We start from the raw sequence: 55,658 nt of genomic DNA on the forward strand, positions 1-55,658 counted from the left end.
GCGTAACGTCTGCAACAGAGGGCGGCGAGTGCGCAGCACGTTGAGGCCGGCCTTGGGCAGGAAGATGCCGGCCATCAGCAGCGTGTGCACCACATACCGCGCCCACACCACCATGATGATCGGGTACAGGCCGCCCAGGAATTTGGACAGGGCATCGTGACTGGCGAACAGGAACGTCGCCACCACCACCAGGGCGATGCCGCGCAGGGGTTGGTTGACTCCGGACAGCGGTGTGCTGGAACTCATGGCACTCTCGATGACGGCGCGGCTGGATGCGGCGCCCAGTGAAGGCCGCGCAGGCGTTGCCTGGCGGATGCAACAGCTCGGATTTTAGAAGAGATGCCGAAGAATAAGGAAGTTCAATCGCCGCCAGCCAAGGCCGACTGCAATTTCTGTTCGCTGATCGACCACTTTCCGCCCCACGCGCATGGCCCGTACCGTGCTGATCGTCGACCATCGAATGCGAACCCTGCACACCCTACAAGGAATTTACATGCAAAGGCTCACCACCCGTAACGGCCTGGCCCTGCCCGCGATCGGCCTGGGCACCTGGCCAATGACCGGCAGCGAGTGCACCCAGGCCGTGCGCCAGGCGCTTGAATTGGGTTACCGGCACATAGACACTGCCACTGCCTATGACAACGAAGCCGCCGTCGGCCAGGCACTGCGCGAAAGCGATGTACCGCGCGAGCAGATTCACCTGACCACCAAGGTATGGTGGGATCGCCTGGCGCCCAAGGCCATGCGCCAGTCACTGGAGGACAGCCTGCGCGCCCTGGGTACCGAGCAGGTCGACCTGTTCCACATCCACTGGCCCAGCCAGGACTGGGACCTGGCCCACAGCATCGAAACCCTGGTGGCCCTGCGTGACGAGGGCAAGGCGCGCAGCATCGGCGTGGCCAACTTCCCGCTGGGGCTGCTGCGCCAGGTGGTGGAAACCCTGGGCGCGCCATTGTCGGCGATCCAGGTGGAATACCACGTGCTGCTCGGCCAGCAACCGCTGCTGGACTATGCCCGCCGCCACGACCTGCTGCTCACCGCCTACACCCCGCTGGCCCGTGGGCAGGCGGCGGCTCAGCCGGTGATCCAGGCGATCGCCCGCAAGCATGGCGTACTGCCCAGCCAGGTGGCGCTGAAGTGGTTGCTGGACCAGGACGGCGTGGCGGTGATCCCCAAGGCCGGCAGCCGCGAGAACCAGCTGGCCAACCTGGCGGCGTCGAACGTGCAACTGGATGACGAGGACCGCGCGGCGATCGCCGGGTTGCCGAAGGACCAGAGGGTGGTGAGCCCGCCGTTTGCGCCGGACTGGAACCTGTAGGAGCGGCCTTGTGTCGCGAAGGGGCGCGCAGCGGCCCCACATTTTCAGCTGCGCCGCTGATATCGCCGGGGCCGCTTTGCGGCCCTGTCGCGACACAAGGCCGCTCCTACAGGAGACCGCGGCAGGCCGACGGGCACTACGCCGGCGTCACGACCTGCTTCAACCGCTCGTTCGCCGGTGCCGGTCGCCCATACAGGTAACCCTGGAAGTGCGAGCAACCCTCCGCCACCAACCGGCGCATCTGCTCCTCCGACTCAACCCCCTCGGCCGTGGTCTTGATCATCAGGCTGTTGGACAGGTCGGTAATGGCGCGAATGATCGACATCGCCTCGCGGCTGTCGCACATGTCATGCACGAACGACTTGTCGATCTTGATCCGGTCGAACGGGAACGAACGCAGGTAACCCAGCGATGAGTACCCGGTGCCGAAATCGTCCAGCGAAATGGACACGCCCAGGTCCTTCAGTGCACGCAGGGTACGCACGTTTTCCTCGCTGTTGCCCAGCAGCACCGACTCGGTGACCTCCAGTTCCAACCGCTGTGGCGGCAGGCCGGAGTCGGCCAGCGCCAGGGCCACGGTGTGCACCAGGTTGGCATTCTTGAACTGCACCGCCGACAGGTTGACCGACACCGTCTGCTCGCTGTCCCAGCTGGCCGCCTCCTGGCAGGCCAGGTTCAGCGCCCGGGTGCCCAGTTCGTGGATCAGCCCGGTTTCCTCGGCGATGGGGATGAAGTCCATGGGCATGACCATGCCACGGGTCGGGTGCTCCCAGCGCAGCAACGCCTCGTAGCCGGTAACGCTGCTGGTCTGCTGGTCGACCACCGGCTGGTAGTGCAGCTGCAACTGGCCCAGGTGCAGCGCAGTGCGCAGGTCGGTTTCCACCAGGCGGCGCTGGCGGGCGGCGACGTCCAGTTCGACGCTGAAGCACTCGTAGCGGTTGCGACCATTGCGCTTGGCCTCGTACAGCGCCATGTCGGCGTAGCCCAGCAGTTGCTCGGCCTGGTCGCTGTCTTCCGGCGCAATGGCAATGCCGATGCTCACCCCCACCGTGAACTGGTGCCCCTCGATCTGGAACGGTGGGCAGATCGCGTTGATCAGGCGCTGCGCAGTGTTGCATGCGGCCTCCCGGCCTTCCAGGCCGGTCAGCACCACCGCAAACTCGTCGCCGCCCAGGCGGGCCAGGGTGTCGTGCTCGCGCAGTTCGCGGCGCAGGCGCTTGCCCAGCGCGCGCAGCAGCTTGTCGCCAAAGGCGTGGCCCAGCGAATCGTTGATGTTCTTGAAGTTGTCCAGGTCCAGGCACAGTGCAGCGGTCAGCTTGGCGTGCTCGCTGTCACGCACCAGGGCCTGGCGCAGGCGTTCGTTGAACAGGGTGCGGTTGGGCAGCCCGGTCAACGCATCGTGGTGCGCCATGTGGTGGATCTGCGCGTGGGCGGCCAGCTCTTCGGTGGCATCTTCGGCAACGAACAACACATAGTCGGCCTGGCCTTCACGGTTCTGGCTAAGCAAGGTGCGGCTGCGCAGGGTGCGTGGGCCACAGGCCGTGTCGACCCGGGTTTCGGCAGCATGCCCCTTGGTGCTGCGGGCGCCACGGGCCAGTTGCTGTTCCAGGTAACCGGCAACGCCCGGTGCCAGGCACTCGCCGGGCAACTGCCCGATCATGCTGCGCTGCGGCCCGCCGAACAGGCGTTCGGCCTGCTGGTTGGCCAGCAGGATGCGCTGGCTCTCCAGGTCCTGGACAATGACGCTGGCGGGGATGTTGGCAATCACCGAATCAAGGAACTGCGACAGCTTGGCCATTTCCTGGCTGTACTGCTCGGCCAGCTCCTTGGCCTGCAGCAGTTCCAGCTCTTGCCGGTGACGCTCGGAAATGTCGCGGGTGACCTTGGCAAAACCCACCAGTTGCCCGGCATCGTCGTACACCGCGTCGATCACCACATGGGCATGGAAGACCGTGCCGTCCTTGCGCAGGCGCGAACCGATCTCTTCGAAGCGCCCGGTGCTGCGGGCCTGCTCAAGGTTCAGCGCCGGCAGCCCGGCGGCGCGCTCGGCATCGGTGTAGAACAACGAGTAGTGCTTGCCGACGATTTCCTCGGCCAGGTAGCCCTTGGCGCGCTGGGCGCCGGGGTTCCAGTTGGCGACGATACCTTCGGGGGTGAGCAGGTAGAAGGCATAGTCCACCACGCTCTGGATCAACAGCCGGTACATGATGTCGGGGCTTGCGACTAGCGACATGACTTTTACCTGGGCCTTCGAAAGGCATGAAAAGGATTGGTGGCATTATGCCTTCGACGACGACTTTGTGAAGTAGCTCACAAAAAGCCACGATCCCTTCAATTAGCGAACGAAGGCTGGCCCTCCCCTCAATGGCGGGCGCCCGTGACCAGGAAATTGAGCAAGCCCGGTTCGTCATCCAGGGCTATGGGCTGCGCCGGGCGCGACAGCTCGGCCAGCACGGCATTGCAGAAGGCCACGGCAGGCATGTCCTGTGCGTAACAGCGCATCAACCAGTCGCCCTCGCCGCCCAGCAGTTGCAATGCCACCGCCCGGCCGATGCCCTGTCGGCGGTACTTTTTCAGGATGAACAGGTCAGCCAGTTCGAACGCGTCGATGCCCGGCAGCTCGCTGCGTTCGACCAGCACGAAACCGGCGATAAAACCGTCTGCCAGCACCAGGTACGCGCCCCAGCCATCGGCCCCCCAGTAACGTTGCAGGTGCTCGTCATGGATATAGAAGCGGCCGTCCACTTCGACGTCTTCCTGCTCCCAGTCCGAGGACTCGTAGGCGTAGAACTGATAGAGGTTGCGAATCAGCGGGGCCTGGTCGGCAGTGGTTGCCAACAGTTCGATGGGCAGCATGGTGAGGGGCTCGGGTAAAAAGGCGGATTCTAGATCAACCGCCCCTGGCAGCAAAAAGCCCAGGCCCTCCCCGCACGGAAAGGCCCAGGCAAAAACCAGTCATCGATTGATAGGGCTCAACTGTTTTGCAACGCGCGCGGGCGGTGGCTGCGTGCCTCGGCGTCTGGCGCCTTGGCCGCCTGCAGATGGAAGTCGAACGCCAGCTCGGCAAAGCGCTCACCCTCTACGCCGCGAGCACGCGCTGCCGCAGCATCCTCGACAAAGCGCAGCTCGCCGACCAGCCCGTCACGGGTGGCATAGGCAAAGTCATCCCACAAGTACTTGTCGCCGGCCAGGTTTATCTGTGTGGTCAAGTGCCGGTGCCCGGGCGCAGAGGTGAAGAAGTGCACGTGCGCCGGGCGCTGGCCGTGACGGCCGAGCAGGTCCAGGCATTCCTGGGTTGGCCCCTGCGGGTCGCAACCGTACCCCGACGGCACGATGGAACCAGGCGTGCAGTGTCCTGCAGCACACGCAGGATGATCTGTTTGAAGCGTGGGTTGCCTTCGGCATGGCCCAGGCCGGCCACTTCCTTGAAGAACGCCTGAACATCGGCAGTGTGGGAAATTTTCACGGTCATCGTGCTTGCCTCATCTTGTTCTTGTCAGGTAGACAGGTGCGACTCAGCGGTCGTCGCTGTGAATCGACGAGGGGTGCCGGCACAGGCCGTCGACCTCGATGTCCATGTACGGGAACAGCGGCAGCTGCATCAGGGTGTCGTGCAGCGCCTCGACGCTGGGTACATCGAACACGCTGTAGTTGGCGTAGTGCCCGGCAATGCGCCACAGGTGGCGCCAAGTGCCTTCGCGCTGCAGACGCTGGGCCAGTTCCTTTTCGTCGGCCTTGAGCCGGGCGGCCTTGGCCGGGTCCATGTCGACCGGCAGTTTCACGGTCATCTTCACGTGGAACAGCATGCTGGTATCTCCTTTCTCTGATTTGGCGCGAACACTGTGGGAGCGGGCGAGCCCGCGAACACGGGCGAAGCCCGTGCCATCCACCGCGTCGCCTGCTTCACGGCTAAAGCCGCTCCCACAGGGGTTGTGTGTTCTTTCAGCCAGCGTGACTCAGCGGCGGGCGAAGCGCGCCAGGCGCTGTTCGTCCAGGGTCAGGCCCAGGCCTGGGGTGCGTGGAATGTGCAACTGGAAGTCGCGGTATTGCGGCGGCTCGTTGACGATTTCTTCGGTCAGCAGCAGCGGCCCGAACAGCTCGGTGCCCCAGGTGAGCTGGCGCAGGGTCAGGAAGGCATGAGCCGAAGCCAGGGTGCCGATCGAGCCTTCGAGCATGGTCCCGCCATACAAGGCGATGCCGGCAGCCTCGGCGATTTGCGCGGTACGCAGTACGGCCCGCGGGCCGCCGTTCTTGGCTATTTTCAGGGCGAAGATGCTGGCCGCGCCGTCGGCAGCCAGGCTGAAGGCGTCCTCGACGCTTTCGATCGACTCGTCGGCCATGATCGGTGCCGGGCTGCGCTGGTTCAGGCGCACCTGGCCGCTGCGGTTGATACGCGAAATCGGTTGCTCGATCAGGTCGATGCCGTTTTCGCCAAGCACCTGGCAGGCACGGATGGCCTGGGATTCGTCCCAGTACTGGTTGACGTCGACCCGCACGCTGGCGCTGTCGCCCAGTTCGCGCTTGATCGCCACCACGTGCTTGAGGTCCTGGGCCAACGGGTTGGCGCCGATTTTCAGCTTGAACACCCGATGCCGACGAATCTCCAGCATGTGCTGGGCTTCGGCGATGTCGCGGGCGGTATCGCCGCTGGCCAAGGTCCAGGCCACTTCCAGGCTGTCGCGCACGCGGCCACCCAGCAGTTCGCTGACCGGCAGGCCCAGGCGTTTGCCCTGGGCATCGAGCAAGGCGCTTTCGATACCCGACTTGGCGAAGGTATTGCCTTTGGCCAGCTTGTCCAGCTTGAGCATGGCGGCGTTGATGTTGTCTGCCGGCAAGCCAACCAGCGCCGGCGCCAGGTGCGCATCGATGTTGGCCTTGATGCCCTCCGGGCTTTCGTAGCCATAGGCCAGGCCGCCGATGGTGGTGGCCTCGCCGATGCCTTCCACGCCATCACTGCAGCGAACACGCAATACCACAAGGGTCTGCTGCTGCATCGTGTGCATCGCCAGCTTGTGCGGGCGAATGGTCGGCAGGTCGACGATAATTGCCTCGATACGTTCAATCAGCACGCTTGTCATTGTTGCCAGGTCCCGTTGTTTCGGGCTGCCAGCCGCAGGCCCGAGTGGTGCATTTACTTGCTTGTTCAAGGATTGCGCGAGACCCTGATAGCCGTCCAATATCGAATGAATCTCCCACCATACCCTGGAGGTCTGATGGAGCTGCGCCACTTGCGTTACTTCAAGGTCCTGGCCGAAACCCTGAACTTCACTCGCGCCGCCGAGCTGCTGCACATTGCCCAGCCGCCGCTGAGCCGGCAGATCAGCCAACTCGAGGACCAGCTCGGTACCTTGCTGGTAGTGCGCGAGCGCCCGCTGCGGCTGACAGAGGCGGGTCGCTTCTTCTACGAACAGAGCTGCACCGTGCTGCAGCAGCTGCAGAACATCAGCGACAACACCCGTCGCATCGGCCAGGGCCAGCGCCAGTGGCTGGGGATCGGCTTCGCCCCGTCGACCCTGTACAAGGTGCTGCCGGAGCTGATCCGCGAGCTGCGCCAGGACAGCGAGCTGGAACTGGGCCTCAACGAGATGACCACGCTGCAGCAGGTGGAGGCGCTGAAAAGCGGGCGCATCGACATCGCCTTCGGGCGCATTCGCATCGATGACCCGGCCATTCACCAGCAAGTGCTGTGCGAGGACCCGCTGGTGGCGGTATTGCCCAAGGGTCACCCGCTGGCGAGCAGCCCGCTTACACTTGCCCAGCTGGCTGGCGAGGCGTTCATCCTCTACCCGGCCAACCCGCGGCCCAGTTATGCCGACCATGTGCTGGCACTGTTCGCCCACCACGGCATGAGCATCCGCGTCAGCCAATGGGCCAACGAACTGCAGACCGCCATCGGCCTGGTGGCCGTCGGCGTAGGCGTCACCCTGGTGCCGGCGTCGGTGCAGCAGCAGCATCGCACCGATATCGAATATGTCAGCCTGCTCGACAGCGGCGCCGTCAGCCCGATCATCCTCAGCCGGCGCAAGGGCGATGTGAGCCCGATCGTGCAGCGCTGCCTGACATTCATTGCACAACAGGCCGAATGAGGGCGCGCTCCTGCAGGATCAACAGCCTGAAGCTTGCGCGGACCCTGTGGGAGCGGGCGTGCCCGCGAACACGGGCGAAGCCCGTGCCAGCCACCGTATCGCCTGTTTCGCGGGCACGCCCGCTCCCACAGGGTTCCCGCCAATCCGCAGGAACGGCCTGATATCGCCCCCCCGGTCATCACCAACCAACAGGAAAAACCAGCATGATTCACGGCAAGACACTGCAAGCATGGTGCAGCTCCCACCCCCTGATCGAAGACCTGGTGGCCCTGCGCGAAACCCGTTGGTTCAACCCGCACATTGCCCCGGCCGCCCAGGCCCTGGCCGACGTCGGTTTGAGCGCCGCCGATGTCAGTGCTGCCAGTGCCCGCCTGGCACGCTTTGCCCCCTACCTGGCCAGCGTGTTCCCGGATACCGCTGCCACCGGCGGCATCATCGAGTCGCCACTGCGCCCGCTGCCCACCCTGCACGCCACCTTGCTGCAGGCAGCGGGCCTGCCTGCCAGCGGTTCACTTTGGCTCAAGGCCGACAGCGAGCTACCGATCTCTGGCTCGATCAAGGCCCGCGGCGGTATTCATGAAGTGCTCAAGCATGCCGAAGACCTTGCCCTGGCAGCCGGCCTGATCAGCATCGACAGCGATTACCGGGAACTGGCCAGCGACCAGGCCCGGCAATTCTTCAGCCAGTACAAGGTTGCGGTCGGCTCGACCGGCAACCTCGGCCTGTCGATCGGCATCATGAGCGCCAGGCTTGGCTTCCAGGCCACCGTGCACATGTCGGCCGATGCCCGCCAGTGGAAGAAGGACAAGCTGCGCGCCCATGGCGTGAACGTGGTCGAGTACGAAAGCGACTACAGCGTGGCGGTGGAGCAAGGGCGCCAGCAGGCGGCGGCGGACCCGGGCTGCTACTTCGTCGACGACGAGAACTCGCCACACCTGTTCCTCGGCTATGCAGTGGCGGCCGAGCGGCTGGCCGCCCAGTTCGAAGCCGCGGGCATCAAGGTAGATGCCGAGCACCCCTTGTTCGTCTACCTGCCCTGTGGGGTCGGCGGTGGCCCCGGTGGCGTGGCGTTCGGCCTGAAGCTGATCTGGGGCGACCATGTGCACTGCATCTTCGCCGAGCCCACCCACTCACCGTGCATGTTCCTGGGGGTGTATAGCGGTTTGCATGACGCCACCAGCGTGCAGGATTTCGGCATCGACAACCTGACCGCCGCCGACGGCCTGGCGGTGGGCCGCCCTTCCGGCTTTGTCGGCAAGGCGATGCAGCGTTTGCTCGATGGCTATTACACAGTCAGCGACGAGGCGCTGTACCGGCTGTTGGTATTGGCCCATGACCAGGAGAATGCGCGGCTGGAGCCTTCGGCGCTGGCGGGGATGCCGGGCATGGTCAGGGTGCTTGAAGCGCCTGAGTACCTGGCGCGCATGGGCCTGTCGGCCGGTCGCATGCAAAGGGCCACGCATTTGGTCTGGGGGACCGGTGGCAGCATGGTGCCGGAGGCGGAGTTTGCGGCCTATCTAGCCAAAGGGAGGGGCTGAGTATTTCTGGAGCTCCCATAGGTACTGAGCTGGCTTTCAGTTCCCACTTTACCTGTGGGAGCGGGCATGCCCGCGAAGCAGGCGACGCGGGGGATGGCACGGGCTTCGCCCGTGTTCGCGGGCACGCCCGCTCCCACAGAGGACCGCGTTAGCCTCTAGATTTCCAGGCAATCACCGCGCAGCCAGTCGATAAACCGCGCAAACAACTCCGACTGCGAGTTGATCTCCAGCTTCAGGTACAGGTTCTTGCGGTGCATGCGTACGGTTTCCGGCGAGATGCCCAGCTCCAGCGCGGTGGACTTCACCGAATGCCCACGCAAGATCATGTGCGCCACCTCCCGCTCACGGTCGGTCAGCACCTGGCAGCCGAAACTGTCGAACGCCGCCTGCAGGCTGCCACGCTCCGCCGAAGCGGGGCCGGGCTCCAGATGGTGCCGGGCGTAGCGCCCCAGCAGCTCGCGTACCATCGGCTCCAGCGCACGCAGCAGGTCAATCTGCCCGGCGCTCAGGCGCGTGCCGCTGCAGCCCTGGAACAGGCTCAGCGACAACTTGCGGCCAGCGCTGAGGTCGACGATGTAGTAGCTGTCTTCACTGCAACCGGTACCCAGGTAATAGGCCTTGTAGTAGTCGCTGTCGAAGAAGTTGTCCGGGGCGATCTCCTGCAGGTGGTAGAAGCCCTCGGCCAGGCCGCTCTGCACGGCCAGGCAGAACGGGTCGAGCAGGTAGCCGGCAGTGAAGTAGCGCTCCAGCACGGCGGCGCGGTGCAGGTCGGGGATGCCTTGCTGGTACAGCAGTTGCGGTGCCCGCCCCTGGCACTCGAGGCTGATCATCATCGATTCCACCTGCACCAGCTGGCCGATGGCGGCCGCCACATGCGCCAGCGCCTCGGGCGTTTCGCTGTGGGCCAGTGCGCGCTGCAGCGCCACATGCCATTGCTGCAGCGCGCCCAGTGAAAGGGTAAGCGGGGTGTCGGGAGAGGCCTGGGTCATGCCCGGCAGTCTAGCCTGCCAGGCACGCCCGCGCACAGCCCTTTGCGCCAGGTTCATCGGCCCTGGTACAGGCCAAGCGCCGTGAGTTCGCGCGCGGTTTCGATGATGCACTGGCGCAGGGTTTCGACGATCTCGTCCACCTGCGCATGGGTGACGATCAACGGCGGCGACATCACGTTCAGGTGCATGATCGGCCGCACCAGCAGCCCTTTGGCCTGGGCCTTGCTATGGATGCGTTCGCCGATGTTCACCTCGTCGGCGAACAGCGCCTTGCTGGCCTTGTCGGCAACGAACTCGACACAGGCCATCAGCTTCATGCAGCGCACATCCCCCACCAGCGGCAGCTCGCGCAGGCTTTGCAGGCGCTGTTCCAGGTAGCCGCCAACGTCCTTGACGTGCGCCAGCAAATGCTCGCGCTCGATGATCTCGATGTTTTTCAGCGCCGCAGTGCAGCACACCGGGTGGCCGCTGTAGGTGAAGCCGTGGGTGAAGCAGCGGCCCTTGCCCGGCTCGGCGATCACCTGCCAGATGCGCTCGGAGAAGATGCACGCCCCCAGCGGCAGGTAGGCCGAGGTCAGGCCCTTGGCGGTAGTGATGATGTCGGGGGTGACGCCGAACAGTTCCTCGCTGGCGAAGAAGGTGCCCAGGCGCCCGAACGAGGTCACCACTTCGTCGGCGACGAACAGGATGTCGTAGGTCTGGCACAGCTGCCACATGCGCTGGAAGTAGCCCTTGGGCGGAATGATCACCCCGCCCGAGCCCATGATCGGCTCGGCGAAGAACGCCGCCACGTTATCGGCCCCCAGCGAGAGGATCTTGTCCTCGAACTCGGCCACCAGGAAGTCGAGGAACTCGGCCTCGTCCATGTCGTGCGGGGCGCGGTACGGGTTGGGGTTGGACACGTGGTGGATCAGGTCGTGCTGATAATCGAACTCCGGCACCCGGTCAGCGGCCTTGTTGCCGAGCGACATGGTCAGCGTGGTGGAGCCGTGGTAAGCGTTGTAGCGGGCGATGATGTGCTTCTTGTGCGGCTTGCCACGGCAGTTCTGGTAGTACTGGATCAGCCGGTAGGCAGTGTCGACCGCGGTCGAGCCGCCAGTGGTGAGGAACACATGGTTCAGGTCACCCGGCGCCAGCTGCGCAAGCTTCTGGCACAGCTCGATGGCCACGCCGTTGGCCATGTCGGAGAACGGGTTGGAATAGGCCAGTTGGCGTACCTGGTCGGCAATGGCCAGGGCCATTTCCTCGCGGCCCAGGCCAATGTTGGTGCACCACATGCCGCCGACGGCATCGAGGAAGCGGTTGCCGTGGGTATCGCGGATGTAGGCGCCCTCGCCGGCAACGATGTTCAGCGCGCCTTGCTCGCGGTGCTCGTCGAACACGTGGTAGCCGTGCATGTAGTGGGCCTTGTCGGCTTCCACCAGCGGGTCGTGGGCAATGGCGAATGCTTTGCTTGGGGTGGCCATGGGCAGCTCCTTGGCAGTGATCGTTGGGCAGTGTTCAGAAACCGGTCTTGACCGTGCTCCAGACCCGGGTGATGGCGCGCATGTCCTTCGGGCTCTGGGTTTTCTGCGCGAACAGGCGCTCGCGGGTTTGCGCGTCGGGGTAGATGGCCGGGTCCTGGCGGATCTCGTCGCGCACCAGCGCCGTGGCGGCGGCGTTACTGTTGGCGTAGTGGATGTAGTCGGTGACCTTGGCCATGGTCTGCGGCTGCAGCAGGAACTCGATGAAGCGGTGGGCATTGGCCGCGTGCAGCGCATCCTTGGGGATGTACAGGTTGTCGAACCAGATCAGCGAGCCTTCCTGGGGGATGAAGAACGACAGCTTGATGTCCTTCTTCGCTTCCACCGCGCGGGCCTGGGCGGTGGCGTAGTCGCCGGACCAGGTCAGGGCCAGGCAGACATCGCCGTTGGGCAGACTGGTGAGGTAGTTGACCGAATCGAACTTGCGAATGTACGGGCGAATGCCCTGCAGCAGTTGTTCGGCCGCCTTGAGGTCGGCCGGTGATGCGCTGCGTGGGTCCTTGCCCAGGTACTGCAGGGCCAGCGGGATGACTTCGGTCGGCGCGTCCATCAGGGTGACGCCACAGTCGGCGAAGCGCGAGACGATCCTGGGGTCGAACAGCATGGCCAGCGAGCCGATGGGGGCATCGGGCATGCGCGCGGTGATCTTGTCGACGTTGTAGGTTACCCCCGAGCTGCCCCAGGTATAGGGCGCCGAGTATTTCAGGCCGGGGTCGTAGCCTTGCAGGTTGTTCACCACCTGCTGGTCGAGGTTGTGCCAACTGGGCAGTTGCCGCTTGTCCAGCGCCTGGAACACCCCGGCGCTGATCAGCGGGGGGACCAGGGAAGCGTTGAGCATGACCAGGTCGTAGCCGGAGCGGCCGGTGAGCAGTTTGGTCTGCACCGTTTCGTAGCCGTCGAAGGTGTCGTAGATGACCTTGATGCCGGTGGCCTTCTCGAAATCGGCCAGGGTGGTTTCGCCGATATAGTCGGTCCAGTTGTACAACCGCAACGTGTTACCGCTGTCCACCTCTGCCGCCTGGGCCAGGCTGGCGCCAGACGCCAGCAGCAGACCGCCAATCACCTTCAGTACCTTGCGCATGGCAACTCCATCGTGTGAGTGCTCGGGATCGAGCCGATGGGGGCACTATCGAGGGATTTGCCGAAGGGGGACATACCCCGAATGTGTGGGTGGTCGTTTTTTGGCAGAATGTCGTATGCCGACAGAATTCTGGGGCTGCTTTGCAGCCCTTTCGCGACACAAGGCCGCTCCTACAGGGTGCGCGGTTCCTGTAGGAGCGGCCTTGTGTCGCGATGGGCCGCAACGCGGCCCCAGTGGTTCGAGCAAAAGGTCACGCCAGCGGATACAACGCCTCATCAAACTGCTCCAGGCGCGGGAACACCAGTGGCTGGTCGTCCGAGAGCTGCTCCAGGCGCTGCCGGTACTGCTGCAAAAACGCCTGCCGCGCCTCGTCACTGATGTACGGCACATGCCAGGCCACGAACGGCGGCAACACCTCGAACCCCACGTAGGCCAGCGTGCCGCGCAAGATCGGCCGCAGCATGTCTTCCAGCGGCCCATGAATCGCCCCGTCGCCAAACATGTGCTCACGCCCGCCCAGGGTCACGGTCACCAGCGCTTTCTTGCCCGCCAAACCGCCCTGGTCGTAGAAGCGCTTGCCGCCATAGCACACCCCCGACACCAGCACGCGGTCGATCCAGCCCTTGAGCATGGCCGGCGCCGAGAACCAGAAGATCGGGAAGTTCAGCACCAGCAAGTCGGCCCACAGCAGCTTGTCCAGCTCCTGCCGGATATCCGCGGCAATGGCGCCACGCTTGACCCCTTGGCGCTGCTCCAGGGCATACACCAGGTACTCGGGGTTCTCGCGCTGGCTGAAGTCATCGGCGCTGGCCACCGGGTTCCAGCCCATGGCGTACAGGTCGCTGACCTGCACCTGGTGGCCCTGGGCACGGAAGGTTTCCACGGCCTGGTCACGCAGGGCAGCAGTGAACGATTGCGGCTCGGGGTGAGCGTGGACGATCAGTACATTCACAAACATTCTCCTCACACAAAACAGGTTGTCTTCCAGCTGTGGCTCAGCACTGCACCGCTTTCACCTCGACGAACTCCGCCAGGCCCTCCTCACCCCACTCACGCCCGTTGCCCGACTGCTTGTAGCCACCGAACGGTGCCTGGTAGTTGAACCCGCCACCGTTGATGAAGCACTGCCCGGCGCGTATCTGCCGCGCCAGGGCCAGGCCGTGCTCGCGGCTGCCGGCCCACACCGCACTGGACAGGCCGAACGGCGAATCGTTGGCCAGGGCCAGCGCCTGGGCCTCGTCGGCATAGGGGATCAGGCACAGCACCGGGCCGAAGATTTCCTCCTGGGCGATGCGCATGCGGTTGTCGACATCGGCGAACAAGGTCGGCGCCACGTAGAAGCCGCGCTCGAAGCCGGCCGGCGTATCACCGCCGCACAGCAGGCGCGCGCCCTCTTCCTGGCCCAGGCGAATGTAGTCGAGCACGGTGCGCCGCTGGCCTGCCGAACACATCGGCCCGAGGAAGCTGGCCGGGTCACGCGGGTCGCCCATGACCAGCGAACGGGTCTCGGCCTCGGCAATCTCCAGCGCCTCGGCGTAGCGGCTGGCCGGCAGCAGCATGCGGGTCAGGGCCGTGCAGGTCTGCCCCGAGTTGATCATCACGTCCTGCACGCCATGGCGCACCGCCGCGTGCAGGTCGGCGTCGGCGGTGATCAGCAGCGGCGACTTGCCGCCCAGCTCCAGGCACACCCGCTTCACCGTCGGCGCGGCCGCCTGGGCCACGCGCACCCCGGCGCCGGTGGAGCCGGTGAACGACACCATGTCCACCTGCGGGTGCCGGGCCAGGGCCTCGCCAACCTTGGCCCCCGGCCCGCTGACCAGGTTGAACACCCCGGCCGGCAGGCCGATGGCCTCGATCATCTCGGCCAGCAGGAACGCATGCAGCGGTGTTTCCTGGCTGGGCTTGACCACCACCGTGCAGCCGGCGGCCAGGGCCGGCGCCAGCTTGCCGATCATCTGGTGCAGCGGGTAGTTCCACGGGTTGATGAACGCGCACACGCCAACGGCTTCGCGGTACACCAGCGAGTTGCCGACTTCGCGCACCTCATCCATCAGCCCGGCCAGTTCGGCGTACTGCTCCAGCCCGGCAATCGGGCCCTCCACCTGTACCGCCTGGCACCACTGCACCGGCATGCCCAACTCGTCGGTGATGACCGAGGCCATTTCCGCCGCGCGGCTTTTCAGCTGTGCAGCCAGCGCCGTTATATAGCCGGCACGTACGCTGGACGGCGTGCGCGACCAGCCATCGAAGGCCCGCCGCGCGGCCATGACCGCCCGTTCGACATCGGCCTCGGCGCCCAGCGGCACCCGGCCGATGGCCTGTTCGGTGGCCGGGTCGATCACCTCGGCCATGCCCTGCCCGCTCGGTACCTGCCAGGCGCCGTCGATGTACAGCCGCGCATATTCACGCATTGGCCTGCCCCTGCATCAGTGCGGCGGCGCAGCGGGCGATGCGCCGGCAAGCGTCGGCCAAGGCCTCGTCACCCAATACCAGGCCCAGGCGGATATGCCCGGCAGCGCTGGGGCCGAAGGCTTCGCCAGCGAGCACCGACACACCCTGGCTGTCGAGCAGGCGATCGGCGAAGGCCTGGGCGCTGAGGCCGGTCTCGCGGATGTCGACCATCACGAACATGCCGCCATCGGGCTTGAGCACCTTGATGCCCGGGCAGTCGGCCAACTGCTCGCACACCAGGTCGCGACGCTGGCGATAGGCTTCGCGCATGACATCCAGTTCCGGCAGCTGCTGCTCCAGTGCCACCACGGCGGCGTCCTGGATGAAGTCCGGCGAACCGTACAGCATGCACAGGGCGAGGTTTTCCAGATGGGTGGCAAGCTCGGTCGAACCGACCACCCAGCCCACCCGCCAACCGGTCATGGCATGCGACTTCGACAGGCTGTTGAGGGTGGCGGTGCGCTCGGCCATGCCCGGCAGGCTGCCAGGGCTGACATGCTCGCCGTCGTACAACAGCTCGCTGTACACCTCGTCAGAGATCAACCACAGATCGTGGGCGATGCACAGCTCGGCCAGCGCCTCCCAGGTGGCGCGCGGCAGGCTCGCCCCCGAGGGGTTGTGCGGGCTGTTCAGGGCCAGGGCGCGGGTGCGCGGGGTGATGCGCGCGGCCACGTCACACGGGCACACGCGAAAGCCGTTCTCCGGCTTGACCGGCACCGGCACCACCTTGGCGCCACAAGCCCCGAACACCGCCTCGTAGGTCACGTACATGGGCTCGGCGACAATTACCTCGTCACCCGGGTCGAGCACGCACTGGGCCACGCAGTACAACGCGCACTGGGCCCCCGCCAGTACCGTCACCTGGTCGGCATCGACGGCCTGGCCGCTGCGCTGGCGGTGGCGGTTGGCGATGGCCTGGCGCAGCGCCAGCTTGCCGCGCACATCGGCGTAATGGGTGTGGCCCGAACGCAGGCTGTCGATGGCCGCCTCGACGATCGGCGCGGGGGTGTCGAAGTCCGGGTCACCCACCGAAAGCAGCAGGATATCCCTACCCTCGGCCTGCAGCGCCAGGGCGCGATAGTGGATGTCCCAGGCCGCAGCCCCGTCGCCGGCGATGCGTTGAGTGAGCTTGGCGTAGCGCATGGCAATCTCCCTTCATTGGCAGTTCAGTCGACGAGAATCTTCGGGTTGGAACTGCCCCATACGGTGTAGAGGTCGGCGAGCAAGGCGCCGTTGATTTCTTCTATCTCGGCCTGGGTGATCTCCCCCCCGGCCTGTTTGCCGAACAACACCACTTCGTTGCCCCCCTTCACATCGGGGAAGTCGGTGACATCGACCATCAAGGTGTTCATCGACACCTTGCCCACCACTGGCACTCGGTGGCCGTTGATCAGCACATGGCCCTTGTTGGTGAACACCCGGCGGTAGCCATCGGAGTAACCCACGGTGATGTTGGCCAGGCGCGAATCACGCGCCAGGGTGAAGGTGCGGTCGTAGCCGACGGTGTTGCCTGCCGGGTAGCTGTGCACCGCCGCCACGTGCGACTTGAACTGCATGACACGTTGGTATTCGGTGCGCGTCGGCACGGTGTCGCCGAACAGCGCGCCACCGGTACGCACCATGTCCAGGTGCGCTTCCGGCACTTCCAGCGTAGCGAAGGAGTTGGCGGCATGCAGGGTGAGCTTGCTGCGATCAAGTTTCGCGTGCTTGATCAGCCAGTCGGTCTGTTCGTTGAACGCTGCCAGGCCTTTGCGCACATCGTCCTTGTCTTCCACGGCGAAGTGAGTCATCAGCGCGACCAGCTGGAGGTGCTTCTGGTCAGTGATCTGCAGCGCTTCACCCCGGCCGGACCAGGTGGTCATTTCCACGCCGTTGCGGCTCATGCCACTGGAATTGAGCGCCATGTGAATGCGCAGGGTCTTGCCGTGGCGTTCGGCGATGGCATCGAGCTGGCGGGCGAACTCGGCGCTGCCAACCAGCTCTTCCATGTCGTACTGCAAGGCATCTTCCACTTCGCCGAGGCTGGCCAGGCGTACCCGCACCAGTTGCCCGGTGAAGCCGCTGGCGCGGACCACGCGTGCCTCCTCGTTGCTGGCCACCGCCACGCAGGGCACGCCCTGGGCGATGATCGACGGCATGACCAGGCCGATACCGTGGCCATAGGCGTCGGCCTTGAGCACGGCGCACAGCTTGGACTTGCCGCCCAGCTCGGCCTGCAAGGTACGGATGTTGTGTTGCAGTGCGCCGGCACTGATTTCGACCCAGGCGTTGCTGTTCTGCGCGGTCAGGGCGGCGGTGCCGTTGTCCATCGACAGGGGCGGTGCGGCGTACAGCGGGGCCTGGCCAGTGATCAGCAGAGCGAGGGATGCAGCCAGGAGGGTACGGCTGAATTGCATGGTGATTTCTCTTGTTGTTCGTGGTGTCTGCCGCTTAGCAGACGCAGGTGTGTTTGAGTTCGATGAAGGTGACGCCGGGGGTGGCGAAACCGCTGGCCAGATCGGCCTGCAGCGCATCCAGATCACGCGGCTGGCGCACCGTGCAACCAAAGGCACGGGCCAGGCCGATGAAGTCCGGGTTGCGCGGCAGTACGCCGACCGGCTCGATGTCCAGGTCGAGCATGTCGTCACGGATCTGGCCAAGGGCGTCATTGTTCCACAACAGCACGACCAACGGTCGGTCCAGTTCCTCGACTGCCGTGGCCAGTTCCTGGGCGGTGTAGAGGAAGCCGCCGTCGCCCACCAGCACCAGGCCGGGGCGGTGGTCGCTGGCGAACATGCCGCCGATGCCGGCCGGCAGGCCGTAGCCCAGGGTGCCGTAGCCGGTGGGGTGCAGCCAGCTGCGCGGCGCCCGGCTGGCGAAGGCGTAGTTGCCGGTATAGGCCAGCTGGGTCATGTCGCTGCTGATGAAGGCATCGTCGGGCAGCACGGCGGCAATGCGGTCGAGGATTGCCTGGTGCACGGCCTGCAGCGGCGCATGCCCGCTGCGAATGGCCTGGCGCAGGTTGGCCACGGCTTCGCTGGCCTGGGCCGGGTCACGGTCCAGCGCTGGCAGGTGCTCGAGCAGGCCGGCCAGGGTTTGCCGGGCATCGCCGTGCAGGGCAATGGCACAGGGGTAGAAGTCGTTGAACTTGCGCGGGTCGATATCCACGCGCAGCAGCTCGCCGCTGATTGGCAGGCGCTCGCGCCAGAAGTCGGTGTCGGCCATTTCGGTACCCACTGCCAGCACCACGTCGGCCTGGCTGATCAGCTGCCAGCCGGGCTCGACGCACAGGCTGGCGCCGGCATTCAGTGGTGCGTCCGCAGGCAGCAGGCCCTTGCCGGCCACGCTGGTGAACAATGGCGCTGCCAGCCGGGTGCTCAGCTGCTGCAGCTGCTCGGCCGCGTGCAATGCCCCACCACCGGCAATGATCATCGGCCGCTTGGCGGCGGCCAGCTTCACGGCGGCCTGGTCGAGGATGTCGCGGCACGGCTGGCCACGCCCGGGGCGGCGCACCACCTCATTGCTCCAGTCACGGCTGACCGGCGCGGCCAGTACGTCCAGCGGCACCGAGATGTGCACCGGGCGCGGCCGTTCGCTGTCGAACACGGCCCAGGCGCGAGCGATCAGCTCGGGCAGGTCGTCGCCGCGCAGGGCCACGGCAGAGAACGCGGTAATCGGCGCGGTCATGGCGCGCTGGTCCTGGGTTTCGTGCAGACAGCCCCAGCCCTTGCCCAGGCTGGCAGTGTGGTTGACACTGGAAATTACCAGCATCGGGATGGAGTCGGCGTAGGCCTGGCCGATGGCGGTGGCGGCATTGGTCACGCCCGGGCCGGTGATGACGAAGCACACCCCCGGTTTGCCGCTTACCCGTGCATAGCCGTCGGCCATGAAGCCGGCGCCCTGCTCGTGGCGGGTCAGCACGTGGCGGATGCCGCTACCCGGCAGGCCGCGGTACAGCTCCAGGGTGTGCACGCCGGGGATGCCGAATACCGTCTCCACGCCGTAGTTGGCCAGCAGGCGCACCAACGCCTGGCCGGCGGTCGGGGTGTGCTTATTCATGTCGTTCTCCTTGCGCCTGGCCGAGGCGGATCAGCGCGTCGACCGCGGTGGTGCCGTGGGCACCGACCATCAATGGGTTCACATCCAGCTCCAGCAGTTGCCCGGCGTTTTCGCAGGCGTAGTCGGCCACCGCGCGGATAGCCGCAACCAGTGCGTCGAGGTCGGCGGCCGGGCGGCCACGGAAGCCTTGCAGCAGGCTGGCACTGCGCAGGCCGAGCAGCGCGCTGCGGATGGCATCGTCGGTGGTCGGCAGCAACAGGCTGACGCTATCCTTGAGCAGCTCGACCAGCACGCCACCGGCACCGATCACCAGGGCCAGGGCGAAGTCGTGCTCGCGCTTGATGCCGACGATCAGTTCGGCCAGCGGCGGCTCGGCCATCGGTTCGAGCAGCACCTGGTCGAACGCTACCTGCGGGGCGTAGGCGGCGATACGCTGGCGCATCTGCACCAGCGCAACCTCAAGGGCGGCGGCATCGCGCAGGTTCAGCGCCACCGCACCGGCTTCGGTCTTGTGCGGCAGTTGCACGCTGACCGCCTTCAGTACCAGCGGGTAGCCGACGCGGGCGGCGTCTGTCACGGCGCGCTCGGGTGTGCTCAGCACCCCTGCCGGTACCGGCAGGCCGAAGGCACGCAGGGCTTGCTTGGATTGCCATTCGTCCAGCAGCAGGCCCTCGCCCTCAAGGGCCTGCGGGCACAGCGGCACCCGCGTGGCCTCACCCTGTTCCAGCAGCCGCTGGCGGTTGCGCTGGTAGGCGACGATGCGCCCCCAGGCTGCCAGGCCATCCTCCACGCCCTGCAGGGCGGCGATGCCACGCGCGTGCAAACGCTCGCGCGCGCAGGCGGGCAACAACTCCGGGAATGCCGAGGTGACGAAGCCGAGCTTGCCGTGGCGTTCCAGCGCATCGCAGTACAGCGCCAGCAGCAGGTCGCATTCCTTGCGTTCGCCGGTGAACGCCGCCGGGTAGTCCAGCACCAGCATGGCCGCGTCGGCTGCGCCGCTCAGGGTGCTGTCGAGCATGCGTTGCAGGGCCGCTGCATCACCCCAGATGGCCGTGGTGAAGTCCAGCGGGTTGACCAGGTTGGCATAGGCCGGCAGCACCTCGGCCAACTGCGTCACCTGCCCTTGTGCGAGCTTCGGCAGGACCAGCTGGTTGCGCTCGGCATAGTCGGCGATCAAGCCGGCATCGCCACCGGAACAAGCCAGGGCGATCAGCTCGCCATTCACCGGTAGGCGCCCACAGGCGGCGGCCTTGAGGGTTTCAACGAAGCTCACCGGGCCACTGACGCGGATCACGCCCAGGCGCTGGAACAGGCTGTCGTACAAGGCATCGGAGCCGGACAGCGAGCTGGTGTGGCTGAGCGCCAGTTCGGCGCCAATCTGCGACACGCCGGTCTTCAGCGCAATGATCGGCGTGCCCTGCTGCAATGCCTTGCAGGCAGCACGGGCGAAGCCCGGCACGTTCTTCAGGCCTTCCAGGTGCAGGCCGATGGCGGTTACCCGTGGGTCGTCGAGCAGCACGTCCATCAGCTCGGCCACGCCCAGTTGCGCCTGGTTGCCGACCGAGGCCATGTAGGCCACCGGCAGCGAGCGGTCGCTCATCGACAGGTTGTAGGCGAAGTTGCCGCTCTGGGTGAGGATCGCCACGCCCTTCTCCACCTGCTGGCCACCATGGGCCACCGGCCACAGGGCAGCGCCGTGCAGGTAGTCGAGCAGGCCGTAGCAGTTGGGGCCGAGCAAGGCCATGTTGCCGGCGGCGGCGAGCAGGCGCTGCTGCAGCTGGCGGCCCTCTTCGCCGCTTTCGGCAAAGCCCGAGGCATAGCAGATGGCGCCACCGGCGCCGCGTGCAGCCAGCTCGGCAACGCACTGCAGGGTCAGCTCGCGGTTGGTGGCGATGAACACCGCGTCCGGGGCATGGGGCAAGTCGGCCACACGCGCCACACAGGGAATGCCTTCGAGGCTGTCATGCTGCGGGTTGACCAGCCACAGCTCGCCGCCAAAGCCACCTTCGGCGCAGCGCTTGAGCGCCCGCGCCATGCTGCGCCCGCCGACGAAGGCCAGGTGCCGGGGTGCCAGCAGGCGCTTGAGGTTGTCACGAATCGAATGCGACATGGGTGTTCTCCTGGCGCTCAGCGCAGCAGCGGGCGCAGCAGTTCGCGGGCGATGATGTGCCGCTGGATTTCCGAGGTGCCTTCCCAGATGCGCTCGATGCGTGCGTTGCGCCAGATGCGCTCGACCGGCCCTTCATCCATCAGGCCCATGCCACCGAAGATCTGTACGGCTTCGTCGGCAACCTTGCCCAGCACCTCGCTGGCGAACAGCTTGGCCATGCCGGCCTCGCCGTCGGTCATGCTGCCCTGGTCCATCTTCCAGGCGGTGTGCAGGGTGAGCATTTCCGCAGCGCGAATCTGCGTGGCCATGTCGGCGAGCTTGAACGACACGCCCTGGTAGCTGCCGATGGCCTGGCCGAACTGCTTGCGGTCGGCGGCCCATTGCAGCGACAGGTCGAGGGCACGCTGGGCCTGGCCCACGCAGTTGGCGGCGACCATCACCCGGCCGGCGGTGAGCCAGGCGTTGGCCACCTCCCAGCCCTTGCCGACCTCGCCCAGCACCTTGCTGGCCGGCACCCGGCAGTCGTCGAAGAACAGCTCGTAGGTGTGGTAGCCACGGTTGCTCACGCACTTGGGGCCACGGCGAATGGTCATGCCCGGCGTACCACGGTCGACCAGGAAGGCCGTTACCGCATTGCGCTTGCGCCCGTTGTGCTCGTAGGTGTCGGTGACGGCGAAGACGATGGCGAAATCGGCGTGGCCGGCATGGCTGATGAAGTGCTTGCTGCCGTTGATGACGAAGTCGTCACCCTGGCGCACAGCACGGGTCTTGATGGCGTTGGCATCGGAGCCGGCGCCCGGCTCGGTGAGGGCGAAGCAGTCGATCTTCTCGCCCTGCACGCAGGGCAACAGGTAGTCGTTGATCTGCTCGTCCTTGCAGGCCATGAGGATTTTCGATGGCCGCGCGACGAACACGTGCAGGGCCCAGGACACCTTGGACAGTTCGCGCTCGATAAGCGCCTGGGACAGATAGTCCAGGCCACCGCCGCCGACCTCCTCGGGCATGTTGAAGGCATAGAACCCGGCGGCGATGGCCTTGCCGCGGATCTGCGCAGCCAGCTCGGGCGATACGGCATCGGCACGGTCCACTGCCTCCTCATGGGGCAGCAGCTCCTTGGCGACAAAACTGCGTACCGCTTCCACCAACATTTCTTGTTCTTGGGTCAGTTGGAAATTCATCTGCGAAGGTCCTGGTGAGGGTCGGTTATCGGGTTACTGGCCGGTAAAACGGGGGGCGCGGCGTTCCACCGAGGCTTGCAGCGCCTCGGCACCGTCCTGGCTGCGGCCGCACAGCAGGCCGGCCTGGCGCTCGGCCTCCAGCTGCTCGGCCAGGGTGCGCCGCGCGCCATCGCGGATCAGCCGCTTGGTCTGCGCGTAGGCGAAGGTGGGGCCGTTGGCCAGGCGCCCGGCCAGCTCGGCGGCCACGGCGGGCAGTTGCTCGTCGGCACAGACTTCGCTGACCAGCCCGGCCGCCAGGGCACGTTCGGCACCCCACAGTTCATCGAGGAACAACAGGCGCTTGGCCTGCTCGCTGCCGATCAGCCGTGGCAGGTGCCAGCTGGCACCGGCATCGGGGCTGTAGCCCATGCTGGTGTAGCCGGCCTTGAAGCGCGCCGAGGCCGCGGCGATGCGCAGGTCGCAGCACAGGCTGAGGTCCATGCCACCGCCCACGGCGGTGCCGTTGATGGCAGCGATGGTGGGCTTGTCGAGGCTGTGCAGGCGCAACATCAGGGCGTGGGCGGTTTCGGTCCAGCCGTAGCTTTCCAGTGTGCCCTGGGCCTCGGCCGCGGCCCATTCGGCCAGGTCGGCACCAGCGCAGAAGCTGCGGCCGCTGCCGGTCAGCACCACCACGCGCACGGCCGGGTCGCGATTGCAGGTTTCCAGCAGGGCGTGCAGTTGCTTGAGGGTGGGGATGTCCAGCGCATTGCGCTGCTCGGGGCGGTTGAGGGTGATCCAGGCAACGCCGGCTTCGACCTTGCTCAACAGTGACGACGACGGGGTGGTCATGGGGGGCCTCGGTGTTGTTGTGATGGTTTGAGAGGGCTTGATGGGGGAGATACTAAACGAGTGTTCAACAAGGCGGCAATTGGGTTGGGATGGGGCTGTAACAACGCTTGAAAACTATATATGTCGTTGTTTTTATTAGTCTTATTCGTTGGGTCAAGGTTGAGATAGGAGGTGGTTGTTACAACTTTGTACAACTGACGGATTGCTGGGGGCGCTTTGCGCCCCATCGCGACACAAGGCCGCTCCTACAGGGGAATCGCGCATAGGACCGGCCTCGCGCGATCTCTTGTAGGAGCGGCCTTGTGTCGCGATGGGCCGCACAGCGGCCCCGGCAATCTTCAGCCCAACACCCGAATCAAACCCCTGGCACGCTCGGCTCGAAAGCCCCCTGCCGACGGCGGTTGACGAAGAAGTACGCCGCGTAGCACAGGGCAATGAAGCCAAAGCCCCAGTACAACGACGGCCGCTGGGTTTCATCCAGCGCCAGGAACACGAACAGCGAGCTGCACAGGGTGATGCACAGCAGCGGCACCAGCGGGTACAGCGGCGCCTTGTACTTCAGGTCCTGCAGTTGCCCACCTTCACGCAGGTAGACCTTGCGGAAGCGGTACTGCGCCAGGGCGATGACGATCCAGGTCACGGTGCCGGACATGCCACTCACCGCCATCAACACCATGAACAGGGTGTCGGCGGCAATGAAACTGGTCATCAGCGAGATCAGCGCAAAGCACAAGGTGATGCTCAGCGCCCGCAACGGCACGCCACGCTTGCTCAGCGGCGACAGGCTTTTCGGCGCCATGCCGCTCTTCGACATGGCCCAGAGGATGCGCGTGGAAGCATAAAGCCCGGAGTTGCCCACCGAGAGGATGGCGGTGAGGATGACGAAGTTCATCAGGTCGGCGGCAAAGGGAATACCCACCATGTCGAACACCTGCACGAACGGGCTTTCCATCAGCCCGGCCTGCTCGAACGGCACGATGGCCGAGAGCACGGCAATCGCCAGCACGTAGAAGATCAGCACACGGAACACCACGTTGCGCACGGCCCGCGGGATGCTCTTTTCCGGGTGCTCGGTCTCGCCGGCCGCCACCCCCATGATTTCACAGCCCTGGAAGGCATAGACCACGGTCATCATCACCGCGAACACCGCCGACAGGCCATGGGGGAACAGCGACTCGCCCACCAGGTTGTCCAGCATCGGTGCCGGCGCCCCGCTGCTCAGCGGGATGGCGCCGAAGATCACCAGCAGGCCGATGATGATGAAGCCGAGGATGGTCGCCACCTTGATCCCCGAGAACCAGTATTCCGCCTCGCCGAAGGCTCGGGTGGCCAGGGCGTTGAGGCCGAACAGCACGACCACGAACAGCGCCGACCAATACCAGATCGGCACCTCCGGGAACCAGCGGGTCATCAGCATGCCGGCGGCGGTGAACTCCAGGCCCACGGTGGTGGCCCAGCTCATCCAGTACACCCAGCCGATCATGAAGCCGGTGGCCGGGCCGATGAACTTGGTGGCGTGGGCCTGGAACGAACCGGACACCGGCATCTGCACCGACAGCTCGCCTAGGCAGACCATCACCAGGTACATCAGCAAACCCGCGACCAGGTAGGCCAGGATCGCGCCTATCGGGCCACCCTGGTTGATGGTTACGCCCGAGCCCATGAACAGCCCGGTGCCGATCACCCCGCCCAGCGACAGCATGAAGATGTGCCGGCTTTTCAGCGCGCGGGTGAGCTGGATCTTTTCGCGGTTGTCAGTCATGGCGCACCTCGCCTTTGCGGCCGGTGCCAGGCCGCGCGGGGGTGCCGCACGATGTGTTGGGAAGGAGGGGCTGAGCGCTACGGCATGTCATTATTCTTGTCTCCAATAAGCCTCATGGACCGCGTGCAACACGGTTGCCTTGGATTATTGGAAACGGATGTAAGGTGCCGTTGAACGAACGGATCGAAGATGTAAAAAGTCGTAAGGTTTTTGTACGTCAGCTCTGGATCAACTGTTCCAGGGTGGCGCGGGCCTGGGCAAGCTCGGTGGCCAGCGGCTCGCCGAGCGCTTTCAATGCCTGTTCGTCATGCTGCCGGGCAGCGTCCTCAAGGCGACGCAACAGCGCAGCCAGCCCAGAAAAGCCCAGGGAATCGCAACTGCCGGCCAGGCGGTGGGCCAGGTGCAGCACTTCGGTAAAGTCCTGGGCCGGCAGCGCCTCGGCCAACGCCGTGGCGTGCTGCTCCAGCGACTGGCGCAGCACCTTCAACAGGCCTTGCAGCTTCTGTTCACCCAGCAGAGAGCGATGGGTGTCCAGCAATGACCAGTCCATTGTCGCGTCGACGCCAGCCACTTCAGCCGGCGCCGCTTCGGCCAGCGCCTGGCGCAGGTTGTCCAGCCGCAGGGGCTTGGCCAGCACTCCCTGCATGCCGGCATCCAGGTAGCCTGGGACTTGCCCCGGCTGCACGCCAGCCGTCAGTGCCAGGACCCGGCTATGGCGGTTCGGCCCGGGCGTGGCACGCAGTTGCCGGCACAGCTCCACCCCGCTCATGCCGGGCAGATGCACGTCGAGCAGGATCAGGTCGAAGCGCCGCTGTGCGCAGGCCTGCAAGGCTTGCACGGCGTCTTCTGCAAAGCTCACCCGGTGGCCATCGCGCAGCAGCAAACCGCCGGCCACCTCGCGGTTCAGTGCCACGTCTTCGACCACCAAGATGTCCAGGCTGGCCATGGGCGACGGGGCTGGTGAACTGGCCAGCACTGGCTGCCCGCGGGCCACGTCGAGCTCGAACCAGAAGCGACTGCCCTGCCCTTGCACGCTGTCCAGGCCAATACAGCCCCCCAGTTTTTCCACCAGGTGCTTGCAGATCGCCAGGCCCAGGCCGGTGCCGCCGTAGCGCCGGGCCACCGCCTCGCTGGCCTGGACGAAGCGGTCGAAGACCCTGGCCTGCACAGCCGGCTCGATGCCGATGCCATTGTCGCTAACCGACACCCGCAGGCGCTGCGAGCCCTGGTCACTGGCCAGTACCTGCACCGCAAGCCGCACTTGCCCCTGTTCGGTGAACTTGATGGCATTGGCCAGCAGGTTGCTGAGCACCTGGCGCAGGTACTGTTCGGCACCGTGCTGGTAATCGGCCAATTGCTCGTCGATATCCAGCTGCAGGGTGTCGCCATTGTCCCGGGCCATGGGTTCGAGCAGCGCCAGCACTTCCTGGCACAACTGGCGTAGCGAAAAACCGACCAGCTCGGCGCGGCTCTCGCCCTCCTCGAGCCGGGCGAAATACAGCACCTCGTTGAGAATCGCCAGCAACCCCTCGCCGGCCTTGTACAAGGCCTCAACGCGCTGGCGGTCGGCCGCCTCCAGCCGGCCGCCGCGCAGCAGCTCGGCCATGCCGAGAATGCCGTTGAGTGGTGTACGCAGCTCATGGCTCATGGTCGCCAGGAAGCGTGACTTGGCCAGGTTGGCGGCTTCGGCCTCGTCCTTGGCCCGGGCCAGGCTGGCGGTACGCCGCTCGACCATGGCCTGCAGTTCGTCGCGCTTGTCCTGCAGCGCCAGGCGGTCGCGCTCGCGGCGTTCGATGTCACTGAGGATGGCGCGGCGCATGTCATCCAGGGCATTGGCCACGGTGTCGATCTCGTCCGGGCGCGTTGACGGGCGGCGCCCCAGGCGCAACGGTTCCTGCCACTGGCCGGCGCCAATACGCCGGGCGAACTCGGCCATCACTTGCAGGTGGCGGGTGACCAGGCGGTAGAACAGCCCCGACAGCGCCACCGCCAGGCCGCAGAGGAACACGCCCATCCACAGCAGGCTGGCAAGGCCCGTGGCATACAGCCGCCGGTGCACCGCGCCCAGGTCGATGCTCACTTCCAGCTCGCCCAGGTGCCTGGCCGGCCCCGAGGGCGGCTGGTAATCAAGGGCGAAGCGTTCGATGCGCAGCGGCCCCTTGGGCTCGGCGACGCCGCGCAGCATCTGGAAATCGTCACTGACCAGACGCACCCGGGCGACATCGGAAAAGTCCACCAGGCCGCGCAGTTGTGTATCGAGCTGTGCCTCGTCCAGGTCCCACAGGCTGCGCTCCAGGCTGGCCAGGTAACCGGCGCGGATCAGCGCCATGCGCGCCTCGATATCGCGCATCTCGCGGCGGTATTCGAAGTACAGCTGCACCGAGCTGGCCAGCACGGTAAAGCACAGGCTGAACAGCAGGATGAACAGCAGCAGGCGGCGCAGCAAGCCATCGGTGCGCAGGCGGATCATCGGGAGTCCGCCGGCAGGTTGACCATGTCGCGGTAGATCACTTCGCTCTGCTCCAGCCAGCGCTCGATCTCGCCCGCCTGGTTCATGCGCAGCAACTGCGCGTCTATTTCGTCCATATGCTGGCTCAAGGGCGATTGCCGTGATATCGCGACGCGCAGGTAGTCCACGCTCAGGGCCGTGGGCAATACGCGGATGTCCTGCGCCCCGGGCAGGTGTTCGATGAACAGCTGGCCAGTGCGCCGCTCCTGGATCACGTAGTCGATGCGCCCACGGATCAGCTTGCCGAAGTTCTGCTGGCTGGACGAAACCCGTTCGATGTTCTGGTGGCGGGCGACGAAGCGGTCGAAGTCGGCGCCGTAGCTTTCGCCGTACAGCAGGCCGCCGCGGTAACTGGCCAGGTCTTCCAGGCGCTGGAACTGCACCGGCCGCAGGCGGTTGTAGAACACCGCCACTTCCTCGCGCACCACCGGCACCGTGGAAAAGCGCATGCGTTGGTCACGCTGGTCGCTGTTGTAGGCCAGCACCACGTCCACCCGCCCGGCGGCGGCGTCCATCAGGCAGCGCTTCCAGTTGCCCAGCACTACGGTCTGCACCTGGTAGCCCATGCGCGCGAACAGCTCTCGTACCACGGTGGGGGCCAGGCCACGCACCTGGTGGCCGTCACTCCAGGAAATCGGCGGGTACACCGGGTAGTCGCAATAGCGCACCGGCTGCTTTGCACTGGCTTGCACGGCGAACAATGCCAAGGCCAGCACCCAGGCGCTGCGGGTCATGCCGCCACGCTGGCGGTGAACAGGTAGCCGGTGCCGTGGATGGTGATGATCAGCTGGGGCTCGGCCGGGTCGTCGTGCAGCTTGCGCCGCAGGCGGCCGACCAGCACGTCGATGGAGCGGTCGTTGGGCACCCACTCGCGGTTGCGGATCTGGTCCATCAACTGGTCGCGGCTGAGGGTGTGGCCGCTGTTGCGCAGGAACACGCTGAGCAACTGGAACTCGCCATGGGTCAGCAGGGTTTGCCCGCCACGGGCGTCGATCAGGCGCCGGCGGTCGGTGTCCAGCGCCCAGTCGGCGAACTGCTTCAGCGATTGCGCGCAGGCCGGCGTCGGGTGCACCTCGCGGGCATGGCGCACGCGGCGGATCAGGTTCTTGGCGCGGGATACCAGTTCGCGGGGATTGAGCGGCTTGATCACGTAGTCGTCGGCGCCGCATTCCAGGCCGACGATACGGTCGATGTCGTCGTTGCGGCCGGTGATGAGGATGATGCCGACCTCCGAACGTACCCGCAGCTCACGGGTCAGGGTGAGGCCGTCCTTGCCGGGCAGGCGGATGTCCAGCAGCACCAGGTCGACATCCTGGCTGCCGAGCAGTGCTTCGGCCTTTTCCGCGGTGTCGGCGCAGTGCACGTTATAGCCTTCCTGGGACAGATAGGCCTGCAGCAAGTCACGAATAAGCGGATCGTCATCGACGATCAATACCCGAGGCGTCATTGCGTGTCGTCTCTTTTTTTTATTGGTTTGTTCTACACACTCGCGACAGCAGCCTACTCGTTACTGAACAGGCGATCAACAGCCCTCCGGCAGGCTGAAGCGACGCCGGCCACCGGCCTGCAGGCCATCGACCCAGGCCTCGCAGATCAGCACGCCCTGCTCGGGGGTGAAGGTACCGGGGTTGAGCCCCGACTCCAGCCACAGGCCATCGAGCAAGGCGCTCAGGCTGATGGCCGCCAGGTCGGCATCGAAGCCCTGCCAGCCCTCCTCCCCGGCCAGCGTGGCCAGCAGCCCGCTCAGTTCATTGCGGTATTCGCCATAGGAATGGTCATGCACCTGGTTGATCGCATCGGCGGTCTTCACCGCGCCCCAGAACGCCAGCCAGGCGTCGAGCAACTGCGGGTCGAGCAGCTCGGCGCAGAACGAGGCACGGAAGAACGCCGACAGCCGCTCGCGAGCATTGGGCGCGGCCTGGGCCATGGCCTCGCGCAGCAGGCCCATCACCCGACCGGTGACTGCCATGTAGGCTTCGGCCACCAGCTCATCCTTGCCGGCATAGTGATGGCTGATCAATCCGACCGAAACCCCGGCTTCTGCTGAAATCTTGCGGATCGACGCACCCTGAAAGCCATGGCGCTTGAGGCATACCAAGGTCGCCTCGACCAGGTTGGCTTTGCGCAATTCCGGCAGCATGCGGTGGTAGCGGGCTTCCTGGTTCATCGGCGGCTCTCGGGCTAGGGGCTGGACTGAACGACTGTACAACAAGCCGGACTGCGTGATAAACCCTTGGCACCCATGCCCACAACAACAAAAGCGGCTGCCATGAACGACCTGATCACACGTGACCTGGACCAGGGCCTGCTGACCCTGTCCTTCAACCGCCCCGACAAGCTCAATGCCTTGAACACCGCCATGTACCAACAGCTGGGCGACCTGCTGCTGGCGGCAGGTGAAGACCCTGATGTCGAAGCCATCATCATCACCGGTGGGCCGCAGTGCTTTACCGCCGGCAATGACTTGCGCGACTTCCTCGACAACCCGCCTGCCGACCTGGACAGCCCAGTGTTCCGCCTGATGCGGGTGGTGATGGGCCTGGACAAACCACTGATTGCCGCGGTCAGTGGCGCGGCGATCGGCATCGGTGCCACCTTGCTGTTGCATTGCGACCAGGTGCTGGTCAGCCGTACGACCAAGTTGCGCATCCCTTTCGCGCCGTTGGGCGTGTGCCCGGAGTTTGGTTCCAGCCTGCTGCTGCCGCGTTTGCTTGGCCATGCCCGGGCGGCTCGCCTGCTGCTGGCAAACGAGTTGCTCGACGGTGAACGGATGGTGGCCTGGGGGCTGGCCAATGAACTGCATGAAGACGGTGAACAGTGCCTTGCAGCTGCCCGGCGCCTGGCGCGGCAGCTGCAAGGTTACCCGCAGGCGGCGCTGCGCATCAGCAAGCGGCTGCTCAAGGACGGCCAGCGGGCCGAGCTTGAGGCGACAGTGGCGCGGGAGGCCCGGTTGTTCATCGAATGCTTGCGCACTGAAGAAGCGCGAGCGGTGTTGCGAGGGTTGATCAAAGATTGAAAACCTGGGGCCGCGTTGCGGCCCATCGCCGGCAAGCCAGCTCCCACCTCGACTGCATCGACCTCAAGCCTTGTGCAGTACCTGTGCGAGCAACTGTCTTGCTCAAATTCTAAAAGTTGGCGCGATTCCCTGTAGGAGCGGCCTTGTGTCGCGAAAGGGCTGCAAAGCAGCCCCAGAAAAACTCAGAAACCCCAGGATTGCTAATAGCCGGTCATCTCCAGATACCCACGCCCACCCGCACTCCCGGTCAAGCGCACCGGCCCCTCCCAGTACGGGAACCGTGTCTCCATCCAGGCCTGCGATTCCACAGCCTCGACCTGCACATCCACGCCATGCTCCGGCACCTGCACCCGCCATCGCGTCGGCACCTGCTTGCCGTTCTTCTGCCGAGCCCAGGCCAGCGCCTGCAGCTGGATCTGCGCACCCTGCAGCACCACCACTTCACCCTGCGGGCCGACCCAGGTCCCGGCGCGATACGCCTCCCCCTGCACCTCGCGCACCTGAAACAGCATCAGCCTGGCGCCACTGTCCAGGTGCAGGGAAAACCAGTCCCAACCCGTCTGCCCGGCAGCAAGCGGCTGGCTGCTCCATTCCCGGTCCAGCCAGGCCTGGCCGGTGACGGCAATGCACTGGCCGTCACGCTGCACCTCCCCACTCACCCGATAGAACGGCTGACTGTAATAGTACGAAGCCTGCCCCTTGCCGGACTTCTCGCTGTAGCCCTGGTCCCCGTGCAGCACCAAGGGCCGATCGCTGTGCAGTTGCAGGTCGTAGCGAAAGCCGTCACCACCGGCGACCATTTGCAGATGCTCGATGCCACTGCTGCCCTGCAACGACCAGTCATTGATCCACGCCCGGAACGGCTGGGCTTGCACGCCAGCCTGGCCGATACCCCCGCGCGCCAAGGTTTCGCCAGACCGATGCCCCCCGGGACCGGTCAGCGCCGCATGCCCCATCCACAGGTTCGGGCTGTTCCAGCCGGCAGTCTCGGGGCCTGGGCGCAGGGCCGAGCGAAACAGCGTCCACTGCGCGCCCCAGTCCCGCCCCTGGAAGTCCTGGAGGTTGGCGGTGACATACCACCATTCGATGCGAAAGCCATCGTGGGCCCCATGGTCACGCGGAAATTCCAGGCGATGGCCGCGCTGTACCTGGCTGAACTCACCCGCCTGCTGCCCGAGCCCGGCATAGCTTTGCTCGGCGGGCTGATCACAGCCGCCCAGCAACCCACACAGCAACAGCCAGGCGCTACGCTTCATCGGCAAACGGCCTCAACAGTTCGCGCGGCTGGCGACGCGCCAGCTGCCACAAGGGCCACGCGCTGGCCAACAGGCTGGTAAGCATGCCCAGCAGTGCCAGGTGCAGCAGTTGCGCAGGGAACACGTAGAGCGGTAAACGCCAGCCGAATGCCTGCACGTTCACCACCGCGACCAGGCACCAGGCCAGCAGGATGCCCAGCGGGATCGCCAGCAGCACGGTAAGGCTGCTCAACAGCAATGTCTGCCCGAGGCTCAGCCACACCAGATGCGTGCGCCGCACACCCAGTGCCCACAGCGGCGCCAGCTGGCCCAGGCGGGTGTGGCCCAAGGTCAGCAGGTTGATGAACAGCGCCACGCCTGCCACGCCAAGGGTAAGGCTGTTGAGCGCGGCGGTGGCGGCGAAGGTGCGGTTGAACACGTCGGTCGACCAGCGTTTGAGACGCGCCTGCTCGACCACACGGCTGTCGTCCAGGGCGAAGCGCTGTTGCAATGCAGCCTCGAGCGCCGACGCTTGATCGCCCACCAGATCGACACTCAACCCGGTCAGGGTTGCCTGTGGCCAATGCCCGCGCAGCCAGCCGGCATTGACCAGCATGTGCCCTTTGGGGTTGCCGTAATCGGCATAGATGCCCACAACGCTCAGGGCTGGCGAAGTGTCTGCGGGCAGCCTCAGGCGATCACCCAGCTGCAGCTTCAGTCGCCTGGCCAACTGTTCACTGAGCATCACGGCCTGCCCGGCGGCCAGTTGTTGCCAGGCCTGCTTTTGCTGCGCCAGCAATGGCCAGCGAGTGCGATAGACGGGATGATCGACGATGCCCTGGAGCTGCACCGGCCAGCCCTGCAGCTGTGTTTCCACACGCCAGCCGGGCAACACCACACTCACCGAAGGTTGCTGCCCAAGCCACTCGGCTATCTGCAAGCCCTGGGCGGTGTCCCTTGGGGTGACATACAGGTCGGCGGACAGGCGCAGGTCAAGCCAGCCGACAAAGGTCTTGCGAAAGCCCTCGGTCATGCTGCCCACGCCGACACTGGCGGCCAGCGCCAGCAGCAGTGCCATCAACGCCAGGCTCAGGGCCGGCAATTGCTGGCGGCTGTCGGCGACGAACCATTGCGACAAAGGCCGCCGGCAATGGCGCGCCAGCCAGGCCAGCACCCGGTCGAGCAAGGCCGGCAGCAGCAGCGCCGCTGCCAGCAGCAAGCCTGCCAGCAGGCCGAACGCGCTGGGCAGGCTGTCGCCCAGCACGCCACAGCCCAGGGCCAGCAAAAGCAACAGGCCGGCCACCAGGGCCTGGCGCCGCAACCAAGGCCCCTGGGCCAACCGCCATGCCTGAGGTTGCGCCAGCGCCAGCAACGGCAACCGCGCCGCACGCAGTACACTGCCCAAACCCGCCAACAGCGCCCCCAGCACGCTCACCAGCACGCCCATCAGCCACCACCCTGCGGGCAGGCTCAGCGCCCCGGCGACCTGGGCGCCATACAGCCCGCGCAAGCTGGCGGCCACATCGGGCAGCAGCCACGCGGCCAGCCCGTAACCACTGGCCACGCCGGCCAGACCGCCCAGCACCGCGAACAGCCCCAGCTCCAGCACCAAGGCGCACAGCAGGGTTTGCAGGCTGATGCCACAGGCACGCAGGTTGCGAATCAGGCCGCGCCGCTGTTCCAGTGCCAAACCGATTGCGGCATGGGCAATGAACAGGCCGACGACAAACGCCAGCAAGCCAAGGGCGGTCAGGTTCAGGTGGAAGCTGTCGGTCAGCCGCTGCAAGCCGCCATCGTCCTGACGGGGTTGCAGCTCAAGGTAAGGCGCGATGTCCGCCGGCAACGGCCCCGGCGTAGCAGCCACCAGCAGGCGCGACAACTGCCCGGGTGCATGCAGCAACGCCTGGGCATGGCCGATATCCACCACGATCACCCCCGGGGCCAGCGCTGGCTGCAGAACCAACGGCGGCAGCAGCTGCCCTTCGCTGTCGCGTGCTGAGGCCCCGGGGCCAGCATGCAGCTGGCGCAAGGTGTCTGGCCCGACCCAGGCTTGCCCGGGCATGCCGACAAAGGCCTGCAGATCGAACGTTCCGGGCTGCACACCGGCGATGCTGCTGGCCGGCGGCAGGCTCAACGGCTCGATGCCGATCAACCGTACGCTGCGCGCCGGCTCACCAGCAAAGCGCAAGCGCCCCTCCAGTACCGGCGTCACCACCCAGCCCAGCCTGCGCAACTGCACGTACAGTGCCTGGTCGAAGCGCTCGCCACGGCGCGGCACCAGTTGCGCCTGCAACGGCCCGGCCAGCACCGCGCTGGCGCGGGCATAGTCGCTGCGTGCCTGGCTGTTCAGCGCCTGCACGCCGGTCCACAGCGCCGTGGCCAGCCACAGGCCGGTGAAGATGCTGAAAAACTGCACGCGATGGCGCCGCCAGTGGCTGAGCAGCGCGAGCAGGGCCAGCGATAGCAGCCTCATCCGCCCTGCTCGGGCCGCACGCGGCCGGCCTGCAGGTAACAACGCTGCTGCAAGCGCGCCGCCAGCCGCGGGCTGTGCGTCACCATCAGCACCCCACTGCCAGCCTCGGCGACCAATTGCAACAGCAGGCTCAACACCTCATCGCTGCTGGTTTCATCGAGGCTGCCGGTGGGTTCGTCGGCCAGCAACCAGGCCGGGCGCCCGGCCAGGGCGCGGCCGATGGCGACCCGCTGTTGCTGGCCGCCAGACAATTGCTCCGGGTAACGCGCCAGCAAATCCGCCAAACCCAGGCGCTGCGCCAGGTAGGCCAGCCAATCGGGATCATGCCGACCGGCCAGCCGGGCCTGGAACGCAAGATTGGCCCCCACGTCCAGGCTGCTGATCAGGTTGTACTGCTGGAACACCAGGCCGATGCCCTCCCGCCGCCACAACGCCAGCGACGCCTCGGAACGGCTGTCGAGCGGGGTGTCGTCGATCAGGATGCGGCCACTGTCGGCACGGTCAAGGCCGGCCACCAGGTGCAGCAACGTACTCTTTCCGCTACCCGACTCGCCCATCAGCGCCAGGCTGCTGCCGCGCGCCAGGCGCAGGTCGACACCCTGCAGCACCGGAAGCGGGCCTTGGGGAGTGGGGAATGATTTGTGGAGGTTTTCGATGACCAGCATCGACGGGCCTTGGTGGGTTCAAGTGTCTTCTTAGGAATAGCAGGTTCATGGCGACATGGGCGTGCTCATGGACTCAACTTGCATCGTTCCATCAACAAGTTCCATCACCACTCCGCCGCCATGAACAAATCTTCATTTTGCTGGCAAGCGCCCTGATCACGGGGCACACAGCCAATACCAGCCTACCGCCAGCCGGCACTTGCCTTGAGGGTGCGGTACAGGTTGCGTAGCATCCGCGGCCCGATCGCGCGCGTACAACCACCGCGCCACCTGTAGGAGCAGCCTTGTGCTGCGAATGGGCCGTCGTGGCCTGCTGAACTACTACGGTGCTACCGTCCTCTTCGCAGCACAAGGCTGCTCCTACAGGCACTGCTACCCGTCAGGACAGAGTCACCGATGCCACAACCCATCCCCCTCAAGGACCACGAAAAGGAAAAGCACCTGGTCAACCGCCGGCTTCTGGCCTGCGCCGCCCTGGTCTTCAGCCTGGTCGCCGTCCTGGTGGGCCGGCTCTATGTGCTGCAGGTGCTGCAACACGACCAGCAGACCGCCGTATCGGAAAACAACCGCGTGCACGTGCTGCCCATCGCCCCCGAGCGCGGGCTGATCTACGACCGCAACGGCGTGGTGCTGGCCGACAACAAGCCCAGCTTCGACCTGACCATGACCCGCGAGCGGGCCGGCGGCGACACGGCCAAGGTGCTCGATACCCTGGCCCAGGTGCTGAGCCTGACCGAGGACGACCGCAAGCAGTTCGACAAGGACCTGCGCCGTGGCCGCAAGCCGTTCGAGCCGGTGACCCTGATGGTCGGCCTGAGCGAGGAGCAGATCGCCCTGGTGGCGGTGAACCAGTTCCGCCTGCCAGGCCTGGAGGTGGAACCACAGTTCATCCGCGAGTACCCGCTGGCCGAGCATTTCGCCCACTCGGTGGGCTATGTGGGGCGCATCAACGAGAAAGAGGCCAAGACCCTCGACAGCACCGAATACCGGGGCACCCAGTCGATCGGCAAGACCGGCATCGAGCACTTCTACGAAAGCCAGCTGCATGGCCACGTGGGCTACGAGGAGGTCGAGACCAACGCCCAGGGGCGGGTGATGCGTGTGCTCAACCACAAGGCCCCGACCCCGGGCCAGGACATCGTCCTGACCCTGGACGCCCACCTGCAACTGGCCGCGGAAAAGGCCCTGGGTGACCGCCGTGGCTCGGTGGTGGTGCTCGACCCGGCCAATGGCGACGTGCTGGCGATGGTCAGCAACCCCAGCTTCGACCCCAACCTGTTCGTCAAAGGCATCAGCTTCAAACAGTACGCCGCCCTGCGCGATTCCATCGACCGCCCGCTGTTCAACCGCGTGCTGCGCGGCCTGTATGCCCCCGGTTCGACGGTGAAGCCGGAGGTGGCCATCGCCGGCCTCGACAGCGGCGTGATCACCCCGGGCAGCCGGGTGTTCGACCCGGGCTACTACGAGCTGCCAAACTACGACCACAAGTACCGCAATTGGAACCGCAGCGGCGATGGCTGGGTGGATATGTACACCGCCATCATGCGGTCCAACGACACCTACTTCTACGACCTGGCGCACAAGCTGGGCATCGACCGCCTGCACGACTACATGGCCGAGTTCGGCCTGGGCCAGAAGGTGTCGCTGGACATGTTCGAGGAAGCGTCCGGGCTGATGCCATCGGCCGAGTGGAAGCGCGCCACCCGGCGCCAGGCCTGGTTCCCGGGCGAGACGCTGATCCTGGGCATCGGCCAGGGCTACATGCAGGTCACCCCGCTGCAGCTGGCCCAGGCCACCAGCCTGCTGGCGAGCAAGGGCGTGTGGCACCGCCCGCACCTGGCCATGACCGTGGGTGGCGATGCGCCGGTAGACCCCAACCCGATGCCCAATATCGTGCTGCACGACAGGCACGCCTGGGACCAGGTCAGCCAGGGCATGCAGATGGTCATGCACGACCCGCGCGGCATCGCCCGCGCTGCCGCGGCCGGTGCGCAATACCGGATTGCCGGCAAGAGCGGCACCGCGCAGGTGGTGGCGATCAAGCAGGGCGAACGCTACAACCGCAACAAAACCTTGGAGCGGCACCGCGACAACGCCCTGTTCGTAGGCTTTGCCCCGGCTGATCACCCGAGTGTGGTGGTGGCGGTTATGATCGAGAACGGCGAAGCCGGCGGGCGGGTGGCAGGGCCGGTTGTGCGGGAGGTGATGGATGCCTATCTGCTGGATGAGCAGGGACATCTGAAGCCGCAGTATGCAGGTGGGGTAGCGCCTCGCAGCGTGCCGCATGCGTGAGAATCGCTGGAAGCCGCTCTATGGCCTGTTCGGGCCTCTTCGCGGGCACGCCCGCTCCCACAGGTGCTGCGCCAACCTTGAAAGCGGCGCGATACCTGTGGGAGCGGGCGTGCCCGCGAAGAGGCCGACACAGACACCCAAATTGCTAGCTCCGATCGCCTCCGCGATCATCCCCAACGTCATGGTCAGCCCCATCGTCGGCGCCATGCCCTACACCGTGCGGCTCGCCCACATCGTGATTCGCCTCATGATTGGCTTCGTGGTTGGCCTCGTGGTTGGCCTCGTGGTCGGCACCATCATCAGCACCATTGCGCCCGCGGCCATCATGCCCACCACCATCGCCACTGTGCCCGCTGCCACTGCCGCCGTGGCCACCACCCGAGCCACCACCGCCGCTACCGCCACCTCCACCGCCATGGCCACCGCCGCCGCCACTACCACCGCCGCCACCATGGCCACCGCCACCACCACTACCACCACCTCCGCCACCATGGCCACCGCCACCGCCACCGCCACCGCCACCATCCTTCGCATACGCGCTGGAGGTACCGTCAATGGAGTCTGGCACCAACACGGCCGAAGCCGACAACACTGTACCGATAGCCAAAGCCAACAAGCATTTCCTGAGCATCATGATGCCTCCGCTTGGAGTAGCACCGGGTTGCACGACGCACCCTGTTATTTCCGGCCCCCCATGGGGCGACTTGCTAACCAGCGCGGCCTTCCATCTGCAGCGGTTGAACGAGATCCTTCAGGGCCTGCCGGCCAAACATTTCGGGATGTTTCTTGATTTCTGAGCGTAGCCACGCCGCTGCGCTTGTCACCGACCGGCCATCAGAATGGCTGGCTCGCCAAAGGCCCACTGCACCATGGCCTGGCGAGCCGGATTGCTCAGGATGCCGCGCGGGGCATCAGTTCATACGGGTGCTTCCACCCTGGCAACGCCTGGATTCGCGCTTTCCATGCCTCGATGTGGGTGAACTGCGCCAACGCAATGCCAGTGTCCTCCGGCATGAACACATACCCGGCCAGCGACAGGTCAGCGATCGTCAGCCGGCCACCGACCATGAACGGTGTCTTCGCCAGGTGCGCGTCGACGATACGGTAGGCCGCCATGGCACGTTCACGCAGGAACCGGGTCACATCCGTTTCACCGGTTTTCTTCAGGCAGAAAAGAAAACGCAGCGCCGCGTAGTAGCTGGTGAACTTATGGTTATCGAACAGCATCCAGCGCCAGATCTCGCGCTTTTCGTCTTCGTCGCGGGGGCCGAACTGCCCGGTTTTCTCCGCGAGGTAGTCGAGGATCAGCGCAGACTGGGTAAAGGATTTGCCGGCGTGTTCCAGCACCGGCACCTCGCCCTGTTCGTTCACGTCGTCGCGCCAGGCTTGTTCGCGAGTCTGGCCATTGAAGAAATCGACGAACACCGGCTGCCAGTCCTGGCCTGTGAGTTCAAGCATCAGGGCGGCCTTGTAGGCGTTACCGGATTCGGCGAAGCAATGCAGCTTGTAGTCGGGCATGGGGAGAACCTTCATCCATTGAAATGATTGGGCCAGCAGCCCGAGCAGATCACGCCTGGCTCGACAGGGTCAATGCCTGTTTCCGATACGAAGGGAACTACCACCCCACCTGCGCTTTCTTAATCACTGAGTGGTTCAATTACTTGGGCTTCACGCTACTGGAGAACACACCATGCGCCACCTACTCCTCGCCCCTGCGCTGCTGCTCCTGCTGCCTGCCGGTGCTGCCCTGGCTGACGTCGACGCAGGCGACGTCGCAACCTCGGCCGGTGTTTCCGCTTCGCTTTACTCGACCTTCAAGGACGACAAACGGATCATCCCGGCGCGTGACGAGCTTTCGGCCTACGTCGCCAGCGGTGGTGCAATCCGTGGCGCCTATGTGGAGTCGGCGCTGGAACAGGCCCGCAAGGACAACCCAGGCCTGCAGGCCAATGATGAAGAGCTGGCCCGGGCCCTCCTCTCGCAGGATGACCGCATAGCCGATCATTGATTGAGCTAATCCTTCACCGGCCTCTTCGCGGGTAAACCCGCTCCCACAGGCACCGCACCGACTTCAAACCCAGCGCAGCCTCCTGTAGGAGCGGGTTTACTCGCGAAAGGGCCGGCACAGGCAACACCTCAACCCCAGCCATCCATGCGCATGGTAGCCCTTACCAGCCGCTGCTCTTCCTGCTCGATCTCCCGCAAACTGTCGCGGATCCCGTTGATATGCTCGCGCGCCGCGCGCTGCGCCTGCTCGGGCAACTGCTCCATCACCGCGTGATACAACCGCGCATGCTGGCGGTCGATCTGGCGCTTCTGCGCCGGCCGGCAATACAGGTTGTTGACCGAGGCGAACACCGTGCTCAAGGTCAGGTCACTGAGCGATTGCAAGGTATGCACCAGCACCGGGTTGTGCGAAGCCTCACTGATCGCCCGGTGAAAGGCATGGTCGCGGCGGGCATGTTCACGGGCATCGATCGCTTCGGGGGCTTCGTGCGCAGCCAGCATCTCTTCATAGCGCCGGCGGATCAGCAAACGGTCGACCTCGGTGGCGCGCAGTGCCGCCAGGCGCGCCGATTCGACTTCCAGCAACGCCCGCACTTCCAGCAGGTCGAACAGCGTGCGCGGCTGCGAGCCGAACAGGTGCATCAACGGCGTGGCACCCGCATGGCCCGTGAGGTCGGCGACGAACGAGCCGCGCCCCTGCTCGGTGTCGATGATGCCGCGCCCGCGCAGGATGCGCAGGCCTTCCCGCAGCGCCGAGCGCGAGCAGCCCAGCTTGTCCACCAGGCGCCGCTCCGACGGCAGGGCCTGGCCCACCTTGAGCACGCCTTCGACGATCAGCCGCTCGACCCGTTCGGCCACCTGGTCGGCGACCTTGGCCTTGCCTTCAGTACCCACTGCGTACCCTCCTGCTGGTAGGACCACTTCGACCACCTGCTTCAATCTAGCCGGGCAAAGCCGTCAATAACCAGTACCCGTCGCAAAAACTGGTAGGACCAGTTCACCCCGTGCTCGACCGCGGCGGCTGCCACGCGCAGGCTGCAAGGGTGAGCGCATTGCCAACAACAACAAAAACCGTTGCCGAGTGAGCCGATGAATATCCTTTACGACGAACGCGTCGATGGCGCGCTGCCTGACGTGGACCGGGGGGCGCTGCTGCAAGCGCTGCGCGCTGCCCTGCCGGACCTCGAGATCCTGCACCGCGAGGAAGACCTCAAGCCCTATGAATGCGACGGCCTCTCAGCCTACCGCACGGTGCCGCTGCTGGTGGTGCTGCCCGAGCGCCTGGAGCAGGTGCAGGCCCTGCTCAGGCTCTGCCACCAGCGTGGTGTGCCGGTGGTGGCACGCGGCGCCGGTACCGGCCTGTCGGGCGGCGCCCTGCCGCTGGCAAAAGGCATCCTGCTGGTGATGGCGCGTTTCAACCGCATTCTCGAGGTCAACCCGCAAGGCCGCTTCGCCCGTGTGCAGCCCGGCGTGCGCAACCTGGCCATCTCCCAGGCTGCCGCGCCCCACGGCTTGTACTATGCGCCGGACCCATCCTCGCAGATAGCCTGCTCCATCGGCGGCAATGTTGCGGAGAACGCCGGTGGCGTGCACTGCCTGAAGTACGGCCTGACCGTGCACAACCTGCTCAAGGTGGAAATCCTCACGGTCGAGGGCGAACGCCTGACCCTTGGCAGCGATGCCCTGGACAGCCCCGGTTTCGACCTGCTGGCACTGTTCACCGGCTCCGAAGGCATGCTCGGCATCGTCACCGAAGTCACCGTCAAGCTGCTGCCCAAGCCCCAGGTGGCACGGGTGCTGCTGGCCAGTTTCGACAGCGTCGAGGACGCCGGCCGGGCAGTGGCCGAGATCATCGCTGCCGGGATCATCCCCGGCGGCCTGGAGATGATGGACAACCTGGCGATCCGCGCTGCGGAGGACTTCATCCACGCCGGCTACCCGGTTGACGCTGCGGCCATCCTGCTGTGCGAACTGGATGGCGTCGAAGCCGATGTGCACGATGACTGCGAACGGGTCGCCGCCGTGCTGGCCCAGGCCGGTGCACGTGATGTGCGGCTGGCCTGCGACGAGGCCGAGCGCGTGCGCTTCTGGGCCGGGCGCAAGAACGCCTTCCCGGCGGTGGGGCGCATCTCCCCGGACTACTACTGCATGGACGGCACCATCCCGCGCCGCGAACTGCCACGGGTGCTCAAGGGCATCAGCGACCTGTCCACCGAATACGGCCTGCGCGTGGCCAACGTGTTCCATGCCGGCGACGGCAACATGCACCCGCTGATCCTGTTCGATGCCAACCTGCCAGGCGAGCTGGAACGTGCCGAAGCCATCGGCGGCAAAATCCTCGAGCTGTGCGTGGCCGTGGGCGGCAGCATCACCGGCGAGCACGGCGTGGGGCGCGAGAAGATCAACCAGATGTGCGCACAGTTCAACAGCGACGAAATCACCCTGTTCCATGCGATCAAGGCTGCCTTCGACCCGCAAGGCCTGCTCAACCCCGGCAAGAACATCCCCACCCTGCACCGCTGCGCCGAATTCGGCGCCATGCACGTGCACCATGGGCAACTGCCCTTTCCCGAACTGGAGCGCTTCTGATGAGCATGGACCGCGACATCAGCCAGGCCCTGCTGGAGCAGGTCAACCAGGCGCTGAACCAGGCCACGCCGCTGCGTATCCAGGGTGGCAACAGCAAGGCCATGCTCGGCTGCCCGGTGGCCGGCGAGGTACTCGACACCCGCAGCCACCGCGGCATCGTCAGCTACGACCCGACCGAGCTGGTGCTCACTGCCCGCGCCGGCACGCCGCTGCGCGAGATCGAGGCAGCGCTGCACGAGGCTGGCCAGATGCTGCCCTGCGAACCACCGCACCTGGGCCCCGACGCCACCCTGGGTGGCATGGTCGCGGCCGGGCTGTCGGGCCCCAGGCGGCCGTGGGCCGGGTCGGTGCGTGACTATGTGCTGGGCACGCGGGTAATCACCGGCCACGGCAAGCTGTTGCGCTTTGGTGGCGAAGTGATGAAGAACGTTGCCGGCTACGACGTGTCGCGGCTGATGGCGGGCAGCTTCGGCTGCCTCGGGCTGCTGACCGAGGTGTCGCTGAAAGTGCTGCCACGCCCGCGCCAGTGCCTCAGCCTGCGCCTGCCGATGGGCCGCCACCAGGCGCTGGCGGAGCTGGCCGAATGGGGCCAGCAGCCGCTGCCGATCAGTGCGGCCTGCCATGACGGTGACGCGCTGTACCTGCGCCTGGAAGGCGGCGAAGGCTCGGTGCAGTCGGCACGCCAGCGCCTGGGCGGCGAGGCACTGGACAGCAGCTTCTGGAGCGACCTGCGCGAGCAGCGCCTGGCTTTCTTTGCCGGCCCCGCGCCGCTGTGGCGCTTGTCCGTGCCCAATACCACCGGCGAGCTGGACCTGCCCGGCCAGCAGCTGATCGACTGGGGTGGCGCGCAGCGCTGGCTCAAGTCCACGGCACCGGCGCAGCACATCCGCGAGCAGGTCGCCAAGGTCGGTGGCCACGCCACCTGCCATGTCCCTGGCGCTGCCAGCAGCCCACCGCTGCCCGCCGCGCTGATGCGCTACCACCGAGCGCTCAAGCAGCAACTCGACCCCCAGGGTGTGTTCAACCCTGGCCGCCTGTACCCGGACCTGTGAGGCCAGACCATGCAAACCAACCTGAGCGAAACCGCCCGACGCCTGGCCCGCGCCGACGAGGCCGAAAGCATCCTGCGCTCCTGCGTGCACTGTGGCTTCTGTACCGCCACGTGCCCCACCTACCAGCTGCTGGGCGATGAACTGGACGGCCCACGCGGGCGCATCTACCTGATCAAGCAGATGCTCGAAGGCGCGCCGATCACCGCCAGCACCCAGTTGCACCTGGATCGCTGCCTGACCTGCCGCAACTGTGAAACCACCTGCCCTTCCGGGGTGAAGTACCACGACCTGCTGGACATTGGCCGCGCCGTGGTCGAACAGCAGGTGCCACGCCCGCTCGGCCAGCGCCTGCTGCGCCAGGGCCTGCGTGCAGTGGTGCCACGCCCGGCGCTGTTCAAGGCCCTGACCCGCAGTGGCCAGGCCCTGCGCCCACTGCTACCGGCCACGCTCAAGCGCAAGCTGCCGGCGCGGGTCACCGCCCCCGGCCAACGCCCCGCACCGCGCCATGCGCGGCGGGTGCTGATGCTGGAAGGCTGCGTGCAACCGGCCCTGTCGCCCAACACCAATGCCGCCGCCGCACGCCTGCTGGACCGCCTGGGCATCAGCGTGGTGCCAATCCGGCAGGCCGGCTGCTGTGGCGCGGTGGACTACCACCTCAATGCCCAGGAACAAGGCCTGCAACGGGCGCGGCGCAATATCGATGCCTGGTGGCCTGCCATCGAAGCCGGCGCCGAGGCCATCGTGCAAACCGCCAGCGGCTGCGGCGCGTTCGTGCGCGATTACGGCCACCTGCTGGAAAAGGACCCGCGCTACGCCGCCAAGGCCGCACGGGTCAGCGCCCTGTCCCGCGACCTGGTGGAGGTGCTGCGCGACGAGCCGGTCGAGCAACTGGGCGTGTGCGTCGAACAGCGCCTGGCCTTCCATTGCCCATGCACCCTGCAGCACGCGCTGAAGCTGGGGGGTGCGGTGGAGACATTGCTGACACGCCTTGGCTTCACCTTGACCCCGGTACCGGACGGCCACCTGTGCTGCGGCTCGGCCGGCACCTATTCGCTGACCCAACCCGAGCTGTCGCTACAACTGCGCGACAACCGCCTCAACGCCCTGGAAAGCGGCAAACCGCAAGTCATCGCCACCGCCAACATCGGCTGCCAAGCCCACCTCGACGGGGCCGGGCGCACACCGGTGCGGCACTGGATCGAAATCGTCGAAGCAGCCTTGAACCCGGAGAACCACCATGCATAGCAAGTCCGTTATCGGCCAGGCCGAAGTCGCCAAAGTGCTGACCGCCGCCCGCCAGGAAGCCCAGGCACAACAATGGAACGTGACCATTGCCGTGGTCGACGACGGCGGCCACCCGCTGGCCCTGGAGCGCCTGGACGGCTGCGCGCCGGCCAGCGCCTACATCGCGATGGAAAAGGCCCGCACTGCCGCACTGGGGCGCAAGGAGACGCGAGATTACGAGGAAATGGTCAATGGTGGCCGTACTGCTTTCGTTACCGCGCCGCTGCTGACCAGCCTGGAAGGTGGCGTACCGCTGCGGGTGGATGGCCAGGTGGTGGGGGCGATCGGCGTGTCCGGGGTCAAGGCCGAGCAGGATGCCCAGGTGGCCAAGGCCGGGGCGGCTGCTCTCTGAATCCTGTGCCGGCCTCTTCGCGGGCTTGCCCGCTCCCACAGGGCTTTCACAAGGCCTGAGACGGGTGCAGCACCTGTAGGAGCGGGTTTACCCGCGAAGAGGCCAGCAAAAGCAACATTTATCCAGAAGCCTGAACATAGAGCGAACAGACAATGCCAAACCATCCACTCCAGATCGCCCCCACCCTGCAGCGCTTCATCGAAGATGAAGTCCTCCCCGGCACCGGCATCGAAGCCCGCACCTTCTGGCAAGGTTTCAGCACCCTGGTCCACGACCTCGCACCACAAAACCGCGCCCTGCTCGCCGAACGCGAGCGCCTGCAGACAGAACTCGACAACTGGCACCGCCAGCACCCCGGCCCGATCCGTGACATGGCCGCCTACCAGCATTTCCTGGAAGGCATCGGCTACCTTGTAGAGCCCCCGGCAAGCGTGCAGGTCAGCACCCGCAACGTCGACCGCGAGATCGCCGTGCAGGCCGGCCCGCAACTGGTGGTGCCACTGAGCAACGCCCGCTACGCCCTCAACGCCGCCAACGCCCGCTGGGGCTCGCTGTACGATGCCCTGTACGGCACCGATGCCATCGCCGAAACCGAGGGCACCGAACGTGGCCAGGGCTACAACCCGCAACGCGGCGCCAAGGTGATCGCCTATGGCCGGCAGTTCCTCGACACCGCGGCCCCCCTCGACGGTGCGTCGCACAACGACGCCAAGGCCTACGCGATCAGCCAGGGCACGCTGCAGGTAACCCTGGCCGATGGCCGCCAGGTCGGCCTCAGGCACCCCGCGCAACTGCGTGGCTACCAAGGTGAGCCGAACGCGCCAACAGCGATCCTGTTGCAGCATCACCAGCTGCATTTCGAAATCCAGGTCGACCCGGCCAACGCCATCGGCCAGCAGGACCCGGCCGGGGTCAAGGACATCCTGCTGGAGGCCGCGCTCACCACCATCATCGACTGCGAAGACTCGGTAGCCGCCGTGGACGCCGACGACAAGGTCAACGTCTACCGCAACTGGCTCGGCCTGATGAAGGGCGACCTCAGCGAACAGGTCAGCAAGGGCGGCAAGACCTTCGAACGCACCCTGGCCGAAGACCGCCACTACCACGGCGCAGACGGCCAGCCCCTGACTCTGCCGGGCCGTTCGCTGCTGTTCATCCGCAACGTCGGCCACCTGATGACCAACCCGGCCATCCACGACCGCGATGGCCGGGAAATCCCGGAAGGCATCCTCGATGCCGTGGTCACCAGCCTGATCGGCCTGCATGACCTCAAGCGCCGTGGCAATTCCCGCGAGGGCAGCCTGTACATCGTCAAGCCGAAGATGCACGGGCCGGCCGAGGTGGCCTTTGCCGACCAGCTGTTCGGCCGCGTCGAAGCCCTGTTGGGCCTGCCCGCACACACGCTGAAGATGGGCATCATGGACGAGGAGCGGCGTACCAGCGTCAACCTCAAAGCCTGCATCGCCAGCGCCGCGTCACGGGTGGTGTTCATCAATACCGGCTTCCTCGACCGCACCGGTGACGAGATGCACACGGCCATGGAAGCCGGCGCCATGCTGCGCAAGGGCGACATGAAAGGCAGTGCCTGGATCCAGGCCTATGAGCGCAGCAACGTACTGGTGGGGCTGGCCTGTGGCCTGCGCGGCAAGGCGCAGATCGGCAAGGGCATGTGGGCCATGCCCGACCTGATGGCGGCCATGCTGGAACAGAAAGTCGCCCAGCCCAGGGCCGGCGCCAACACGGCCTGGGTGCCCTCGCCCACAGCCGCGACACTGCATGCGCTGCACTACCACCAGGTGGATGTGGCGGCCGTGCAGCAAACGCTGGAACAGGTTGACCTGAATGCCCAGCGCGCCGAGTTGCTGCATGACCTGCTCAGTGTCCCGGTCAGCCCCGAGCGGCCCTGGAGCGCAGCCGAAATCCAGGCCGAGCTGGACAACAACTGCCAGGGTATCCTCGGTTACGTGGTGCGCTGGGTCGAGCAAGGGGTCGGCTGTTCCAAGGTGCCGGATATCCATGATGTGGGCCTGATGGAAGACCGCGCGACCTTGCGGATTTCGGCGCAGCACATTGCCAACTGGCTGCACCACGGGGTGGTCGATGCCGAGCAGGTCGAGGCGACCTTGCAACGCATGGCCGGCGTGGTCGACCAGCAGAATGCCGGGGACCCGGCGTACCGGCCGATGGCCGCCGGTTTCGAGGCATCGCATGCCTTCCGCGCTGCGCGGGAGCTGGTGTTCAAGGGGCGGCAGCAGCCCAGTGGCTATACCGAACCGTTACTGCATGGCTGGCGCTTGCGCTTCAAGCAGGAGGTCGGGCGCTGATGCTGACAGGGGGCCGCCATGCGGCCCTATCGCCGGCAAGCCAGCTCCCACAGGTACTGCACAGGCTTCTGGCCTGGTGTGATACCTGTGGGAGCTGGCTTGCCGGCGATGAGGCCGGGACAGGTGTAATCATCTTTGCGAATCGACCACCACCGGCTCGCCTATCGCATAAAAATGCCCACCCGCCACGTAGTGCAAACTGCGCCACTGCGGGTCGGCATTTTCGTAGGCCCAGTGGCCATCGCGGAACACCCGGTCATCGGCCCAGGCCGTCACCACCTCGCCAATGAACAGGTCGTAAGTGTTCTGGTTGTGCGGCTCGTCGATCACCCGGCACATCAACCAGGCCGAACAGCCCTCCACCAAGGGCGCCGCATGCCCCTCGACCCGCGCCAGCTGCACACCAATGCTGGCGAGCTTGTCGGGCTGGTCGAACAGGCTGCGGGTACCCACCTGGTGGGTCAGCTGCGCCTGCGCCGCGGTTGGCACCTGGATCACGAACCAGCCACTGCCCTCCACCAACTGCCGGGTGCGGGCGGTCTTGTCGAGTACCACAGTCACCTTGGGTGGGTCGAAATCCAGCGCACAGGCCCAGGCGGCCGCCATCACATTGTCCACCCCTTCGTGGCTGCCCGACACCAGCACCGTCGGGCCGTGGTTCAGCAGGCGATAGGCCTTTTTCAGGTCGACGGCTTGGAAATGGCTGTTCATGGCAATCCTCGGCAAGGCGGGTAGCGGGCGGCAAATTGTGCCGCAGGGACCGTCCTCCCGCCAGCTTGCGGTGTCACTCCTGCATCTTCAGAAAACTCCTACGCATTGCTCGGATGCGTCCTACTTGTTGCCCCCTGCCCACTGAAAACATGATCGGCACTGGATGACGCAAGGTCGCGATCCAGAGGAGGTTCCGCATGCACCTGTACGCCCGCCCCACTGCCGAATTGCGCAGCACCCTGCGCGAACTGCTGGCCCATGACATGAACAACCCGGACGAAGACCCCCACCTGTCGGGGGTGATGTTCTTCTGCGCCACCGATGAACGCTCCCGCCAACTGATCGAGCGTATCGAGTTGCTGGCCAGCGAGTTGTTCTTCGACCCGAACGGGCGGGCCATCACCGAGCATATGAAAGCGGCGGCGGTGGAAGGCGTTCGCATCAAGCGCAACCGCAAGGCGCCGGCGGACGAGACGGTGATACGTATCGCGCTGGCAGACAAGGGCTACATCACGGTGAGCACGGCACGCTTCTGATTACCTACCGCTTGCCTGGGGGCCGCATTGCGGCCCATCGCCGGCAAGCCAGCTCCCACCTCGACTGCACCGACCTCAAGCATTGTGCAGTACCTGTGGGAGCTGGCTTGCCGGCGATGAGGCCAGAACAGGCAGACCGCGAAGACCTCAAGCCATGTGCTATCCCTGTGGGAGCTGGCTTGCCGGCGATGGGCCGCAAAGCGGCCCCATGCCCTTCGGCGGCCAATCCGCTATCCTGAGCACTTCCCCGCTCCGGACCGCTCCATGGAACTGCACATTCGCCTGGAAGGCCGCAAAGGCCTGGCCGACCAGCTTTACCAGCAATTGCGTGCCGGCATCGACAGCGGCCACCTGGCCGCCGGCACCCAACTGCCGCCAAGCCGCCTGCTGGCAGAGCAGTTGGGCGTGTCGCGCAAGACCGTGGCCGAGGCCTATTCCCGGCTGACCTATGACAACCTGCTGAGCGGCGTGGTCGGCCGGGGCACCTTCGTCACCCCGCGCCAGCCGCTGCGCAGCAGCGAATCGCCCGCCATTCCCCTGGCTGGTGCCGCGTCGCTCGAGCGCTGGCAGCAGCGCGCCACCGTGCTGAGCCGACGCCAGCTGGAGGCTCCGTCGCGTTACGACTTCATCGGCGGGGCCTCGAGCAAGGCGCAGTTTCCGTTCGACCAGTGGCGCAGTTGCCTGAACTATGCCCTGCGCCGCAGCCAGCGCCATCCCGAGCGGCAGTTCCCTGCCCAGGGCCTGCCGGAGCTGCGCGAGGCCATTGCCCATCATGTCGCCTATGCCCGCGGCGTGCACTGCAGCGCCGCTGACCTGCTGGTGTGCAACGGCGCCCAGCAGGCACTGGACCTGATCGCACGGGTACTGGTCGAGCCGGGTTGCCAGGTAGCCATGGAAGACCCGGGCTACCCGCCAGCGCGGCAACTGTTCCTGGCCCTGGGTGCGCGCCTGCAATCGGTACCGGTGGACGATGAAGGGCTGTGCGTGGAGCAGATCGCCGACGGCACCCGGCTGATCTATGTGACGCCCTCGCACCAGTTCCCGCTGGGCATGCCGATGAGCGAGCCACGCCGGCACGCCCTGCTGGCACGGGCCGCCGAGCTGGGTGCGTTGATCATCGAAGACGACTACGACTGCGAGTTCCGCTACCACGGCCCAGCCGCAGACGCTCTACAGCGCCTCGACCGCCATGGCCTGGTGGCCTATGTGGGGACCTTTTCCAAGACCTTGCTGCCCGAGTTGCGCCTGGGCTATGCCGTGCTGCCGCCCGACGTGCTGAAGGCGGCTTGCGTGGCCAAGCACCTCAGCGACTGGCACAGCCCGACCCTGTTGCAGTGGGCACTGGCGCGCTTTCTCGGCGAAGGCCACCTGAACAAGCACATCCGCCGTTGCCACGAGGTCTACAGCGCCCGTCGCGAACGCATCCTCGCGCGGCTGGGCGGCGACTTGGCACCGTGGTTCAGCGCCATCCCCGCCAGCGCCGGGTTCCACCTCAGCGCCCTGGCCAAACCTGGGGTCGATGTCGAGCTGCTGGCCAACCTCGCACGCAAGGTGGAGGTCGGCCTGTATTCGCTCGCGCCGTTTTTCAGCGAAGTGCCAGTGCGTCCGGGGCTGTTGCTGGGCTTCGGCGCCATCGAGCTGCTGGACATCGACCCGGCGCTGGACCGGGTGCGCGACACCCTGCAGCGCCTCAGTTGACCGGCGCGGTCTTGCCCGCCACTACCGGGCGAGCAATCGCCGCGGCATAACCGCGAGGGTTGAACCACGTGGTAACCAGCAGCATCGCCACCACGGTCACGGTCAGCAGCGTCCACGAGGCCTGGAAATCACCGCTCATGTCGCGCAACCAGCCGGTGACGTAAGGCACCATGCCGGTGATGATGAAGCCGATGCCCTGCACGAACGCCGCCAGGCTGCCAGCCTCGGCAGGCGTCTTCAGGTGCTCCAGGGTCAGCGTCAGGCTCTGGCTGAAGCAGGCGCCCAGACCGAAACCGATCATCGCCACCCACAGCCCCGAGGCCAGCGTGGGTGCCAGCAGCAGGCCGAGAAAACCCACCAGCTGGATCGCCAAGGCCAGCCACAGGCCCGGGCGTCGGTCTGCCCAGCGCCGCAGCAACAGCGGCAAGCCCAATGCACCGGCCACCTGGAAGATGGTCATCAGGCCAACCAGGTCGGCACCGCCCTGGGCGCTGCCACCATGCTCGATGTGATAGGCCGGCAACCAGGCCACCATGCTGGTGTAGCCACCGTTGATCAAGCCAAAGTACAGCGCCAGCAACCAGGCCCGACGCGTACCGAACCAATGACCGCCGGCGGCACCGGCCAGTTTCGCCGCCTCCTGGCGCGGCCGCAGCACGGCCCAGGCCAGCACCGCCAGCACAGCCGGGATCGCCCACACGCCCAGGCCGACCTGCCAGTGGCCGAAGTAGCCACTGATGTGTGGCCCGAGCACGGCGGCCAGGCCGCCGCCGCTCATCAGCGCTGCCGAATACAGGCCCATCGCCCCCGCCAGGCGGCCGGGAAACCAGCGGTTGACCAGCCCCGGCATCATGCCCTGCACTACCGCCACCCCCAGGCCGGCGACCACCGCACTGGCAATCAGCGCCCAGGCGCTGCCCAGTTGCAGGCGCCACAGGCAGGCCAGGGCGATGGCAGACAGGCCAGCGAGCATGCCGCCATGTTCGCTGATCCAGCGCCGCAACCAGGGTTGCAGCAAGGGCACCAGGCCCATGCACAGCACCGGCAACGCCGTCAGCAAGGCCGCCTGCTGGTAACCCAGGCCAGTACTTGCGCGCATGGGTTCGAGCAACGGGCCGATGCTGGTCAGGATCGGCCGCAGGTTCAGTGCCAGCAGGATGACCAGCAGCAGGTTCAATGCCGCTCTCATTGTGCGTTGGCCTGTTTCCACCCAAGGTAAAGACCGGCTTCGCCGCTGGGCTTCAGGGCGCGCAGCGGCAGGCACTGTTGCTGGGGCGGGCGAGCCATCTGCGCGTATACCGCCGCGGTGGACAAGCCGTAGGGTTCGCCCTCGGCGTTGTCGTAGGCAAACCAGGCCCGCTCGATGCCGCACAGGTGCATGGCCGCCAGGCACATCGGGCATGGGTGGCCGCTGGCGTAGACTTCGGCGCCGTCCAGGCGTGCCTGACCCAGGGCATGGCTGGCCTTGCGGATGGCCTGCATCTCGGCGTGGGCGGTCGGGTCCTGGGTGCTGTGGATCTCGTTGACCGCACGCGCCAGCACCTGCCCCTGGTACACCAGCACGGCGCCGAAGGGCCGGCCACCGGCCTGAATGTTGGCGCGGGCAAGGTCGAGCGCTTCGCGCATGTAGCGTTCTTCGGACATGAATCGGTTCCCCTGTTGCAAGACCTGATCATTATCCGGGCTTCGGCAGCCTGGCAGAAATGAAGAGATTGGATGCCTGTCAGTGGCCTCCCAAATGGCCGATTGGCCTCCCGCTTATGCGCGTGATTGGCTATCGGGGAGGCCAACGTGCGGCGCTACAGTAGCGCCATCCCCACCCCACACCCTTTGGAGACAGCCATGCACAACCGTATCGAATGGGCCAAGCACGCCCCCGAGGCCTACAAAGCCATGGTCGGCCTGGAGCAGGCCCTGGCCAAGAGCGGCCTGGAGAATTCCCTGCTGGAACTGGTGCGCCTGCGGGCTTCGCAGATCAACGGCTGCGCCTACTGCGTCAACCTGCACGCCAACGATGCGCGCAAGGCCGGTGAGACCGAGGCACGCCTACAGACCTTGTGCGTCTGGCAGGAAACCGCCTACTTCACCCCGCGCGAACGTGCTGCGCTGGCCTGGGTGGAGAGCCTGACCAGGCTGCCCGAGCACGGCGCGCCGCAGGCGGAATATGAAGCCTTGCAGGAACACTTCGAGCCGGCCGAGGTGGCCAACCTGACCCTGGCAATTGCCGCCATCAATGCCTGGAACCGCTTCGGGGTCGGGTTTGCCATGGTGCCGGCCTGATCATTGATCGGTAGCCTGTACCGGCCTCTTCGCGGGCTTGCCCGCTCCTACGGGGATCGCACAGGGCCTGAAAGCTGTGCTGCACCTGTGGGAGCGGGCAAGCCCGCGAAAGGGCCGGTGCAGGTGGACGCTACCGCCCGGCCAACCGCGCCCGGTAGCTGCCGGGGCTCTGCCCGGTCCACTTCTTGAACGCCCGGTGAAACGCACTGGGCTCCTGGAACCCGGTCTGCTCGGCAATCTCGGCAATGCTCAACTCCCCTTCGCGCAACCGCTCGAAGGCCATTGCCCGGCGCACCTCATCCTTGATCTGCTGGTACGAACGCCCTTCCCGCTCCAGCTGCCGACGGAAAGTACTAGCACTGACCCCCTGCTGCTGCGCCAGCGCCGCCAGCGTCGGCCACTGCCCATAACGCCGCGCCCGCAGGTGCCGGTACACTTCGGCCACCAGCCCGTTCTGGTTGCGAAAGCGAATCACCAGCCCCTGTGGCGCACTGCGCAGGAAGGTTTTCAGGGCCGCCAGGTCCTGCACCACCGGCAGGCGCAGGTAGGCGCTGTCGAACTCCACCTCGGTGCGCCCGCTGCCCAGGCGCAGGTCCGGCCCCCACAGCAGCAGGTCGTCTTCCTGGGCCGGGCGCGACACCGCCAGCTCGGTGCGGTCGATGGCGATCCGCCGCCCGGCCAGCCAGCACAGCATGCCGATCATCAGCACCAGGTAGGTTTCCTCGGCATATACCCGGGTCAGCGGGTCGGCGATGCTCGACTGCACGCTGATCAGCGCCCGCCCGCCACGTACCGTCAGGCTGCCGCGCAGATCGCGCAGGAACAGGCCAAAACCGCCCATGCACTGGCGCAAGGCCTTCTCCAGGTTCGGCTCCAGGATCAGGCCCCGGCAGATCAGGGCGAAACTGCCCGGCGGCATGCCGTGGCTGTCGAGGCGGAAGAACTCATCGTCCAGGCGCTGGATCAGCGCCAGCCACAGCTGGGCGAAGGCCTTGGCCGGTACACGCGCCTGGGGCTGCTCGAGCAGTTGTGGGTCGATGCCCACCGCACGCAGCTGCGCATCGCGTTCGGCGGGGCAGTCGCGCAGGGCATGGAGCATGGCATTGAGGAAGTACACGGCGACCGAATCGCTATCGCGCATGGCGGTTTTCGCTGTCTATGCTGAGTGGCAAAAAGTGCCAGGTTGTCTGAACAGTTCCGGCATAGGCTGCAACAGAGCCTTTGCCTAGACTCGGTCCCACTCCGGGATCGTCGGCCATTCTCGCAGAGCCTGGCCCGGTCCCGCCATGCCTTCGCAATCGGAGCCCCTATGAGCAGCGCAGAAATCTACGTCGTCAGTGCCGTCCGTTCAGCCATTGGTGGTTTTGGCGGTTCCCTCAAGGACCTGCCGCTGGCCGACCTGGCCAGCGCCATCACCCGCGCCGCCATCGAGCGCTCGGGCGTGGCCGCCGAGCAAGTCGGCCACCTGGTGATGGGCACGGTGATCCCCACCGAACCGCGTGACGCCTACCTGGCCCGCGTAGCGGCAATGAACGCCGGCATCCCCAAGGAAACCCCGGCATTCAACGTCAACCGCCTGTGCGGCTCGGGCCTGCAGGCCATCATCTCGGCAGCCCAATGCCTGCTGCTCGGCGACACCGACGTGGCCGTGGCGGCGGGCGCCGAATCCATGAGCCGTGGCCCGTACCTGCTGCCGCAGGCACGCTGGGGCGCTCGCATGGGTGACCTGCAAGGCATCGACTACACCGTCGGCGTGCTGCAGGACCCGTTCGAACACTTCCATATGGGCATCACCGCCGAGAACGTTGCGGCCAAGCACGGCATTACCCGCGAAATGCAGGATGAACTGGCCCTGACCAGCCAGCGCCGCGCCGCTCGCGCCATTGCCGAAGGCCGCTTCGCCAGCCAGATCGTTCCGCTGGAACTGAAAACCCGCAAGGGCAGCGTGCAGTTCAGCACTGACGAGCATGTGCGTGGCGAGGTGACCGCCGAGCAACTGGCAGGGATGAAGGCGGTGTTCAAGAAAGACGGTACCGTCACCGCCGGCAACGCCAGTGGCATCAACGACGGCGCTGGCGGCCTGGTACTGGCCACTGGTGATGCGGTGCGCCGCCTGGGCCTGAAGCCCCTGGCCCGCCTGGTGGGCTATGCCCATGCCGGCGTCGAGCCTGAACTGATGGGCCTTGGCCCGATCCCGGCCACCCGCAAGGTGCTGGAGAAGACCGGCCTGAGTGTGCAGGACCTGGACGTGATCGAGTCCAACGAAGCCTTCGCTGCCCAGGCCTGTGCCGTGGCTCGCGAACTGGGCTTCGACCCGGAAAAAGTCAACCCCAACGGTTCGGGCATTTCCCTGGGTCACCCGGTGGGCGCCACCGGCGCGATCATCGCCACCAAGGCCATCCATGAGCTGCAGCGCATCCAGGGCCGCTATGCCCTGGCCACCATGTGCATCGGTGGTGGCCAAGGCATCGCCTTGGTCTTCGAGCGCGTCTGACGGAGCCTGACACATGAGCATTGAACAGATTGCCGTGATCGGCGCAGGCACCATGGGCAACGGCATTGCCCAGGTGTGTGCGGTGGCCGGCTACCAGGTGCTGCTGGTGGACGTTTCCGACGCTGCGCTGGAGCGCGGCGTGGCCACCTTGAGCAAGAACCTCGAGCGCCAGGTCGCCAAGGGTACCCTCGACGCCGACAAGGCGGCCGCTGCCCGCGCCCGTATTCGCACCAGCACCGACTACACCCAGCTCAGCAGCGCGCAAATGGTGATCGAAGCCGCCACCGAGAACCTGCAGCTCAAGCAGCGCATCCTGCAGCAGGTGGCCGCCAACGTCGCCGCCGACTGCCTGATCGCCACCAACACCTCGTCGCTGTCGGTCACCCAGCTGGCGGCCAGCATCGAGCACCCCGAACGCTTCATCGGCGTGCATTTCTTCAACCCGGTGCCGATGATGGCGCTGGTCGAGATCATTCGCGGCCTGCAGACCAGCGACAGCACCTACGCCCAGGCGCTGGTGGTGACCGAAAAGGTCGGCAAGACCCCGATCACCGCCGGCAACCGCCCTGGGTTCGTGGTCAACCGCATCCTGGTGCCGATGATCAACGAAGCGATCTTCGTGCGCCAGGAAGGCCTGGCCAGTGCCGAGGACATCGACACCGGCATGCGCCTGGGCTGCAACCAACCGATCGGCCCGCTGGCCCTGGCCGACCTGATCGGCCTGGACACCCTGCTGGCGATCATGGAGGCCTTCCATGAAGGCTTCAATGACAGCAAGTACCGCCCTGCCCCGTTGCTCAAGGAAATGGTCGCGGCCGGTTGGCTGGGGCGCAAGAGCGGCCGCGGTTTCTTCACCTACTGAGGAGCGAACGCCATGCCCCCGGTCAATGCCGCGATGCGCTGTGCCAACTTTGAAGAGCGACGTGACCGGGCCATGGCGCTGTTTGCCGAAAAGGGCTTCGGCCAGGTCAGCATGCGCGAGCTGGCGGCCCATGTGGGGCTTACCGCAGGCTCGCTGTATCACCACTTCCCCAGCAAGCAGGACTTGTTGTACGACCTGATCGAGGAGTTGTACGAGGAATTGCAGGCCACCCTGGACCAGGGGCGCCGGGCAATGGCTCGCGGGGCGTCGGCGCTGAGCTGCCTGATTGCCGCGCACTGGCAGCTGCATGCCGAGCGGCCCATGCAGTTTCGCCTGGCGGAGCGTGATTTCTGTTGCCTGAGCGACGACCAGCAGGC

49 protein-coding genes and 1 pseudogene (2 of these 50 only partly in view) are annotated in these 55,658 nt (G+C 66.1%); 18 read left to right on the forward strand and 32 right to left on the reverse strand.

Features of this window, described 5'->3' with window-relative positions; genetic code table 11:
• Positions 1-246: the beginning of a DMT family transporter gene (locus AC2T3R_RS15550; protein ID WP_015270753.1), read on the reverse strand. The gene continues 633 nt to the left of window position 1, outside the view; the window shows 246 of its 879 coding nt (coding positions 1-246); it begins with the start codon at positions 244-246; its stop codon lies beyond the left edge, outside the window.
• Positions 247-493: 247 nt separating this feature from the next.
• Here AC2T3R_RS15550 and AC2T3R_RS15555 point away from each other — a divergent pair, with 247 nt between their 5' ends.
• On the forward strand, positions 494-1,318 hold the full coding sequence (locus AC2T3R_RS15555; protein ID WP_137137569.1) for an aldo/keto reductase: 825 nt from the start codon (positions 494-496) through the stop codon (positions 1,316-1,318).
• A 136-nt stretch (positions 1,319-1,454) separates the two neighbouring features.
• Here AC2T3R_RS15555 and AC2T3R_RS15560 read toward each other — a convergent pair whose 3' ends face one another.
• The 5 genes and pseudogenes from AC2T3R_RS15560 to AC2T3R_RS15580 form a co-directional block, all read right to left on the reverse strand.
• Entirely contained in the window at positions 1,455-3,551 is a 2,097-nt protein-coding gene (locus AC2T3R_RS15560; RefSeq protein ID WP_039613884.1) for a putative bifunctional diguanylate cyclase/phosphodiesterase, read from the reverse strand.
• Positions 3,552-3,679: 128 nt separating this feature from the next.
• Positions 3,680-4,174, reverse strand: a complete 495-nt coding sequence (locus AC2T3R_RS15565; protein ID WP_015270756.1) for a GNAT family N-acetyltransferase — start codon at positions 4,172-4,174, stop codon at positions 3,680-3,682.
• A 116-nt stretch (positions 4,175-4,290) separates the two neighbouring features.
• Positions 4,291-4,659, reverse strand: a pseudogene (locus AC2T3R_RS15570) (dioxygenase family protein); the annotation flags it as partial.
• Between the two features lie 174 nt (positions 4,660-4,833).
• The gene (gene catC / locus AC2T3R_RS15575; RefSeq protein ID WP_013973066.1) at positions 4,834-5,124 is read right to left on the reverse strand and encodes a muconolactone Delta-isomerase; all 291 of its coding nucleotides are present in this window, start codon (positions 5,122-5,124) and stop codon (positions 4,834-4,836) included.
• 150 nt (positions 5,125-5,274) lie between these two features.
• Positions 5,275-6,396, reverse strand: coding sequence for a muconate cycloisomerase family protein (locus AC2T3R_RS15580; RefSeq protein ID WP_024088025.1), 1,122 nt, complete (start codon positions 6,394-6,396; stop codon positions 5,275-5,277).
• A gap of 135 nt (positions 6,397-6,531) precedes the next feature.
• Here AC2T3R_RS15580 and catR point away from each other — a divergent pair, with 135 nt between their 5' ends.
• Together catR and dsdA are read left to right on the forward strand one after the other, a co-directional pair.
• Positions 6,532-7,404, forward strand: coding sequence for an HTH-type transcriptional regulator CatR (gene catR, locus AC2T3R_RS15585; RefSeq protein WP_486743888.1), 873 nt, complete (start codon positions 6,532-6,534; stop codon positions 7,402-7,404).
• Positions 7,405-7,607: 203 nt separating this feature from the next.
• Positions 7,608-8,942, forward strand: coding sequence for a D-serine ammonia-lyase (gene dsdA / locus AC2T3R_RS15590; protein WP_486743889.1), 1,335 nt, complete (start codon positions 7,608-7,610; stop codon positions 8,940-8,942).
• A gap of 155 nt (positions 8,943-9,097) precedes the next feature.
• On the opposite strand, the gene AC2T3R_RS15595 is transcribed toward dsdA, so the two are convergent.
• From AC2T3R_RS15595 to AC2T3R_RS15670, 16 genes are all read right to left on the reverse strand, one after another.
• The gene (locus AC2T3R_RS15595; protein WP_486743890.1) at positions 9,098-9,931 is read right to left on the reverse strand and encodes a helix-turn-helix transcriptional regulator; all 834 of its coding nucleotides are present in this window, start codon (positions 9,929-9,931) and stop codon (positions 9,098-9,100) included.
• A 53-nt stretch (positions 9,932-9,984) separates the two neighbouring features.
• Entirely contained in the window at positions 9,985-11,397 is a 1,413-nt protein-coding gene (locus AC2T3R_RS15600) for an aminotransferase (RefSeq protein WP_486743891.1), read from the reverse strand.
• Between the two features lie 34 nt (positions 11,398-11,431).
• A complete protein-coding gene (locus AC2T3R_RS15605; RefSeq protein ID WP_486743892.1) occupies positions 11,432-12,535 on the reverse strand; it encodes a polyamine ABC transporter substrate-binding protein in 1,104 nt (367 codons plus the stop codon).
• A 250-nt stretch (positions 12,536-12,785) separates the two neighbouring features.
• Positions 12,786-13,487, reverse strand: a complete 702-nt coding sequence (locus AC2T3R_RS15610; protein ID WP_015270763.1) for an NAD(P)H-dependent oxidoreductase — start codon at positions 13,485-13,487, stop codon at positions 12,786-12,788.
• 43 nt (positions 13,488-13,530) lie between these two features.
• Complete coding sequence (locus AC2T3R_RS15615; RefSeq protein ID WP_486743893.1) at positions 13,531-14,946, reverse strand: aldehyde dehydrogenase family protein; 1,416 nt, start codon at positions 14,944-14,946, stop codon at positions 13,531-13,533.
• Positions 14,939-16,129, reverse strand: coding sequence for a pyridoxal phosphate-dependent aminotransferase (locus AC2T3R_RS15620; protein WP_486743894.1), 1,191 nt, complete (start codon positions 16,127-16,129; stop codon positions 14,939-14,941). The genes AC2T3R_RS15615 and AC2T3R_RS15620 overlap by 8 nt, the downstream gene beginning before the upstream one ends.
• Positions 16,130-16,152: 23 nt before the next feature.
• Complete coding sequence (gene alr, locus AC2T3R_RS15625; RefSeq protein WP_039613894.1) at positions 16,153-17,382, reverse strand: alanine racemase; 1,230 nt, start codon at positions 17,380-17,382, stop codon at positions 16,153-16,155.
• Positions 17,383-17,416: 34 nt separating this feature from the next.
• Positions 17,417-19,024: a 5-guanidino-2-oxopentanoate decarboxylase gene (locus tag AC2T3R_RS15630; protein ID WP_486743895.1), complete on the reverse strand. Its 1,608-nt coding sequence runs from the start codon at positions 19,022-19,024 to the stop codon at positions 17,417-17,419.
• A complete protein-coding gene (locus AC2T3R_RS15635; protein ID WP_486743896.1) occupies positions 19,017-21,134 on the reverse strand; it encodes an acetate--CoA ligase family protein in 2,118 nt (705 codons plus the stop codon). Before AC2T3R_RS15635 ends, AC2T3R_RS15630 begins: the two co-directional genes overlap by 8 nt.
• Before the next feature lie 17 nt (positions 21,135-21,151).
• Positions 21,152-22,312, reverse strand: a complete 1,161-nt coding sequence (locus AC2T3R_RS15640) for an acyl-CoA dehydrogenase family protein (RefSeq protein WP_015270769.1) — start codon at positions 22,310-22,312, stop codon at positions 21,152-21,154.
• Positions 22,313-22,345: 33 nt separating this feature from the next.
• Positions 22,346-23,140: an enoyl-CoA hydratase/isomerase family protein gene (locus AC2T3R_RS15645; RefSeq protein WP_486743897.1), complete on the reverse strand. Its 795-nt coding sequence runs from the start codon at positions 23,138-23,140 to the stop codon at positions 22,346-22,348.
• A gap of 355 nt (positions 23,141-23,495) precedes the next feature.
• Complete coding sequence (locus AC2T3R_RS15650) at positions 23,496-24,902, reverse strand: amino acid permease (RefSeq protein WP_367245567.1); 1,407 nt, start codon at positions 24,900-24,902, stop codon at positions 23,496-23,498.
• A gap of 217 nt (positions 24,903-25,119) precedes the next feature.
• The gene (locus tag AC2T3R_RS15655; protein ID WP_486743898.1) at positions 25,120-27,372 is read right to left on the reverse strand and encodes an ATP-binding protein; all 2,253 of its coding nucleotides are present in this window, start codon (positions 27,370-27,372) and stop codon (positions 25,120-25,122) included.
• Positions 27,369-28,145: a substrate-binding periplasmic protein gene (locus tag AC2T3R_RS15660; RefSeq protein WP_486743899.1), complete on the reverse strand. Its 777-nt coding sequence runs from the start codon at positions 28,143-28,145 to the stop codon at positions 27,369-27,371. Before AC2T3R_RS15660 ends, AC2T3R_RS15655 begins: the two co-directional genes overlap by 4 nt.
• On the reverse strand, positions 28,142-28,858 hold the full coding sequence (locus AC2T3R_RS15665) for a response regulator (protein WP_486743900.1): 717 nt from the start codon (positions 28,856-28,858) through the stop codon (positions 28,142-28,144). Before AC2T3R_RS15665 ends, AC2T3R_RS15660 begins: the two co-directional genes overlap by 4 nt.
• A gap of 75 nt (positions 28,859-28,933) precedes the next feature.
• Positions 28,934-29,578 (reverse strand): TetR family transcriptional regulator C-terminal domain-containing protein, encoded by a 645-nt coding sequence (locus AC2T3R_RS15670; RefSeq protein WP_015270774.1) that lies wholly within the window; start codon positions 29,576-29,578, stop codon positions 28,934-28,936.
• Positions 29,579-29,680: 102 nt separating this feature from the next.
• Between AC2T3R_RS15670 and AC2T3R_RS15675 the strand changes: the two genes are divergently transcribed.
• Positions 29,681-30,427, forward strand: coding sequence for an enoyl-CoA hydratase (locus tag AC2T3R_RS15675; RefSeq protein WP_280168017.1), 747 nt, complete (start codon positions 29,681-29,683; stop codon positions 30,425-30,427).
• A gap of 200 nt (positions 30,428-30,627) precedes the next feature.
• On the opposite strand, the gene AC2T3R_RS15680 is transcribed toward AC2T3R_RS15675, so the two are convergent.
• From AC2T3R_RS15680 to AC2T3R_RS15690, 3 genes are read right to left on the reverse strand one after another with little or no spacing between them, the layout of a single operon-like run.
• On the reverse strand, positions 30,628-31,683 hold the full coding sequence (locus tag AC2T3R_RS15680; RefSeq protein WP_367245570.1) for a lipocalin-like domain-containing protein: 1,056 nt from the start codon (positions 31,681-31,683) through the stop codon (positions 30,628-30,630).
• Positions 31,673-34,135 carry an ABC transporter permease gene (locus AC2T3R_RS15685; protein WP_486743901.1) on the reverse strand — a complete coding sequence of 821 codons (2,463 nt, stop codon included), beginning with the start codon at positions 34,133-34,135 and terminating at the stop codon, positions 31,673-31,675. The genes AC2T3R_RS15680 and AC2T3R_RS15685 overlap by 11 nt, the downstream gene beginning before the upstream one ends.
• A complete protein-coding gene (locus AC2T3R_RS15690) occupies positions 34,132-34,800 on the reverse strand; it encodes an ABC transporter ATP-binding protein (RefSeq protein WP_013973089.1) in 669 nt (222 codons plus the stop codon). The genes AC2T3R_RS15685 and AC2T3R_RS15690 overlap by 4 nt, the downstream gene beginning before the upstream one ends.
• A gap of 396 nt (positions 34,801-35,196) precedes the next feature.
• Between AC2T3R_RS15690 and mrdA the strand changes: the two genes are divergently transcribed.
• The gene (gene mrdA, locus AC2T3R_RS15695; RefSeq protein ID WP_367245573.1) at positions 35,197-37,092 is read left to right on the forward strand and encodes a penicillin-binding protein 2; all 1,896 of its coding nucleotides are present in this window, start codon (positions 35,197-35,199) and stop codon (positions 37,090-37,092) included.
• 210 nt (positions 37,093-37,302) lie between these two features.
• Here mrdA and AC2T3R_RS15700 read toward each other — a convergent pair whose 3' ends face one another.
• The gene (locus AC2T3R_RS15700) at positions 37,303-37,626 is read right to left on the reverse strand and encodes a hypothetical protein (protein WP_486743902.1); all 324 of its coding nucleotides are present in this window, start codon (positions 37,624-37,626) and stop codon (positions 37,303-37,305) included.
• Between the two features lie 20 nt (positions 37,627-37,646).
• Here AC2T3R_RS15700 and AC2T3R_RS15705 point away from each other — a divergent pair, with 20 nt between their 5' ends.
• On the forward strand, positions 37,647-37,889 hold the full coding sequence (locus AC2T3R_RS15705; RefSeq protein ID WP_486743903.1) for a hypothetical protein: 243 nt from the start codon (positions 37,647-37,649) through the stop codon (positions 37,887-37,889).
• Positions 37,890-37,983: 94 nt separating this feature from the next.
• Here the strand turns inward: AC2T3R_RS15705 and AC2T3R_RS15710 are convergent, their stop codons facing one another.
• Positions 37,984-38,610, reverse strand: coding sequence for a glutathione S-transferase family protein (locus tag AC2T3R_RS15710; protein WP_015270789.1), 627 nt, complete (start codon positions 38,608-38,610; stop codon positions 37,984-37,986).
• A gap of 172 nt (positions 38,611-38,782) precedes the next feature.
• Here AC2T3R_RS15710 and AC2T3R_RS15715 point away from each other — a divergent pair, with 172 nt between their 5' ends.
• Positions 38,783-39,100, forward strand: a complete 318-nt coding sequence (locus AC2T3R_RS15715; RefSeq protein ID WP_003260922.1) for a DUF2388 domain-containing protein — start codon at positions 38,783-38,785, stop codon at positions 39,098-39,100.
• A 128-nt stretch (positions 39,101-39,228) separates the two neighbouring features.
• Here the strand turns inward: AC2T3R_RS15715 and glcC are convergent, their stop codons facing one another.
• On the reverse strand, positions 39,229-39,993 hold the full coding sequence (gene glcC / locus AC2T3R_RS15720; protein ID WP_486743904.1) for a transcriptional regulator GlcC: 765 nt from the start codon (positions 39,991-39,993) through the stop codon (positions 39,229-39,231).
• Positions 39,994-40,188: 195 nt separating this feature from the next.
• Between glcC and glcD the strand changes: the two genes are divergently transcribed.
• From glcD to AC2T3R_RS15745, 5 genes are all read left to right on the forward strand, one after another.
• Entirely contained in the window at positions 40,189-41,688 is a 1,500-nt protein-coding gene (gene glcD, locus AC2T3R_RS15725; protein WP_367245576.1) for a glycolate oxidase subunit GlcD, read from the forward strand.
• Positions 41,688-42,740, forward strand: coding sequence for a glycolate oxidase subunit GlcE (gene glcE / locus AC2T3R_RS15730; RefSeq protein WP_410952800.1), 1,053 nt, complete (start codon positions 41,688-41,690; stop codon positions 42,738-42,740). The genes glcD and glcE overlap by 1 nt, the downstream gene beginning before the upstream one ends.
• A 9-nt stretch (positions 42,741-42,749) precedes the next feature.
• The gene (gene glcF / locus AC2T3R_RS15735) at positions 42,750-43,985 is read left to right on the forward strand and encodes a glycolate oxidase subunit GlcF (RefSeq protein WP_410952801.1); all 1,236 of its coding nucleotides are present in this window, start codon (positions 42,750-42,752) and stop codon (positions 43,983-43,985) included.
• A complete protein-coding gene (locus AC2T3R_RS15740) occupies positions 43,978-44,376 on the forward strand; it encodes a heme-binding protein (RefSeq protein WP_003260918.1) in 399 nt (132 codons plus the stop codon). Before glcF ends, AC2T3R_RS15740 begins: the two co-directional genes overlap by 8 nt.
• Positions 44,377-44,528: 152 nt before the next feature.
• Positions 44,529-46,700 carry a malate synthase G gene (locus tag AC2T3R_RS15745; RefSeq protein WP_486743905.1) on the forward strand — a complete coding sequence of 724 codons (2,172 nt, stop codon included), beginning with the start codon at positions 44,529-44,531 and terminating at the stop codon, positions 46,698-46,700.
• Positions 46,701-46,829: 129 nt separating this feature from the next.
• On the opposite strand, the gene AC2T3R_RS15750 is transcribed toward AC2T3R_RS15745, so the two are convergent.
• Positions 46,830-47,411: a flavin reductase family protein gene (locus AC2T3R_RS15750; protein ID WP_486743906.1), complete on the reverse strand. Its 582-nt coding sequence runs from the start codon at positions 47,409-47,411 to the stop codon at positions 46,830-46,832.
• Positions 47,412-47,608: 197 nt separating this feature from the next.
• On the opposite strand from AC2T3R_RS15750, the gene AC2T3R_RS15755 reads away from it, so the two are divergent.
• Together AC2T3R_RS15755 and pdxR are read left to right on the forward strand one after the other, a co-directional pair.
• Positions 47,609-47,947, forward strand: coding sequence for a hypothetical protein (locus tag AC2T3R_RS15755; protein WP_085591035.1), 339 nt, complete (start codon positions 47,609-47,611; stop codon positions 47,945-47,947).
• 264 nt (positions 47,948-48,211) lie between these two features.
• Positions 48,212-49,645: a MocR-like pyridoxine biosynthesis transcription factor PdxR gene (pdxR, locus tag AC2T3R_RS15760; RefSeq protein WP_486743907.1), complete on the forward strand. Its 1,434-nt coding sequence runs from the start codon at positions 48,212-48,214 to the stop codon at positions 49,643-49,645.
• Here pdxR and AC2T3R_RS15765 read toward each other — a convergent pair.
• The gene (locus AC2T3R_RS15765) at positions 49,638-50,834 is read right to left on the reverse strand and encodes a CynX/NimT family MFS transporter (protein ID WP_486743908.1); all 1,197 of its coding nucleotides are present in this window, start codon (positions 50,832-50,834) and stop codon (positions 49,638-49,640) included. The two genes, pdxR and AC2T3R_RS15765, sit on opposite strands and share 8 nt — an antisense overlap.
• Complete coding sequence (locus AC2T3R_RS15770) at positions 50,831-51,289, reverse strand: nucleoside deaminase (protein ID WP_410952806.1); 459 nt, start codon at positions 51,287-51,289, stop codon at positions 50,831-50,833. Before AC2T3R_RS15770 ends, AC2T3R_RS15765 begins: the two co-directional genes overlap by 4 nt.
• A 198-nt stretch (positions 51,290-51,487) precedes the next feature.
• Here AC2T3R_RS15770 and AC2T3R_RS15775 point away from each other — a divergent pair, with 198 nt between their 5' ends.
• A complete protein-coding gene (locus AC2T3R_RS15775) occupies positions 51,488-51,925 on the forward strand; it encodes a carboxymuconolactone decarboxylase family protein (protein ID WP_015270800.1) in 438 nt (145 codons plus the stop codon).
• A gap of 130 nt (positions 51,926-52,055) precedes the next feature.
• On the opposite strand, the gene AC2T3R_RS15780 is transcribed toward AC2T3R_RS15775, so the two are convergent.
• A complete protein-coding gene (locus tag AC2T3R_RS15780) occupies positions 52,056-53,066 on the reverse strand; it encodes an AraC family transcriptional regulator (protein ID WP_003259468.1) in 1,011 nt (336 codons plus the stop codon).
• Between the two features lie 168 nt (positions 53,067-53,234).
• Here AC2T3R_RS15780 and AC2T3R_RS15785 point away from each other — a divergent pair, with 168 nt between their 5' ends.
• The 3 genes in view from AC2T3R_RS15785 to AC2T3R_RS15795 are tightly spaced (at most 13 nt apart) and all read left to right on the forward strand, a layout consistent with a single transcriptional unit that may run on beyond the window.
• A complete protein-coding gene (locus tag AC2T3R_RS15785) occupies positions 53,235-54,419 on the forward strand; it encodes an acetyl-CoA C-acyltransferase family protein (protein WP_486743909.1) in 1,185 nt (394 codons plus the stop codon).
• A 13-nt stretch (positions 54,420-54,432) separates the two neighbouring features.
• Positions 54,433-55,281: a 3-hydroxybutyryl-CoA dehydrogenase gene (locus tag AC2T3R_RS15790; RefSeq protein ID WP_061551711.1), complete on the forward strand. Its 849-nt coding sequence runs from the start codon at positions 54,433-54,435 to the stop codon at positions 55,279-55,281.
• A 12-nt stretch (positions 55,282-55,293) separates the two neighbouring features.
• A protein-coding gene (locus AC2T3R_RS15795; protein ID WP_013973110.1) for a TetR/AcrR family transcriptional regulator crosses the window boundary here: on the forward strand, positions 55,294-55,658 show its 5' portion. It continues 217 nt past the right edge of the window; the window shows 365 of its 582 coding nt (coding positions 1-365); its start codon is at positions 55,294-55,296; the stop codon falls past the right edge of the window.

The sequence above is a fragment of the Pseudomonas sp. PVC-5-1 genome, from assembly GCF_057444345.1.

Excerpts from the sequence above, each read along its gene's own strand:
- AC2T3R_RS15765 (WP_486743908.1), bottom strand. The coding sequence starts at position 50,834 with ATGAGAGCGGCATTGAACCTGCTGCTGGTCATCCTGCTGGCACTGAAC.
- AC2T3R_RS15700 (WP_486743902.1), bottom strand. The coding sequence starts at position 37,626 with ATGCGAAGGATGGTGGCGGTGGCGGTGGCGGTGGCGGTGGCCATGGTG.
- AC2T3R_RS15685 (WP_486743901.1), bottom strand. The coding sequence starts at position 34,135 with ATGAGGCTGCTATCGCTGGCCCTGCTCGCGCTGCTCAGCCACTGGCGG.
- AC2T3R_RS15710 (WP_015270789.1), bottom strand. The coding sequence starts at position 38,610 with ATGCCCGACTACAAGCTGCATTGCTTCGCCGAATCCGGTAACGCCTAC.
- AC2T3R_RS15750 (WP_486743906.1), bottom strand. The coding sequence starts at position 47,411 with ATGAACAGCCATTTCCAAGCCGTCGACCTGAAAAAGGCCTATCGCCTG.
- AC2T3R_RS15680 (WP_367245570.1), bottom strand. The coding sequence starts at position 31,683 with ATGAAGCGTAGCGCCTGGCTGTTGCTGTGTGGGTTGCTGGGCGGCTGT.
- AC2T3R_RS15775 (WP_015270800.1), top strand. The coding sequence starts at position 51,488 with ATGCACAACCGTATCGAATGGGCCAAGCACGCCCCCGAGGCCTACAAA.
- AC2T3R_RS15655 (WP_486743898.1), bottom strand. The coding sequence starts at position 27,372 with ATGATCCGCCTGCGCACCGATGGCTTGCTGCGCCGCCTGCTGCTGTTC.
- AC2T3R_RS15565 (WP_015270756.1), bottom strand. The coding sequence starts at position 4,174 with ATGCTGCCCATCGAACTGTTGGCAACCACTGCCGACCAGGCCCCGCTG.
- AC2T3R_RS15755 (WP_085591035.1), top strand. The coding sequence starts at position 47,609 with ATGCACCTGTACGCCCGCCCCACTGCCGAATTGCGCAGCACCCTGCGC.
- AC2T3R_RS15630 (WP_486743895.1), bottom strand. The coding sequence starts at position 19,024 with ATGAATAAGCACACCCCGACCGCCGGCCAGGCGTTGGTGCGCCTGCTG.
- glcF (WP_410952801.1), top strand. The coding sequence starts at position 42,750 with ATGCAAACCAACCTGAGCGAAACCGCCCGACGCCTGGCCCGCGCCGAC.
- AC2T3R_RS15770 (WP_410952806.1), bottom strand. The coding sequence starts at position 51,289 with ATGTCCGAAGAACGCTACATGCGCGAAGCGCTCGACCTTGCCCGCGCC.
- AC2T3R_RS15705 (WP_486743903.1), top strand. The coding sequence starts at position 37,647 with ATGGAGTCTGGCACCAACACGGCCGAAGCCGACAACACTGTACCGATA.
- AC2T3R_RS15785 (WP_486743909.1), top strand. The coding sequence starts at position 53,235 with ATGAGCAGCGCAGAAATCTACGTCGTCAGTGCCGTCCGTTCAGCCATT.
- AC2T3R_RS15790 (WP_061551711.1), top strand. The coding sequence starts at position 54,433 with ATGAGCATTGAACAGATTGCCGTGATCGGCGCAGGCACCATGGGCAAC.
- AC2T3R_RS15780 (WP_003259468.1), bottom strand. The coding sequence starts at position 53,066 with ATGCGCGATAGCGATTCGGTCGCCGTGTACTTCCTCAATGCCATGCTC.
- AC2T3R_RS15660 (WP_486743899.1), bottom strand. The coding sequence starts at position 28,145 with ATGACCCGCAGCGCCTGGGTGCTGGCCTTGGCATTGTTCGCCGTGCAA.
- AC2T3R_RS15745 (WP_486743905.1), top strand. The coding sequence starts at position 44,529 with ATGCCAAACCATCCACTCCAGATCGCCCCCACCCTGCAGCGCTTCATC.
- catC (WP_013973066.1), bottom strand. The coding sequence starts at position 5,124 with ATGCTGTTCCACGTGAAGATGACCGTGAAACTGCCGGTCGACATGGAC.
- mrdA (WP_367245573.1), top strand. The coding sequence starts at position 35,197 with ATGCCACAACCCATCCCCCTCAAGGACCACGAAAAGGAAAAGCACCTG.
- glcE (WP_410952800.1), top strand. The coding sequence starts at position 41,688 with ATGAGCATGGACCGCGACATCAGCCAGGCCCTGCTGGAGCAGGTCAAC.
- AC2T3R_RS15670 (WP_015270774.1), bottom strand. The coding sequence starts at position 29,578 with ATGAACCAGGAAGCCCGCTACCACCGCATGCTGCCGGAATTGCGCAAA.
- AC2T3R_RS15580 (WP_024088025.1), bottom strand. The coding sequence starts at position 6,396 with ATGACAAGCGTGCTGATTGAACGTATCGAGGCAATTATCGTCGACCTG.
- AC2T3R_RS15600 (WP_486743891.1), bottom strand. The coding sequence starts at position 11,397 with ATGGCCACCCCAAGCAAAGCATTCGCCATTGCCCACGACCCGCTGGTG.
- AC2T3R_RS15690 (WP_013973089.1), bottom strand. The coding sequence starts at position 34,800 with ATGCTGGTCATCGAAAACCTCCACAAATCATTCCCCACTCCCCAAGGC.
- dsdA (WP_486743889.1), top strand. The coding sequence starts at position 7,608 with ATGATTCACGGCAAGACACTGCAAGCATGGTGCAGCTCCCACCCCCTG.
- AC2T3R_RS15635 (WP_486743896.1), bottom strand. The coding sequence starts at position 21,134 with ATGTCGCATTCGATTCGTGACAACCTCAAGCGCCTGCTGGCACCCCGG.
- AC2T3R_RS15595 (WP_486743890.1), bottom strand. The coding sequence starts at position 9,931 with ATGACCCAGGCCTCTCCCGACACCCCGCTTACCCTTTCACTGGGCGCG.
- AC2T3R_RS15620 (WP_486743894.1), bottom strand. The coding sequence starts at position 16,129 with ATGCGCTACGCCAAGCTCACTCAACGCATCGCCGGCGACGGGGCTGCG.
- AC2T3R_RS15640 (WP_015270769.1), bottom strand. The coding sequence starts at position 22,312 with ATGAATTTCCAACTGACCCAAGAACAAGAAATGTTGGTGGAAGCGGTA.
- AC2T3R_RS15555 (WP_137137569.1), top strand. The coding sequence starts at position 494 with ATGCAAAGGCTCACCACCCGTAACGGCCTGGCCCTGCCCGCGATCGGC.
- pdxR (WP_486743907.1), top strand. The coding sequence starts at position 48,212 with ATGGAACTGCACATTCGCCTGGAAGGCCGCAAAGGCCTGGCCGACCAG.
- AC2T3R_RS15715 (WP_003260922.1), top strand. The coding sequence starts at position 38,783 with ATGCGCCACCTACTCCTCGCCCCTGCGCTGCTGCTCCTGCTGCCTGCC.
- AC2T3R_RS15740 (WP_003260918.1), top strand. The coding sequence starts at position 43,978 with ATGCATAGCAAGTCCGTTATCGGCCAGGCCGAAGTCGCCAAAGTGCTG.
- catR (WP_486743888.1), top strand. The coding sequence starts at position 6,532 with ATGGAGCTGCGCCACTTGCGTTACTTCAAGGTCCTGGCCGAAACCCTG.
- AC2T3R_RS15665 (WP_486743900.1), bottom strand. The coding sequence starts at position 28,858 with ATGACGCCTCGGGTATTGATCGTCGATGACGATCCGCTTATTCGTGAC.
- AC2T3R_RS15560 (WP_039613884.1), bottom strand. The coding sequence starts at position 3,551 with ATGTCGCTAGTCGCAAGCCCCGACATCATGTACCGGCTGTTGATCCAG.
- AC2T3R_RS15615 (WP_486743893.1), bottom strand. The coding sequence starts at position 14,946 with ATGCGTGAATATGCGCGGCTGTACATCGACGGCGCCTGGCAGGTACCG.
- AC2T3R_RS15675 (WP_280168017.1), top strand. The coding sequence starts at position 29,681 with ATGAACGACCTGATCACACGTGACCTGGACCAGGGCCTGCTGACCCTG.
- AC2T3R_RS15650 (WP_367245567.1), bottom strand. The coding sequence starts at position 24,902 with ATGACTGACAACCGCGAAAAGATCCAGCTCACCCGCGCGCTGAAAAGC.
- glcD (WP_367245576.1), top strand. The coding sequence starts at position 40,189 with ATGAATATCCTTTACGACGAACGCGTCGATGGCGCGCTGCCTGACGTG.
- AC2T3R_RS15645 (WP_486743897.1), bottom strand. The coding sequence starts at position 23,140 with ATGACCACCCCGTCGTCGTCACTGTTGAGCAAGGTCGAAGCCGGCGTT.
- AC2T3R_RS15605 (WP_486743892.1), bottom strand. The coding sequence starts at position 12,535 with ATGCGCAAGGTACTGAAGGTGATTGGCGGTCTGCTGCTGGCGTCTGGC.
- alr (WP_039613894.1), bottom strand. The coding sequence starts at position 17,382 with ATGCAATTCAGCCGTACCCTCCTGGCTGCATCCCTCGCTCTGCTGATC.